The 57,671-nt window shown below is 69.0% G+C and carries 44 protein-coding genes and 1 pseudogene (2 of these 45 running past the window's edge); 24 read left to right on the top strand and 21 right to left on the bottom strand.

The window, feature by feature from the left end; translation table 11 throughout:
- From OG729_RS09490 to OG729_RS09480, 3 genes are all read left to right on the top strand, one after another.
- Window positions 1-1,273, top strand: the 3' portion of a protein-coding gene (locus OG729_RS09490; RefSeq protein WP_405805504.1) for an AMP-binding protein. Its footprint begins 326 nt before the window's first position; 1,273 of the gene's 1,599 nt are visible here — the last part of the coding sequence; the start codon falls outside the window, past its left edge; the stop codon is at window positions 1,271-1,273.
- A 3-nt stretch (window positions 1,274-1,276) separates the two neighbouring features.
- Entirely contained in the window at window positions 1,277-1,657 is a 381-nt protein-coding gene (locus tag OG729_RS09485) for a nuclear transport factor 2 family protein (protein WP_405805503.1), read from the top strand.
- Between the two features lie 242 nt (window positions 1,658-1,899).
- Window positions 1,900-4,710: an AfsR/SARP family transcriptional regulator gene (locus tag OG729_RS09480; protein WP_405805502.1), complete on the top strand. Its 2,811-nt coding sequence runs from the start codon at window positions 1,900-1,902 to the stop codon at window positions 4,708-4,710.
- Between the two features lie 50 nt (window positions 4,711-4,760).
- On the opposite strand, the gene OG729_RS09475 is transcribed toward OG729_RS09480, so the two are convergent.
- Window positions 4,761-4,997 (bottom strand): hypothetical protein, encoded by a 237-nt coding sequence (locus OG729_RS09475; RefSeq protein WP_405805501.1) that lies wholly within the window; start codon window positions 4,995-4,997, stop codon window positions 4,761-4,763.
- A 170-nt stretch (window positions 4,998-5,167) separates the two neighbouring features.
- Here OG729_RS09475 and OG729_RS09470 point away from each other — a divergent pair, with 170 nt between their 5' ends.
- The 7 genes from OG729_RS09470 (at window position 5,168) to OG729_RS09440 (ending at window position 13,533) form a co-directional block, all read left to right on the top strand.
- Complete coding sequence (locus tag OG729_RS09470; RefSeq protein ID WP_360870341.1) at window positions 5,168-6,085, top strand: LysR family transcriptional regulator; 918 nt, start codon at window positions 5,168-5,170, stop codon at window positions 6,083-6,085.
- Window positions 6,086-6,334: 249 nt separating this feature from the next.
- Complete coding sequence (locus OG729_RS09465; RefSeq protein WP_405805499.1) at window positions 6,335-6,604, top strand: phosphopantetheine-binding protein; 270 nt, start codon at window positions 6,335-6,337, stop codon at window positions 6,602-6,604.
- An 11-nt stretch (window positions 6,605-6,615) separates the two neighbouring features.
- Window positions 6,616-9,819 carry a non-ribosomal peptide synthetase gene (locus tag OG729_RS09460; RefSeq protein WP_405805498.1) on the top strand — a complete coding sequence of 1,068 codons (3,204 nt, stop codon included), beginning with the start codon at window positions 6,616-6,618 and terminating at the stop codon, window positions 9,817-9,819.
- A gap of 30 nt (window positions 9,820-9,849) precedes the next feature.
- The gene (locus OG729_RS09455) at window positions 9,850-11,370 is read left to right on the top strand and encodes an amino acid adenylation domain-containing protein (RefSeq protein ID WP_405805497.1); all 1,521 of its coding nucleotides are present in this window, start codon (window positions 9,850-9,852) and stop codon (window positions 11,368-11,370) included.
- Between the two features lies 1 nt (window position 11,371).
- Complete coding sequence (locus OG729_RS09450; RefSeq protein WP_405805495.1) at window positions 11,372-12,019, top strand: 4'-phosphopantetheinyl transferase family protein; 648 nt, start codon at window positions 11,372-11,374, stop codon at window positions 12,017-12,019.
- Window positions 12,016-12,780 (top strand): thioesterase II family protein, encoded by a 765-nt coding sequence (locus OG729_RS09445; protein WP_405805493.1) that lies wholly within the window; start codon window positions 12,016-12,018, stop codon window positions 12,778-12,780. Before OG729_RS09450 ends, OG729_RS09445 begins: the two co-directional genes overlap by 4 nt.
- A 6-nt stretch (window positions 12,781-12,786) precedes the next feature.
- On the top strand, window positions 12,787-13,533 hold the full coding sequence (locus OG729_RS09440; RefSeq protein WP_405805491.1) for a thioesterase II family protein: 747 nt from the start codon (window positions 12,787-12,789) through the stop codon (window positions 13,531-13,533).
- A 94-nt stretch (window positions 13,534-13,627) separates the two neighbouring features.
- Here OG729_RS09440 and OG729_RS09435 read toward each other — a convergent pair whose 3' ends face one another.
- The gene (locus OG729_RS09435) at window positions 13,628-14,194 is read right to left on the bottom strand and encodes a nucleoside deaminase (protein WP_360870360.1); all 567 of its coding nucleotides are present in this window, start codon (window positions 14,192-14,194) and stop codon (window positions 13,628-13,630) included.
- A gap of 76 nt (window positions 14,195-14,270) precedes the next feature.
- Between OG729_RS09435 and OG729_RS09430 the strand changes: the two genes are divergently transcribed.
- A complete protein-coding gene (locus OG729_RS09430; RefSeq protein ID WP_405805490.1) occupies window positions 14,271-15,236 on the top strand; it encodes an antibiotic biosynthesis monooxygenase in 966 nt (321 codons plus the stop codon).
- A gap of 20 nt (window positions 15,237-15,256) precedes the next feature.
- Here OG729_RS09430 and OG729_RS09425 read toward each other — a convergent pair whose 3' ends face one another.
- On the bottom strand, window positions 15,257-15,460 hold the full coding sequence (locus OG729_RS09425) for a zinc-binding dehydrogenase (RefSeq protein ID WP_405805489.1): 204 nt from the start codon (window positions 15,458-15,460) through the stop codon (window positions 15,257-15,259).
- A 191-nt stretch (window positions 15,461-15,651) separates the two neighbouring features.
- On the opposite strand from OG729_RS09425, the gene OG729_RS09420 reads away from it, so the two are divergent.
- Window positions 15,652-17,031, top strand: coding sequence for an FAD-binding oxidoreductase (locus tag OG729_RS09420; RefSeq protein WP_405805487.1), 1,380 nt, complete (start codon window positions 15,652-15,654; stop codon window positions 17,029-17,031).
- A gap of 130 nt (window positions 17,032-17,161) precedes the next feature.
- On the opposite strand, the gene OG729_RS09415 is transcribed toward OG729_RS09420, so the two are convergent.
- From OG729_RS09415 to xylB, 3 genes are all read right to left on the bottom strand, one after another.
- Window positions 17,162-20,017 carry a glycoside hydrolase family 2 TIM barrel-domain containing protein gene (locus OG729_RS09415; protein WP_405805486.1) on the bottom strand — a complete coding sequence of 952 codons (2,856 nt, stop codon included), beginning with the start codon at window positions 20,015-20,017 and terminating at the stop codon, window positions 17,162-17,164.
- A gap of 75 nt (window positions 20,018-20,092) precedes the next feature.
- Window positions 20,093-21,307: an ROK family transcriptional regulator gene (locus tag OG729_RS09410; protein WP_405805485.1), complete on the bottom strand. Its 1,215-nt coding sequence runs from the start codon at window positions 21,305-21,307 to the stop codon at window positions 20,093-20,095.
- 128 nt (window positions 21,308-21,435) lie between these two features.
- Entirely contained in the window at window positions 21,436-22,920 is a 1,485-nt protein-coding gene (gene xylB, locus OG729_RS09405; protein WP_405805484.1) for a xylulokinase, read from the bottom strand.
- A 176-nt stretch (window positions 22,921-23,096) separates the two neighbouring features.
- Here xylB and xylA point away from each other — a divergent pair, with 176 nt between their 5' ends.
- Complete coding sequence (gene xylA / locus OG729_RS09400; protein WP_360870378.1) at window positions 23,097-24,266, top strand: xylose isomerase; 1,170 nt, start codon at window positions 23,097-23,099, stop codon at window positions 24,264-24,266.
- A gap of 60 nt (window positions 24,267-24,326) precedes the next feature.
- Here the strand turns inward: xylA and OG729_RS09395 are convergent, their stop codons facing one another.
- Window positions 24,327-25,568, bottom strand: coding sequence for an ROK family protein (locus tag OG729_RS09395; protein ID WP_405805482.1), 1,242 nt, complete (start codon window positions 25,566-25,568; stop codon window positions 24,327-24,329).
- A gap of 40 nt (window positions 25,569-25,608) precedes the next feature.
- Window positions 25,609-27,069: an APC family permease gene (locus OG729_RS09390; RefSeq protein ID WP_405805480.1), complete on the bottom strand. Its 1,461-nt coding sequence runs from the start codon at window positions 27,067-27,069 to the stop codon at window positions 25,609-25,611.
- A 181-nt stretch (window positions 27,070-27,250) separates the two neighbouring features.
- On the opposite strand from OG729_RS09390, the gene OG729_RS09385 reads away from it, so the two are divergent.
- Window positions 27,251-28,426 (top strand): ROK family protein, encoded by a 1,176-nt coding sequence (locus OG729_RS09385; protein ID WP_405805478.1) that lies wholly within the window; start codon window positions 27,251-27,253, stop codon window positions 28,424-28,426.
- Between the two features lie 37 nt (window positions 28,427-28,463).
- On the opposite strand, the gene OG729_RS09380 is transcribed toward OG729_RS09385, so the two are convergent.
- On the bottom strand, window positions 28,464-29,036 hold the full coding sequence (locus OG729_RS09380; protein ID WP_405805476.1) for a PadR family transcriptional regulator: 573 nt from the start codon (window positions 29,034-29,036) through the stop codon (window positions 28,464-28,466).
- Between the two features lie 118 nt (window positions 29,037-29,154).
- Between OG729_RS09380 and OG729_RS09375 the strand changes: the two genes are divergently transcribed.
- The 8 genes and pseudogenes from OG729_RS09375 (at window position 29,155) to OG729_RS09340 (ending at window position 36,688) form a co-directional block, all read left to right on the top strand.
- Window positions 29,155-29,586 (top strand): nuclear transport factor 2 family protein, encoded by a 432-nt coding sequence (locus tag OG729_RS09375; RefSeq protein WP_405805475.1) that lies wholly within the window; start codon window positions 29,155-29,157, stop codon window positions 29,584-29,586.
- A 105-nt stretch (window positions 29,587-29,691) separates the two neighbouring features.
- Window positions 29,692-30,090: a cell division protein SepF gene (locus OG729_RS09370; RefSeq protein ID WP_405805474.1), complete on the top strand. Its 399-nt coding sequence runs from the start codon at window positions 29,692-29,694 to the stop codon at window positions 30,088-30,090.
- Window positions 30,091-30,146: 56 nt separating this feature from the next.
- On the top strand, window positions 30,147-31,358 hold the full coding sequence (locus OG729_RS09365) for an AAA family ATPase (protein WP_405805472.1): 1,212 nt from the start codon (window positions 30,147-30,149) through the stop codon (window positions 31,356-31,358).
- On the top strand, window positions 31,355-31,687 hold the full coding sequence (locus tag OG729_RS09360) for a nucleotide pyrophosphohydrolase (protein WP_405805470.1): 333 nt from the start codon (window positions 31,355-31,357) through the stop codon (window positions 31,685-31,687). The genes OG729_RS09365 and OG729_RS09360 overlap by 4 nt, the downstream gene beginning before the upstream one ends.
- A gap of 178 nt (window positions 31,688-31,865) precedes the next feature.
- Window positions 31,866-32,369, top strand: a pseudogene (locus OG729_RS09355) (DUF6099 family protein); the annotation flags it as partial.
- A gap of 357 nt (window positions 32,370-32,726) precedes the next feature.
- Window positions 32,727-33,650 carry an LLM class F420-dependent oxidoreductase gene (locus OG729_RS09350; protein ID WP_405805468.1) on the top strand — a complete coding sequence of 308 codons (924 nt, stop codon included), beginning with the start codon at window positions 32,727-32,729 and terminating at the stop codon, window positions 33,648-33,650.
- Window positions 33,651-33,655: 5 nt separating this feature from the next.
- On the top strand, window positions 33,656-34,594 hold the full coding sequence (mmuM, locus tag OG729_RS09345) for a homocysteine S-methyltransferase (protein WP_405805466.1): 939 nt from the start codon (window positions 33,656-33,658) through the stop codon (window positions 34,592-34,594).
- Between the two features lie 321 nt (window positions 34,595-34,915).
- Window positions 34,916-36,688 carry a GDSL-type esterase/lipase family protein gene (locus OG729_RS09340; protein ID WP_405805464.1) on the top strand — a complete coding sequence of 591 codons (1,773 nt, stop codon included), beginning with the start codon at window positions 34,916-34,918 and terminating at the stop codon, window positions 36,686-36,688.
- Window positions 36,689-36,832: 144 nt separating this feature from the next.
- On the opposite strand, the gene OG729_RS09335 is transcribed toward OG729_RS09340, so the two are convergent.
- Together OG729_RS09335 and OG729_RS09330 are read right to left on the bottom strand one after the other, a co-directional pair.
- Entirely contained in the window at window positions 36,833-39,715 is a 2,883-nt protein-coding gene (locus OG729_RS09335) for a helix-turn-helix transcriptional regulator (RefSeq protein WP_405805462.1), read from the bottom strand.
- 214 nt (window positions 39,716-39,929) lie between these two features.
- Window positions 39,930-40,178 (bottom strand): hypothetical protein, encoded by a 249-nt coding sequence (locus OG729_RS09330; RefSeq protein WP_360870413.1) that lies wholly within the window; start codon window positions 40,176-40,178, stop codon window positions 39,930-39,932.
- A gap of 264 nt (window positions 40,179-40,442) precedes the next feature.
- Here OG729_RS09330 and OG729_RS09325 point away from each other — a divergent pair, with 264 nt between their 5' ends.
- Together OG729_RS09325 and OG729_RS09320 are read left to right on the top strand one after the other, a co-directional pair.
- Complete coding sequence (locus OG729_RS09325) at window positions 40,443-40,949, top strand: riboflavin kinase (RefSeq protein ID WP_360870416.1); 507 nt, start codon at window positions 40,443-40,445, stop codon at window positions 40,947-40,949.
- Window positions 40,950-41,128: 179 nt separating this feature from the next.
- On the top strand, window positions 41,129-41,902 hold the full coding sequence (locus tag OG729_RS09320) for a GntR family transcriptional regulator (RefSeq protein ID WP_360870419.1): 774 nt from the start codon (window positions 41,129-41,131) through the stop codon (window positions 41,900-41,902).
- Window positions 41,903-42,000: 98 nt separating this feature from the next.
- On the opposite strand, the gene OG729_RS09315 is transcribed toward OG729_RS09320, so the two are convergent.
- The 10 genes from OG729_RS09315 to OG729_RS09270 all read right to left on the bottom strand — a co-directional run.
- Entirely contained in the window at window positions 42,001-45,810 is a 3,810-nt protein-coding gene (locus OG729_RS09315) for an ABC transporter ATP-binding protein (RefSeq protein ID WP_405805458.1), read from the bottom strand.
- A gap of 63 nt (window positions 45,811-45,873) precedes the next feature.
- Window positions 45,874-46,869 (bottom strand): ABC transporter permease, encoded by a 996-nt coding sequence (locus OG729_RS09310; protein ID WP_360870425.1) that lies wholly within the window; start codon window positions 46,867-46,869, stop codon window positions 45,874-45,876.
- Between the two features lie 27 nt (window positions 46,870-46,896).
- Window positions 46,897-47,775: an ABC transporter permease gene (locus OG729_RS09305; protein ID WP_360870428.1), complete on the bottom strand. Its 879-nt coding sequence runs from the start codon at window positions 47,773-47,775 to the stop codon at window positions 46,897-46,899.
- 115 nt (window positions 47,776-47,890) lie between these two features.
- Window positions 47,891-49,087 (bottom strand): MFS transporter, encoded by a 1,197-nt coding sequence (locus tag OG729_RS09300; RefSeq protein WP_405805456.1) that lies wholly within the window; start codon window positions 49,085-49,087, stop codon window positions 47,891-47,893.
- Window positions 49,088-49,137: 50 nt separating this feature from the next.
- Window positions 49,138-50,454: an NtaA/DmoA family FMN-dependent monooxygenase gene (locus OG729_RS09295; RefSeq protein ID WP_405805454.1), complete on the bottom strand. Its 1,317-nt coding sequence runs from the start codon at window positions 50,452-50,454 to the stop codon at window positions 49,138-49,140.
- A gap of 63 nt (window positions 50,455-50,517) precedes the next feature.
- Window positions 50,518-51,828: an NtaA/DmoA family FMN-dependent monooxygenase gene (locus OG729_RS09290; protein WP_405805453.1), complete on the bottom strand. Its 1,311-nt coding sequence runs from the start codon at window positions 51,826-51,828 to the stop codon at window positions 50,518-50,520.
- Window positions 51,829-52,031: 203 nt separating this feature from the next.
- On the bottom strand, window positions 52,032-54,014 hold the full coding sequence (locus tag OG729_RS09285; RefSeq protein WP_405805452.1) for a dipeptide ABC transporter ATP-binding protein: 1,983 nt from the start codon (window positions 54,012-54,014) through the stop codon (window positions 52,032-52,034).
- Window positions 54,015-54,117: 103 nt separating this feature from the next.
- Window positions 54,118-55,743, bottom strand: coding sequence for an ABC transporter substrate-binding protein (locus OG729_RS09280; protein WP_360870441.1), 1,626 nt, complete (start codon window positions 55,741-55,743; stop codon window positions 54,118-54,120).
- 290 nt (window positions 55,744-56,033) lie between these two features.
- Window positions 56,034-57,326: an MFS transporter gene (locus OG729_RS09275; protein ID WP_405805450.1), complete on the bottom strand. Its 1,293-nt coding sequence runs from the start codon at window positions 57,324-57,326 to the stop codon at window positions 56,034-56,036.
- Between the two features lie 75 nt (window positions 57,327-57,401).
- Window positions 57,402-57,671 carry the 3' portion of an NtaA/DmoA family FMN-dependent monooxygenase gene (locus OG729_RS09270; RefSeq protein WP_405805448.1) on the bottom strand. Its footprint extends 1,056 nt past the window's final position, so the window shows 270 of its 1,326 coding nt (coding positions 1,057-1,326); its start codon lies beyond the right edge, outside the window — the gene reads right to left on this strand; it ends in the stop codon at window positions 57,402-57,404.

The following is a 57,671-nucleotide window of genomic DNA, read 5'->3' as shown; positions in this document are numbered from 1 at the left end:
GCGACTGCATAAGATCATTGAGACCACCGGTGCTTCGCTGCACGTACAGGCGGAGGGCGGAAAGCGGGAGTCAATCCCCGAGGCCACCGGGACCGGGAGGTTCGGCGCCGGCGAGCTGACTCTGGACCGGTTGCCGCATCCGCGGACCCGGCGCCGCCGAGAACTGTGCGCGACCGACACCGCGTACATGATCTTCACCTCGGGTACGACGGGCCGGCCCAAGGGCGTGGTGATGAGCCACCGCGCGGTCACGTCCTTCTACCGCGGGATGCTCTCCCAGGGCATCGTGGGACCGCAGGACAAGGTGGCGACCACCTCGCCGCTGCAGTTCGACTTCTCGCTGCTGGACATCGGTCTCGCGCTGGGCAGTGGCGCGGCCGTGGTGCCGGTGCCACGCAAGCTGATGCGCTGGCCCACCCGTTTTCTGCGGGTACTCGCCGACACCGGTGCCACACAGGTCAACGGGGTGCCGTCGATCTGGCGCCAGTCACTGAAGCACCTGCCGGACGCGGTGGCCGCACTCAAGGACGTGCGCGGAGTGCTCTTCTGCGGGGAGGACTTCCCGCTGCCCGAGCTGCGGCGGCTGCAGCAGCTGCTGCCGCACGCGAGGCTCATCAACTGCTACGGGGCGACGGAATCCATGGCTTGTTCCTTCACGGATGTGCCGCGGCCGCTTCCGAACGGCCTTGAGAAACTGTCCATCGGGTACGCCCACCCGGGCGCCGAGATGCTGCTGGTCGACGAGTCGGGCCATCTCATCGAGGAGGAAGAGGTGCCGGGGGAGATTCACCTGCGCACCCCGGCCCTCTTCACCGGGTACTGGGACGATCCGAAGGCGTCCGCGGCCGCACGAGTGCCCGATCCGGCCGAACCACGCTCGGGCCAGCTGGTGCTGAAGACCGGTGACCTCGCCTTTCGAGGGCCGCACGGCGAGCTGTACTTCTGTGGCCGAGTCGACTCCCAGGTGCAGATCCGGGGCAACCGGGTGGAGCTGGGGGAGGTGGAGCGCAGGCTGCTCGAACACCCCGAGGTGGCCGAGGCCACGGTGCTGCTGCTCGAACGGGCGGGGGCCGAACCGGTACTCGCCGCGGCTGTGGTGGCGCGGGCCGGGGCGGACTCACTGGGAGACGGCCGGCTGACGGCCTTCTGCGGCCAGGCGCTGCAGTCCTACATGGTTCCTGACGAGATTCACTTCCTTGCCGAGCTGCCCGTCACTGAAAACGGCAAGGTCGACCGTCGGAGCCTGGCATTCCGATTTGCCGAAGGCGGCTGAGCCGTGCATGAGAAGTCGGAAGCGACGACGGTTGACTGGCCACAGTCGGCGCCCGTCGAGCACGTGTATTTGAGCTATGCCTATCTCAATGCCCGCGACTACGATGCGTTTGCATCCCTACTCGAAGACGACGTCACAGTGAGCGTGCCGGGCGAGGTGCTCGCAAAAGGGCGCGCCGCTGTGATTTCGACGGAAAGATGCCGACGGGTCAGTTACTCGCTCGAGGATCTGTGGGCTGGTCAGGGGCGGATTGTCGCGACAGGCGTCTTCTATCAGCAGGCAGACTCCGTGCAAGGGGTGGATTTCGCCGACATCTTCACCGTGTCGAGCCGAGGTCTCATAGCTTCGCGGAAGACCTACGCTTCCGTGTGCCCTACACGCTAGGTCTTTACATCCGGCAAACCGGAACCAGCACTCTGCCCGTCCGAAAAGTGCCCGCTCACGGCCGCTGTCGCCCGACCCCCGTGTTAGCTTAACGATCAAGCGAACGCTTACTCGGGGGTCAAGGGGGAGACACGTCAATGCCGGAAAGGCCGGGCCATCCAACATTCCGCATTCTTGGTCCACTTGAGATAACCGGCGAGGGCGGTGAGGTGTGCCGTATCCCTCGTGGCAGACAGCAGGTTGTGCTGAGTGCGCTGCTTCTCGAAGCAAACCGGATCGTCAGCACCGAGAGCCTGGTCGACGCGATCTGGGGTGATGACCCTCCACCCACGGCGCGCGCTCAGATTCAGACGTGCGTATCAGCGCTGCGGACCAACCTCGCGGCGATCGGCGAGGAATCCCAACTCGTCACGCAGGAGCCCGGGTACCTCATCAAGGTGTCCGGCGACCAGCTGGACGCCACGCTCTTCACCAGCCTGCGCAAGAAGGCGTACTCCCTGGCCGATGAGGGTGGGATCGAAGAGGCAGCAGCCCTCACCCGGCGTGCGGACGAGCTGTGGCGCGGCCCCGCGCTGAGCGGGACCAAGAGCCACAAGCTCCAGTCGATGGCAGCTCAGCTCGACGAGCACCGGCTCATCAACCTCGAGACCCACATCGACCTGGAACTTCAGCTGGGCCGGCACGCCAAGATCATTCCTGAACTCTCCGCGCTCGTATCGAAGTACCCGTTACGTGAGGGACTGCGCGGCCAGCTGATGCTTGCCCTGTACCGCTCGGGGAGGCAGGCCGAGGCTCTGGAGGTTTTCCGCTCCGGCCGGGTGATCCTCGTCGAACAGCTCGGCATCGAGCCGGGCGACGACCTGAGACGGCTCGAATCCGCGATCCTCGCCGGGGACCGAGGCCTGCACCTTCCCGGCGGCACGGCCCGGGCCCCGGCCCCGGCCCCGGCGGCCGTGTCCGGGGCTCCCGAGCCGTTCGAGACGGCAGTCCCCTTTCAGCTGCCACCCGACATCGCCGATTTCACCGGGCGGGCCCAGCTCGTCGACACCGCGGAGAGCCTGCTGCTGGCGGGAGGCGAGGGGCGGCCCACGCCCGTGGCCGTGCTCGCCGGGCCGTCCGGCGTCGGCAAGAGCACACTCGCCGTGCATGTCGGACACCGGCTGATGCGGCAGTTCCCGGACGGCCAGCTCTACTGCGACCTGGGTGGCATCCAGCCCTCGCCGACCGCGGCTCTCGATGTGCTGGGCCGGTTCCTTCGCGCTTTGGGCATTCCGGGCTCCCAGATACCCGAAACCGTCGACGAACGGGCCGAGATGTACCGCAATCTCCTGGCCAGCAAACGGATGCTCATCGTCCTCGACAATGCATCCGAGGTCCAGCAGGTACGCCGGCTGCTGCCCGGCACCGGCAACTCATCGGTGCTGGTCACCGGCCGTTCGCGGATGACCGGGCTGCCCGGTGCGCGGTTCCTGTACGTGGACGTGCTGGATCTCGACGAGTCGATCGAGATGCTCGCCGCGGTCGTCGGCAAGGAGCGGGTGGCGGACGAACCCGATGCGGCGGCCGAACTGGTGCGGATGGTCGGACAGTTACCCCTGGCGCTGCGCATCATCGCCGCGCGACTGGCGGCGCGCCCCAACTGGTCGCTGGTGTGGATGCTCGACCGGCTCTCCGACGAACGGCGCCGACTGGACGAACTCGCCCATGGCGAGCTGGTCATCCGCTCCAGCCTTGCGCTGACCTACGACGGACTGACCGAGGACGGCCGGCGGCTGCTTCGTCTGCTGAGCGTGCTGGAAGGCGGGCGCATACCCACCTGGGCGGCAGCCGCGCTGCTGGACACCGATCTGTTCCGTGCGGACGATCTGCTCGAATCCCTGGTGGACGCCCAGATGCTGGAGATCGTGGGCACGGGGACGTCCGGCGGTCCGCGTTACAAACTCCACTCTCTCGTGCAGCTGTTCGCGCGCGAAGAGCTGGAGCGGCCTCGAGAGGCCGACGAGACGGAACCCGCGCTCACTCGCCTCGTCGGCGGCTGGCTGGCCCTCGCGGAGGAAGCACACCGCCGACTGTACGGAGGCGACTTCACCGTCCTGCACGGCGATGCGCCGCGCTGGCACCTCTCCGATGTCCATGTGGACCGTCTGCTGCGGGACCCGCTGGCCTGGCTGGAGGCGGAGCGGGTGAACCTGTGCCAGGCCGTGGACCTGGCCGCGGAGACCGGACAGGCCGAGGCGTGCTGGGACCTCGCCGTCACACTGGTGACGATCTTCGAGTCGCGCTGCTACTTCGACGAATGGCAGCAGACCCACCAGCGGGCCCTTCACGCGGCCGGGAAGGCCGGCCTGGTCCGCGGCAGCGCGGCAGTCATGTGCTCGGTGGGCTCGCTGTACTTGAGCAGGTCCCAGCTCAGCGCCGCTCGGCAGGCGCTCCAGCCGGCTCTGGAGTCGTTCACCCTCCTGCAGGACACCCACGGTCTGGCGCTGGCCCGGCGGAATCTGGCGCTGCTCGCCCAGCGGCAGGGTGACTCGCACACTGCTCTTGGGCTGTACCGGCAGGCGGTTGCTGACTTCCGCGCCGTCGCCGACCATGTAGGTCAGACGAACGCTCTGGCGCATCTGGCTCGCCTCGCCCTGGACGAGGGCCGCCTCGATGACGCGGAAGGGCTGCTCGACGAGGCACTGGAGATCTGCCGGTCGACCGGCAGCCGCCGCACCGAAGGCCAGGTGCGGCTGGTCCTGAGCGACCTCATGCAGCGCCGCGGCCGCTACCAGGAGGCCGAGGACCTGCTGCGGGATGTGCTCGACCTGGTGCGCTCGCGCGGAGACATCGCGGGCGAGTCGCGGATACTGCACCGGTTGGGCATGGTCAATGCCCGGTTGGGGCGGATCAGTGTCGCGCAGAGCCTGCTGCACGACGTGGTGGGCATCAGGGAACGGATCATGGATCGGGTGGGGGCCGCGGAAGCCCGCCTGGAGCTGGCGCAGTTGGAGGCCGAGCACACCGCCCAGCTGGCCCGATTCGAGCTCAATCTGGGGTGCTCGAGCGGCTGATCCGGCCACCTGCCACGATGCGGGGCCGGTGCGAGGACCCGAGCCGCATGTCAGTGCTGCGCACTGCGCGGCCACGGGGTGTCGCTCATGACACCGGCCGGAGCAACAGGGGTGGGCCACGGGGTGTCGGCTGCCGTAACCGAGCCCCGGCTCGCCTCGGAGTGCACGGTGCCGGCCCCGAACGAGGTGACGGCCACGGCGGCGGTGATCAGAACGGCAACGCTGCTGAACGGGATCTTTCGCACTTTGAGGGGCTCCTTGCCGATGTGTAGGGGGTTCGTGTCCATCTGCCGAGGACGGTAAGGACCCCCACTACTCATCGGCTCTCACCAAGCACCTCATGGCTTCTCACAGCAGTGCTTTGGCCAAGGCTCGGCCAGTAGAGAAGCAGTAGGACCCGGGCACAGGATGACGAACTGTCAAAGCAGTCCCGTCCTGTACCAGAGGAGGTTGGACCGTGGACACTCCTCAACTCGATGCATTCGTGGCCGTTGTCGAAATCGGCAGCTTCACCAGAGCCGCCGCCCGACTGAGCCTGTCCCAGCCGACGATCACCACACGCGTGAAGTCGCTTGAGCAGGGGCTTGGCGTCACGCTGCTCGAACGCCTGCCCAGCGGAGTGCGACCCACTCCCGCCGGCCGGCAACTCCTGCCGTATGCACGGGAGATCATCTCGCTCACCGGTCGCGCCCGCCAGGCGATCAGCTCCGACGGCCAGCCACATGGCTGCCTGGACGTCGGAACCGTCGAGAGCCTGACGAGCTACCGGCTCCTGCCCATGGTCGAGTACCTCTACCGCCGCTACCCGAAGGTGCAGGTCTCCCTGCACGCGGGGGCCGGCACCGACGCCGTCGCAGCCGTCCGCGACGGTCGCCTCGACTGCGCATTCATCGTCGGCTCACCCGAGGAGCACGAGGGCCTCGACACCCAGGTGCTGTGTCCCGAACCGCTGGTCCTGGTGGGGAACCCAGGACATCTTCTGGTGGGCCGCGGCGCCGTCGCCGACGAGGACCTCCGCAGTACGCCGATCATCCGTGCCGACAGCCGGGCCGGCTACCAGCACCAGTTCGAGCAGGCCATCGGGCTGCTGGACGGATCGGATCGCCCTCGCGTCTTCGAGCTGGACTCGATCGACGCGGCCAAGCGCAGTGTCGCCCTGGGCATCGGCATGGCGTTCATGCCCCTGGTCTCGGTCGAGCGGGAGCTCGCCGACGGGACTCTGGCGACGATCGACTGGGCACCGCCCTTCGAGACCTTCACCCAGGTCGTCCGCCGCAGGACGAGCAGCTCCAACGCCGCACTGGACGCCCTCGTGGCCGCCGCCCTGGACGTGGCCGCCGAGCACCTCGACGACCCACTGCTCGCGGCCGGCTAGGGCGTGTTTTAGAAGTCCCGCCTGCCCCGCGACGCCTGGCACGCACACTCGCGATGTTGTCGGAGTCGCCCAAGTACGTCCAGTACGAGGGCGATCCTCCGCCTTGCGATTGCACGCACCAGACGCCGCAGGGCCCGCCCTGCGGGCGGACGGCGCTACTTCTAAAACACGCCCTAGCCCCCACCTCCGTCGACGTTCCCGGGGCTTCTCGCCCCTCTCCCACTCAGTACCGAAGGAAGGCCCTGGCTCATGACCCTCACCCCTGCCGCAACGCAGTCCCAGCCCACGGACCCCGTGCCGCACATCACCGAGCGGGTGCACGCCGCGATCACCAAGCGTGTGGGCGAGCAACCTCTCACTCCCCAGACGGAACTGGCGGCCCTGGGCATCGATTCCCTCCTGCTGCTGCGCATCCTGGGCGACCTCGCCATCGACCCCGCGCAGGAAATCGACCCCTACCAGCTCGCCGACGTCCTCACGGCCGCGGACTTGGCCGCCTTCGTCGAGGACTGGAACTGAGGGAGCGGGAAGTGCGCACCAGGGACATCGACATCGTGAAAGAGACCGTGGACCTTCCGGTCACGGCAGCGCAGCGCAGCCTCCTCTTCATCCAGGAGGCCATGGAGCGCAAGGACCTCTACAACATCAGCTTCCGCATCACCTTCGACGGCGAGGTGAACCAGGACGCTCTGCGCCAGGCGCTGAAGCGGCTGCTCGACATCCAGCCCACCCTGCGCACGGAGTTCGCCTTCGCCGGCGGTGAGCCCCGTGCACGAATCACCGAACCCGCCGACGTGCCGCTCGAAGTGAGCGCGACCAGTGCCGCGGCATCCGACTGGAAGGGGCTGGTGGACGAGGAGAGCAAGCGCTTCGCGTCTCTTGCCGTGGACCTGCGGACCGCACCCCTGTGCCGCTTCAAGCTGCTCCAGGGGCCGGGCCGCAGCGCACTGCTGTGCAACATCCACCACTCGGTCAGCGACGGCGTCTCCATGAGCGCCTTCCTCGACGAGCTCCGCGACGGATACCGGCTCGCCTGTGGTGGTTCCGCTTCCGCGACCGGCACACCGGAACCCGCCGAGCGCGAACGGCACCTCGCCCGTGAACTCGCCGCGCAGGTCAGGGCGACGGACGCCGCGATCGAAGCGGGCGAGGTCAAAAAGCTCGCTGCGGACCTGGCCGGCGTGCCGGCGACGACGCTCTACCAGACGCCCACCCGGCCGGTGAACACGTCATTCGCCGGCGCAGACCTCAATGTGCTGCTCGACGCCGAGGAGCGACGCCTCGTCGAACGCACCGCGCGCGAGCTCGCGACGACCCCCTTCTGCGTCCTGCTCGCCTGCTACTCGGCGCTGCTGGGCGAGTACTCCGGCCAGGAGCGGGTCATCGTCGGCAGCCCCTTCTCCACCCGTCGCACGATCGCTTCCCATGACCTGTGCGGCTTCTTCGTCAACACGCTGCCACTTGTCCTGCCCGCCCGTGACGTGCCGTTCGACACGCACTGCGCCGCCGTCTCGGACGTCGTACGCGAGGCCAAGCGCTACCAGGCCATCCCCTTCGATGCGCTGGTCTCAGAAGTCGCACCCGAGCGCACCACCAACCGCAACCCGCTCTTCCAGTGCATGTTCGCGATGCAGGACGAGCTTGCCACCCGGCTCGACCTCGCCCCCGGCCTCCCGGGGAAGGTCGAGTTCGTTTCCCAGCAGGCCGCCCGCTTCGACCTCTGGCTCGGCGCGACACCTGTGGAGGACGGTCTGCTCATCGAGCTCGAGTACGACAAGGACCTGCTCCCCGCCTCGTACGCCGAGCGTTTCCTCGCGGAGTACCGGCAGCTCCTGCTGCGGGCCACCGACAGCCCCCACACTCCCCTCACAGAGCTGCTGGCGGGCCTCGACACCCGTACGGTCCCCGATTTGAGGCGGAGTCATGAGACACGCACCCACGGCGAAGGAGGACTGCTCGGCCTGATACTCGACGCCGCTCGCCGGCACCCGGAGCAGCTCGCGGTCACGGACGCCTCCGGATTCAGCCTGACGTACCGGGAACTCGCCGCTCGCACCGCGCGGGCGGCAGCCGGACTGCACAGCCGCGGTGTGCGACGCGGCGACGTGGTTGCCGTGGTGCCGGACGCCCTCGCGGACACGGTGGTGTCCATGCTCGCCATCCTGTGGTGCGGCGCCACCTACCTGCCGGTCGACACCACCCTCCCGGCAGACCGGCTGAGCTACATGATCAGCCACTCGGGCTGCACCTTCGTCATCGGCACCCGCTCCGTGGTGCCCGACGAGCCCGAGCGGACGACGGTCACCGCACTCGAGGAGGCCGGCGGCACGCCCCCGTTGCTGCCCGAAGGAACCGACCCCGTCTACATCATGTTCACGTCCGGCTCGACCGGGCGCCCCAAGGGCGTCCTCATGGGGCAGCCGGCCCTGATCAATCTGCTGCACTGGCAGATCGACGAGCTTCGCATGGGCTCGGACACGCGGTTCCTGCAGTTCGCGCCGCTCGGCTTCGACGTGTCCTACCAGGAGATCTTTCCGACGCTCGCCGCCGGCGGCACCGTGCACGGGCTCGGCTCCGTCGACCGTCGCGACCTCAGCCGGGTCGCAGCCCTGGTCGAAGACCAGCGCCTGAGCCACGTATATCTGCCCGTCGCCGTCCTCGGCGCCTTTGCCGAAGCGGTCAACGACGCCGGCCACACGCTGGAATCCGTCGGCTTCATCTGCGTATCGGGCGAGCAACTGCACCTGGACAGCCGCTCTCGACGGCTGCTCGACGCACATGACCGGCTCACGCTGATCAATCTGTACGGCCCGACCGAGACCCATGCGGTGACCTACCACGTTCTGCGCGGCGGCCCCGCCGAGCGCCCCTCTCACGTCCCGATCGGTCGCCCGCTGCCGGGAGTCGACACCTACCTGCTCGACAGAGCGGGCCGTGAGGTGCCGCCCGGCGCCGTCGGGGAGCTGTACTTCGGCGGTATCTGCCCCGCAGACGGCTATGTCAACGACCCCGAGCGCACCGCGACCGCCTTCCTTACCGCACCTGACCGGACTGGACGCATGTACCGGACCGGTGACCTCGCGCTGCTCACGGAGGACGGCACCCTGGTCTTCCTCGGTCGCCGGGACTCGCAGGTCAAGCTGCGCGGCCACCGCATCGAACTCGGTGAGCTCGAGACCGCATCCGAGAAGCTGCCGATGGTCAAGGCCGCGGCCGCCGCCGTTCACGGCACCGGTGAACAGGCAGCGCTCTGCCTCTTCGTCCTGACCACACCGGGCCGAGAAGTGGACGTGAGGGAGCTGCGCGGCGCGCTCCAGCAGGAGCTGCCCACGTACATGATCCCCCGGCATGTGCTGACGATCGACGCCATGCCACTGACCGACAACGGCAAGATCGACCGCACGACGCTCCTTCGACGCTTCACCGACGGCGAGTTCGCATCGGCCGAGGCAGCCGGGCCCGCCACCGCCTGGGAGCCGACAGAGAACGAAGCACTGGTCCGGGAGCTGTGGACGCAGCTGCTCGGACACGAGCCGACCGGCCCCGACGAGTCGTTCTTCCTGCTCGGCGGCAACTCCTTCGACGTGCTGCGACTGCTCACGGAACTGGGAAAACGCGCCGGCAGGCGCGTCCCGGTCGTCGAGTTCTTCCGGGCCCCGACCATCCGCGCGTTGGCCGACCACATGGATGCGCCGGCCGCCCGGCCGGGCGACGCAGCCAACGGTGGCCACTGACCTCAATCCCCACAGACAGCGGAGCAACACATGACCACCGTCATCGACCTGATCGAGACTCATGTCCAGCGCCACCCCGACAAGACCGCTCTCCTGTGCGGTAACGACCGTGTCAGCTACCAGCAGTTGTGGGACGGGGCGCATGACGTCGCCGACCGGCTGCTGACCCGCGGCTGCACCCGCGGCGAGACGGTCGCCCTGGTGGGGCCGGGCAACGCGGAGTTCATGACCGCCGCGCTCGGCGCCTGGCTGGCCGGTGCCGCCTGGGTTCCCATCGACCCCCGGCTGCCTGCCGAGCGCATCCGGTACGTCCTCGACGACACCGGCGCCAGGGTGGTCCTCGAGACCGGCAGCAACGGCGTTGAGACCGCCCTGCCCCGTGAGCGAATCACCCTGCAGCCTCCGACTGCGGACGCCGGCCGGGAGGAACGCCTGCGCTCCCACCGTGCCTTGGCCACCGATCGTGCCTATCTCATCTACACATCCGGCTCCACCGGCCTGCCCAAGGGCGTAGCCGTCGGCCATCAAGGCCTGGCCGTCCATCTGCTGGGCACGCTGGAGGCATACCGGCTCACTTCGGACGACGTGCTGCTCTCGTTCGCATCACCGAGCTTCGACGCGGCCGTCGAAGAGATGTGGGCGCCGATGGCCGGTGGCGGCACCGTGCTGCTGCGCGGTCCGTCCCTGTGGACCGGCCAGCAGCTCTTCGAGCGGGTACGGGCGCACCAGGTCACCTACATCTCCTGCACCACCGCCTACTTCGAGGCATTCTTCGGTGAGGAGCTGACCGCGAACGACATCGCTTCACTCGGCTCCCTCCGCGGCATCATCTTCGGCGGCGAGGCGGTGAACCCCGGTGTCGTACGCCGCTGGGCCAACGGGCCACTCGGCTCACTTCCCGTGTGCAACACCTACGGGCCGACCGAGACGATCGTCACCGCCACCCTGTACTGGATCGAGCAGGGCTGGGACGGCGACCGGGTCCCGATCGGGCACTGTCTTCCGGGCCACCTCTCCCTCGTACTGAGCACCGAGGGCGACGAGGTCGCCGACGGCGAGAGCGGCGAGCTCTACCTCGGTGGTCCCTGCGTGGCGGAGGGCTACCTCGGACGACCCGACCTCACTGAGCAGCGCTTCGTCGAAATCCCCGGCCGCGACGGCGTCTACTACCGTACGGGCGACCTTGTCGCCGTCGAAGACGGTGAGTTGCTCTTCCTCGGCCGCGCCGACCGGCAGGTGAAGATCCGCGGCTTCCGTATCGAGCTCGAGGAAATCGAGGTCGCTCTCCGCAACCTCGACGAGGTGCGCACCGCCGTCGTGGGCGTCGAGCAGCGTCCCGGAGGCGGCGACCAGCTGATCGCCCACGTCGTCCCGCAGGATCCGGCGGACCAGGATGCGCCGGCCGCCTTCCGCTCGGCGCTGCGCGTCGCCCTCGGCAAGACCCTGCCGGTCTACATGGTCCCCGCCGAGATCAAGGTGCACGGCGAACTGCCGCTGGGAGTAACCGGCAAGGTCGACCGGGCCAGGGTGCTGGCCGACGCGAGCAAGTGACATGAGCACCAGACCTGCCGGGTCCCCGCTGCGCATCGAAGCGGGGCCCGGCGTCTGGGCCGCCCTGGCATACGCACCGTCCGATACCGGCCTCCTCACCACTCGCGACCGCGCCGATGCGATGCGCCTGCCCCCGCGGAGGCGCATCGACCGGCTGGGCGCACGTGGCCTGCTGCGCGCTCTGCTGTCCGAGCGGTTCCCCGAAGCTGCCGACGCCGACGTCGTGTACGAACCGTCCGGCCGCCCCGTGCTCCTCGGTCATCCCCGTATCGGCATCAGCGTCAGCCACAGCAACGGTGCCTACGCCGCGTGCGCCGCCCTCGACCGGGCCGTGGGCATCGACGTACAGCCTGTGCCGTCGGAGCTGGCTGATCCGCTGCTGCGCTGGTGCACGCCCAACCGGCAGCAGGAGCTCACCGCTCTGCCGCCACGCCGCAGAGCCGCCGAGTTCGCCTGGATCTGGACCGTGAAGGAGGCATGCGGCAAGGCCCTCGGCACCGGCCTGGCGGACGACACCTTCACGCTCGACGTTCCGCGCGGCACGGCGCGTGGGACGTGGGGCCCGTATCAGTGGGTGAGCCTGCGCCAACGCTCGCCGCTGCCCCTGAGCTGTGCCTTCAGCAGCATCATGAATGGAGAATTCAAGTGAACGAGCAGCGATGGCTGCAGACCTTCGCGGCGGCCCGACCGAACGGCGGATCGACGCAGGCCCGGCTGGTGTGCCTGCCTCATGCCGGCGGATCCCCTTCCTTCTTCCGGGACTGGCCCCAGCACCTGGACCCGCGGATCGAAACCTTGGCCGTCTGCTATCCCGGCCGCCAGGAACGCTTCGGGGACCCTGTCATCACTGACATGCACGAGATGTCCCAGCGCCTGGCCGCCGTCCTCGCGCCCCTTGGCGACCGGCCGTTGTGGCTGTTCGGGCACAGCATGGGCGCCGCCATCGGATACGAGGCCGCGCGCGTGCTGTTGAACACCTATGGGGTGCAGCCGGCCGGCCTGTTCGTGAGCGGCATCGCGCCACCTCACCGGATCGAAAAGGGCGACGTCCACCTTCAGGGCGACGACGCCGTCGTCGCGGACGTACTGGGCATGGGCGCCGCCGAGAGCGCACTACTCGCCGAACCGGAGTTCAGGGAGCTGCTGCTGCCTGCCTTCCGCGCCGACTACCAGCTCATCGAGAGCTACCGGCCGACGGACACTCCTCCGCTCGACATCCCGCTCACCGCCTACTACGGCACCGCTGATGAGGACGCCGCCACCTGGGCCGGCGAATGGGCACGCTATTCGGTCCGATCCACGGCCACCATGGCCTTCCCCGGCGGCCATTTCTATCTGCAGGAGGCCGCGCCCCAACTCCTCGCCGACCTCTCGCACCGCGTCCTGGCCGGCACCCAAGGAGAGGGCTGACCTCGCATGCCGACCACCACCCCCGTACGCTCCTGGCTGCTCAGCGCCTCGTCGCGGGCCGGCGCACTGCAGCTGTACTGCTTCCCGCACGCAGGCGGAAACCCCGCCGAGTACCTCCGCTGGGCGGCGCAGTTGCCCGAGGCCGAGCTCCACGTCGTCCAACTGCCCGGTCGCGGAAGCCGCCATCAGGAACCCCACGCCACCAGCATCGAACGGCTCGCCGCCGACTTTCTCGCCGACGTTCCGCTGGAGCGGCCCTACGCCTTCTTCGGGCACAGTCTGGGTGCCCTCATCGGATACGAGATCACCAGGGCACTGCGGGATGCCGGTCGGCGTCTGCCGCAAGACCTCATCGTGTCCGCCTTTCCCGCCCCTCATCTGCCCCGGCCGGCGAAGCCTCTGCACACCTTGCCGGACGACGAGCTCCTCCAAGCCGTCGCACTCCGGCACGGTGGCATCCCTCCCGAGATTCTCGGCTCCCCACAGATGCGCGCCCTGGTGGTCAACCCTCTTCGTTCGGACCTGCGGCTTGCCGAGACCCATCACCATCGGCCCAGCACACCGCTGCCGGTGCCGCTGACCGTCTTCGCCGGGAATCGCGACCGGGTGAGTGCGGGACAGCTGGCCGCCTGGCAGCAGCACACCATCGAGCCGATCACCGTCCGGTCATTCCCCGGTGACCACTTCTACTTCCGCGACCACGAAACCCAGGTACTCCAGAGCCTCAAGGACGTCCTCAGCTCGTGGCGATGACCCGAGACCGGACCCTGGTCGCCGCCGTTGACCTCTGGATGTGCCGAGGGCCGGATGCGTTTCGTGCATCCGGCCCTCGTAGCGAGACAGTGCGTCAGTACGGGTGCTTGTTCGGCTTGTTCGCCCAGGCCTCGTAGGAGGTGACACCCAGCTCGGGGTGCAGCTGCTCCAGGGTGATACTCCGGTCCGCCGGAGGCTTCGCGAAGTCCTCGTACTGGAAGGCGTCGTCGAAGCCGATCTCCTGGGTCGCCTTCCAGTCGCGGCTGTAGTAGACGGTGTCTATCCGGGACCAGTAGATGGCGCTCATGCACATCGGGCAGGGCGCGCCACTGGTGTACAGCGCGCATCCCATCAGCATGCGGGCGCGCTCAGGCACGACGTCGGGGGAGCCCTCGGGCCGCGGTATCAACTCCAGGGTGTTCTGGTTCTGGTGCTCCTCGGCAACGCTGGGCGCCTCGGGGTTCAGGATCGCAACTGCCTTGTGGATGGCTTCCACTTCACCGTGCGCGGTCGGATCGGCCGTGAGAAGCACACGGTTCTGCCCGCGGGCGATGATCTCGCCGTCATGGGTGATCACTGTGCCGAACGGCCCGCCCCAGCCCTTCTCCACGGACTCCGTCGCCAGCCGAACCGCTTCGGCCATGAACTCCTTGTGTCCCATCTCGGAATCCTCCCGCCCATCCGGCGTAATTGCCATAATTTGTCCGATAACTCCCTTTTGATCTAGACTACTCCGTATGAGTACCCGTGCAAGCGGTGACCCCGGCGGCAGCGCCACGGTCGTGACCTCTCAGAAGGTCCGGGCGGGCCTGGACGACGACTACAAGCGCTGGCAGGAGAAGACCAACCAGGTCGTGCGAGGCTTTGACGGTTTCCAGGACACTGAGCTGTACCCGCCGGCTTCGGGCGACGAGAACGAATGGGTCGTCGTATTCCGCTTCTCCGGTGTCGAGCAGCTGTCCACCTGGCTGGATTCGGGTGAGCGTCGACAACTCCTTGATGAGGGGCGCCCGCTGTTCGACGGGACCCCGACGCAAGAGGTGCTCACTGGCGGGACGCCGGCCGAGGATGTCGTCACCGCGGTCATCTCGCACGATGTGCTGCCGGGGCGCGAGCGGGACTTCATGCGCTGGCAGGACAAGGTCCTCAAAGAGCAGGAGAAGCATCCCGGCTTCATGGGGTCGGAGTTGTTCAAGCCGGTGGAAGGCATTCAGGACCGTTGGGTGGTCGCCTTCCGCTTCGACACGCGCGAACACCTCGACGGGTGGCTCAACTCCGAGGCCCGCGAGAAGCTGCTGGACGAAGGGCGCGATTCCTTCCGTTCCTACGACGTGCGCAAGATCGGGTCGGCGTTCGGCGGCTGGTTCCGCTTCGGTGAGGGTGCGGACGAAGGTATTCCGCCCAACTGGAAACAGGCCATGTCGGTGGTACTGGCCCTGTATCCCACGGTGATGATCCTCAACCTGACGGTCGGTGACTGGTTCAACGACATGGGGATGCCCGGATATGTGGCGCTGTTCTTCGGCAACGTACTGAGTGTCAGCATCCTGACCTGGCTGCTGATGCCGCTGGTCAACCGGGCATTTGCCTTCTGGCTGTCGCCGAGCCGGGCACGGTCCGTACGCGTCCACGTGGCAGGTGCTGCCATTGTGGCGGTGTGTTACCTGGTGTTGATCGTCGTCTTCGGCCTGACCACGGGTTAGAAGCGGACCGCGGGCATGAATCATTCGAAACGAATCAGCGGCTTGATGATTCCGTCTTCTTTCGTCTCCATCATGCGAAATGCCCGCTCGATCTCGTCGAAGCCGAACTCGTGTGTGGTCATCGGCGTGGGGTCCACCTTGCCGTGCTCCATCAGCCGGAGAATCCGCCGCAGTCGCTCCCGGCCCCCACGGTTCAGCCCGCCGTAGACCTGCTTGTCGGACATGCCGTATCCGAAGGGTTCCAACGGGATCTTGAGTGGCTCGTTCACGTCACCGTGGCGGGCGGTCGTCTCCAGGCCGCGAGCTTCCACTGGGGCCGGTAGACTGGGGATGTCTCCGCTTGCACACTGCAGAATTCACGCCTGACCTTCAGCTTCGTCCGCAGCCGCGGCTTGCGCAAATCCTGGAGTCCGTGATGAGCAGACAGCGGCAGGCTCGACGAATCGAGGGGGAGCTCGTCCGGCGCGGCGACACCGACTACGAAGCCGTCCGGGCAGGCATGGCGTGGAATGGGCTCAAGCCCGATCGATTTCCTGAGGTGATCGTCCGGGCGGCCTCGGAGCGAGATGTTCCCGAAGCCATCGGGCTGGCCCGTTCCCGCGGACTCCGCATTGCAGTTCGGTCGGGCGGGCACAGCTGGTGCGCCTCGTCCCTCCGCTCCGACGGCATGCTCATTGATCTCTCCCGGCTCCGGCGGTGCGACATCGACATGTCTTCCGCGACGGCGACCGTGCAGCCCGCTGTCACCGGCGGTGAACTTGCCGCGGAACTCGTCGCGCGCGGCCTCAGCTTTCCCACGGGGCATTGTGGGTCGGTCGCCGTCGGCGGATATCTCCTCAGTGGTGGTCTCGGGTGGAATTCCGGTGCCCTGGGGCCGGCTTGTCGGAGCGTTTACGAGATGGAAGCCGTGACGGCGGACGGCGAAGTGGTCCGGTGCAGCGAGGACGAGAATCCCGACCTCTTCTGGGCGGCGCGTGGTGCGGGTCCGGGTTTCTTCGCCGTCGTCACCGGCTTTCGCCTTCGCCTGCATCGGATTCCCGGGGCGATCATGTCGTCCACCTATGCCTTTCCCCTCGCGTACGTCGAAGAGGTGTCGAACTGGGCCACCGAGACCGCGCAGGAGCTCGATCCGACCGTGGAACTGGCCCTCGTACTGGCAACCGCCGCCCCGCACATGACGAAGCAGACGCCGCGCCCGAAGGTGATCATCGTCGCCGCGACGGCTTTCGCGGATTCGGGCGACCAGGCGGTCCAGGCTCTCCGGCCGCTTGAGACCTGCCCCTTCGCCGACCGCTCCCTGTTCCGGCAGGCGTTCGAGCCGACGTCCCCCGCTGCCCTGTACGAGGCCTCCAGCGACCTGTGGCCCGCAGAGAACCGCTACGCGGCCGACACTCTGTGGTCGGATGCGGACTTTGGGACGCTGTTGGCCAAGCTCAGCGACGCGGTCGGCAGCGCCCCGTCCGACAAGTCCCTTGTCCTGGCACCCGTATCGCCCGCTTCGCACGACGACGATCTGCTGCGCGACATGGCGTTCTCGGTGCTCGGCGAGAGCTACGTCGTGCCCTATGCCATCTGGGACGACCCTGCGGAGGATGACATCAACACCCGCTGGCTGCGCGAGGCGATGAGCGCCGTGGAGCCGCGCGGGACGGGGCACTACATCGCCGAGGCAGACCTCACTGCCGGTGCGACCCGCGCCGAGCGTTCGTTCACGACGAGCGACTGGCAGCGGCTGCAGGCCCTGAGGGCGCGGTACGACCCGGAGGGTGTCTTCCACTCGTACCTGACGCCCTGAGGGGCGCAACCGACCGCCGCCCGGTCACCGCTCGCGGTTCCCAGCGAAAAGGACCAGCGCCACCGTCGCCAGGCCGGGGCAGGGTGAGGGCCGTTTCCGCCGATCTTCGTTCACCAGAGCCGTCACGCCCTCACGCACCCTCCAGCGCACGGAACGTGAACGCGAATTCCGTCGGCTCGGCCCGGAGTCGGTACTGCGGCAGCGGGCCCGGCCCGCAGGACTGCGAACCGATGCCCTGCTGGCCGTGGTCGAGGTTGACCCAGACCGTGTCCTTCGACGGTACGAGGTCGGTGAGATGCTCCGCGGCGTCCAGCTGCTCGCTCGTCCAGCGGCGAGCCGTGAACCAGAACGCCGCGTCGCCCTCGACGCGCAGGCCGCCGACCTCCGCCCACCGCACGTCCGCGCGTGCGCCGTTCTCCTGCGGCCGTACGTACGGGGTCTGCAGATCGTCCACGGACGACTCCCAGCGGCCGAGCATCGACGCGGCCCGGGTGTCCGGGTATGCCTCGCCCGGGCCGCCGCCGAACCACTTCACGTACCCCGCCGACGACGGCAGGCCGAGGCGGACGCCGAGGCGAGGCAGCGGCAGCGGCCACTCGCCGTCGAGGCCCACCGAGACCGTGAGACGCAGCCGGGTTCCGTCGGACGTCCAGCGGTAGACCGTACGCAGTCCCGCCTCGCGGGCCGCGGGCGCGACCCGGGTCCGTACGGTCAGTGCGTCGTCCGTCAGCTCCAAGCCGTCCAGCCGGTGTTGCATACGGTGCAGGCCCAGCTCGCGCCAGCGGAGCCCGTAGCAGAGATCGGGCTGCCAGGCCGCGCCGTTGTCGTTGTCCGTCGGCGCACGCCAGACATCCAGCCGCAGTCCGGTGACGTCCACCGCCCCGATGGTGCGCAGCGCCCCGGTGCGGGCGTCGAAGGACGCCGGGCCGAGCGTGATCAGCTTCTCGCCGCGCACCGGCCGGTCGCCGAGGGCGATCCGCGCGGGAGGCCGCTCGCCCACCGGGAGGCGGCCCCAGGCCACCTGGTGGTCGCGCCGCCCCCACGCGGTGTCCTCGGCGAGCAGGGCCCGTACCGTCCACTGGGTCTCGGCGCTCCCGGCGCCCGCGGGTGGCGCGGGCAGTTCGACGTGCGCAGACTCACCCGCCGTCAGCTTCGGCACGTCCAGCGGACCGGACCGAATCGTCTCGCCGTCCACCTGGTACGACCACTCGAAGGCAATCCCTGAAAGGTCCGCGAAGTCGTACGCGTTGGTGATCCGCACGGTCCCCGCCGCGCCGTCGCCCTCGATCCGGACCGGCTCGATCACCTTCTTGTACTCGAGGAGGCCGGGGGAGGGCGTACGGTCCGGAAACAGCAGCCCGTCACAGACGAAGTTCCCGTCGTGCAACTCCTCGCCGAAGTCGCCGCCGTACGCATATCCGTACCGCTCGTCCTTCAGGCCGTGGTCGATCCACTCCCAGATGAAGCCGCCCTGATTGCGCTCGTACGCCTCGAAGAGCCGTTGGTAGTCGGCGATCCCGCCCGGACCGTTGCCCATGGCGTGCCCGTACTCGCAGAGGACGAAGGGGAGTCCACGTCGCTTCTCGGGGCCGCCGTCCAGCCCCTGGCCGATCTGCTCGACCTCGGCGTGGTCCGCGTACATCCGCGAATACACGTCCGTGTCCTGGCAGTTGTGGTCGCCCTCGTAGTGGACGAGCCGGTCGGGGTCGCGGCCGTGGATCCACTCGGCCGTGGCCGTCAGACCACGGCCGGTCCCGCACTCGTTGCCGAGCGACCACATGATCACGGAGGGGTGGTTCTTGTCGCGCTCGACCATGCGGGCGGCCCGGTCGAGCAGTGCGGGTGTCCAGCGGTCGTCGTCGACCGGGTTGTCGCGCCAGTTCTGCTCGGCGAAGCCATGGGTCTCCAGGTCGCACTCGTCGATCACCCACAGGCCCAGCTCGTCGCAGAGACCGAGGAAGGCGGGGTGCGGCGGGTAGTGCGAAGTGCGCACGGCGTTGATGTTGTGCCGTTTCATCAGCTCCAGGTCGAGACGCATCGTGCGCGCGTCCAGCGCCCGGCCCCTCTCCGGGTGGAACTCGTGCCGGTTGACGCCCCTGAGCAGGATCCGTTTCCCGTTGACCTTGATGACGCCGTCCTCGACTGCGACCGTGCGGAATCCGATGCGCAGTGGGATCCGCTCACCCTCGGTGGCCAGTTCGCCGTCGTACAGCCGCGGCGTCTCGGCCGTCCACGGCTCGACCGGCACGGTCACCGCCTCTCCCGTCGCCATGTCGATGCCGAGCTCGGGCACGGTGATGCGGCCGTCCGTGTCCGAGTCGACCCGCAGCGTGCCCAGGCCCGCGCCATGGTCGTACGGGGCGTGCACAAAGAAGTCGAGTGCGCAGCCCGCCGGACGGTGCAGCAGTGTCACGTCCCGGAAGATGCCGGGCAGCCACCACTGGTCCTGGTCCTCCAGATACGAACCCGACGACCACTGGTGGACGCGGACGGCCAGCACATTGCCCTCGGGGCGCAGCAGCTGCCCCACGGCGAACTCATGGGGCAGGCGGCTGCCCTTGAAGTCGCCGATGTCCTGGCCGTTCAGCCACACGCGGGCGCACGATTCCACTCCGTCGAAGCGCAGCACGGCGCCGCCGTCCGCCGGCCAGTTGCCGGGCAGGTCGAAGGTGCGCAGATGGTCTCCGGTCGGGTTCCCGGTCGGGACGCGTGGCGGGTCGACGGGGAAGGGGTAGCGGTGATTGGTGTAGATCGGCGCGCCGTGGCCCTGGAGCACCCAGTGCCCGGGCACGGCGATCTCGTTCCAGCCCGAGGCGTCATGGCCGGGCTCGGCGAACGAGTCGTCATGGGCGTCCGCCGTGGCCGACAGCCGGAAGCGCCAGCTCCCGTTGAGACAGAGAGAGGCGGCATCCGATCCGGCGTACCAGGCGCGCGGTGGCAGTGCCCCGTTGCCGGGCGAGACATCGTCGACGTACGAGAAGGACATCGGTCTCCTTGGACAGTTCATGAACTGACCTTGCAAGGCGCGACGCTAATATTCGCCCAACACTTCGGCAAGGAGTCAGACGAAGTGGCGGCCGCCCGCCGCCACGGCCGAGGCAAGCGCCCCCTCCAGCGCGAAGGTGGCCGCACCCAGACACACCGGGTCGGTGGGAATGGTCGACAGCACGATCTCGACGGCGGAGGCGGGACGCCGCAGCGCATGCCGCGCCACCGCCTTACGCACCCCGGCGAGCAGCGGCTCGCCCAGCCGCCGCGCGACCCAGCTGCTCAGCACGATGACCTCGGGGTTGAGGAGGTTCACCAGGGCGGCGATCGCGATGCCGAGACGGCGCGCGGTCTCCCGTACGACGTCGACCGCGACCGGATCGCCCTCGGCGACGCCCCGCGCGAGAGCGTCGATGGTCGCCGTCTCGTCGTCCGGGTGCAGCAGCGGGCCGTGCGCGTCCCGCTCGCGCAGATCGCGCATGATGCCGGGCGCTCCGACATACGTCTCGACGCAGCCGCGGCTGCCGCAGTGGCACGGCCGCCCGTCCAGGACGAGCGTGGTGTGGCCCCACTCGCCCGCGCTGTTGCTCACTCCCCGGTGCAGCGCCCCGCCCAGGGCGAGCCCGGCGCCGACTCCGGTGCCGAGATTGACCACCACGGTGTCACAGCGGCCGCGGGCGGCGCCGAACCAGAGCTCCGCCGTCGTGCACGCGTGCAGCGGATTGTCGAGGTGGAGTGGGTAGGCGATGCAGCCGGCGAGCAGATCGAGCAGGGGTACGTCGTGCCAGCCCCAGTTCGTCGCGTGCACCAGGACACCGTTTTCGCGGTCCACCTGGCCCGGCATGCTGACGCCGACGCCCAGCACTCGGGCGCCGTTCGCGCCGGCCTGTGCGACCACCGAACCGACGGCCGCCGCGACCTGTGCGACCACCTGCTTCGGTGTCCGCTCACCGGGGCGCACCGGCTCCTGCGCGCGCGCCAGCACCGTCAGCCCCAGGTCGAAGAGTTCGGCGTGGACGTACGTCTCGGCGATGTCGACGCCGATGAGCGTGCCCCCCGACGCATTGGCGGCGACGAGGCCACGCGGCCGCCCGCCGGCGGACTCCTCGAAACCGGCCTCGGTGAGCATGCCGAGCTCCAGCAGCTCCCCGACGAGCGTGGCGACGGTCGCCAGACTCAGGCCGGTGGCCGCCGCCAACTCCGGCCGGGAGGTGGGGGAGCGGGCGATGATCCGCCGCAGCACCTCATAGCGATTGGCGGTGCGGATGTCACGGGACGTGCGCTTCACCGAACTCCCCCTCTGTCCCCGTGGCCCGGCGGGGCGCAAGGCTATGACGGCGGGGTGGATTTCGACAAGGGGTTGGCATATGGAGTGGAGGAAGGGAGAGGCGGCGGGCGGGCTTGATGCCGCGGCTTTCAGGAGAGCAGCGCGGGAGTGGCCCGGCCCAGGACCGAGGTGACGCGGTTCCAGGTGTCCATGTCCCGCTCCACGGGCGGGAGTTCACGGCCGGAGCCGGTGTGCCACGCGGTGGAGATCGCCACGGCGTCGTCCCCCGTGGCGGCACCGGCGGCGAGCGCGGCCGCGCCGAGTGCCACGAGTTCGCCAGCCTCGGGGACGATCACCGGCCGCCCGGAGAGCCGTCGTACGGTCTCCACCCAGATACGCCCCTGGGCGCCGCCGCCGATGAGCCGCAGAGGGCGCTCCCGTACGCCCGGCGAACGGGGGTCGAGGCCGCAGGCGCTCAGCACCTCGTCGAGGGCGCGCAGCACGGTGACGGCCGCGCCCTCGTACGCAGCGCCGAGGAGCTGCTGCCGGGTGGTGGTGTGGCGCAGACCGGTGAGCAGCCCGGCGGCGGCGGGCAGGTCGGGGGTGCGCTCGCCGTCGAGATACGGCAGCAGGACCGCCTCGCCGCCGGGCGCGGCGTCGTCGCGGTCCAGGCCGAGCAGGGCGGCCACCTTGTCCACGGCGAGCGTGCAGTTGAGGGTGCAGGCGAGCGGGAGGTACGTGCCGTCGGCGGCGGCGAAGCCGGACAGCGCAGGTGTCGCGGGCCGGGTGCGGGTGGCGGCGAAGACGGTGCCGGAGGTGCCGAGGCTCAGGACGGGGTGGTCGACGAGTCCGGCGCCGCCGAGGCCGAGTCCGACGGCGGCGGCCATGTTGTCGCCGGTGCCCGCGGCGACAGCGGCGGTGGGCGGCAGCCCGAGCGTGGCCGCGGCCGACGCGGTCAGGGTGCCGATACGGGTGCCGCCGGTCGGGGCGACCTCGGGCAGCAGTGCCGCGTCCAGGCCGATCAGCCGGAGCAGATCCGGGTCGTAGGCACCGGTCGCGGTCGAGTACCAGCCGGTGCCGGAGGCGTCGCCCGGGTCGGTCACGGCCGTGCCCGCCAGCCGTTCGGTGAGGAAGTCGTGGGGGAGGCGGACGGCGGCCGCCGCCTCGGCGACGGCGGGCTCGTGCTCGTACAGCCAGCGCCATTTGGCCGCCGTGATCGCGGCGACCGGCACGGATCCGGTCCGCGCGGTCCAGGCCTGTGGACCGCCGAGTTCCGCGGTGAGGGCAGCGGCCTGCGGGGCCGAACGGGTGTCGTTCCACAGCAGGGCGGGGCGGAGCGGCCGGCCGGAGCCGTCGAGGACGACCAGGCCGTGCTGCTGGCCCGCGACGGCGATGCCGGTGACGGCCTCGGCACCCACACCGGCGGACGCGAGCTCTTTGAGGCCGTCGCCGACCGCGTCGCACAGGGCCCGCCACCACAGCTCGGGGTCGGACTCACGGGCGCCCGCCTCGCCGTGGACCTGGTGCGGGGCGCGGCCGACGGCCAGCGGCCGGCCGGTGGTGGCGTCGGTGAAGACGGCCTTCGTGGACTGGGTGGAGCTGTCCACGCCGATGACGACTGCGTTCGGCGGCATGGGCACGCACCTCACTTCGCAGGTTTTGATCTTGCACAGAACAAATTACGGGATGGCTGTGTGTGGCGACAGACCTCGGCGTCGACGGACCCCTGTTTGAGGTCTTCCCTGCCCTCGGGGCTGCATGCAAGATTAGTATTGTCAGGAAACAAATTAGCAGCGAAGGCGGCCAGAGCATGTCGGAACGCTTCATCCCCACCCCGGAGGACAGGTTCAGCTTCGGCCTGTGGACCGTCGGCTGGCAGGGCCGCGACCCCTTCGGCGACGCCACCCGGCCGGCTCTGGACCCGGTCGAATCCGTGCAGCGCCTGGCGGGACTCGGCGCCTACGGCGTCACCTTCCACGACGACGACCTGATCCCGTTCGGCTCCTGTGACACCGAGCGTGAGTCGCACATCAAGCGTTTCCGGCAGGCGCTGGACGCGACCGGACTGGTGGTGCCGATGGCCACCACCAACCTCTTCACCCACCCCGTCTTCAAGGACGGCGCGTTCACCGCCAACGACCGCGACGTACGCCGTTACGCCCTGCGCAAGACCATCCGCAACATCGACCTCGCCGCCGAGCTCGGCGCGCGCACCTATGTCGCCTGGGGCGGCCGCGAGGGCGCCGAGTCCGGCGCCGCCAAGGACGTACGCACCGCCCTGGACCGGATGAAGGAAGCCTTCGACCTGCTCGGCGACCACGTCGTCCAGCAGGGCTACGACCTGCGCTTCGCCATCGAGCCCAAGCCCAACGAGCCGCGCGGCGACATCCTGCTGCCCACCATCGGCCACGCCCTGGCCTTCATCGAGCGCCTGGAGCGCCCCGAACTCGTCGGCGTCAACCCCGAGGTCGGCCACGAACAGATGGCGGGCCTCAACTTCCCGCACGGCATTGCCCAGGCGCTGTGGGCGGGCAAGCTCTTCCACATCGACCTCAACGGCCAGTCCGGCATCAAGTACGACCAGGACCTCCGCTTCGGTGCCGGCGATCTGCGCGCCGCGTTCTGGCTCGTCGACCTGCTGGAGACCGCGGGCTATGCGGGCCCGCGCCACTTCGACTTCAAGCCTCCGCGCACCGAGGACTCCGACGGTGTGTGGGCGAGCGCCGCGGGCTGTATGCGCAATTACCTGATCCTCAAGGAGCGCGCGGCCGCCTTCCGCGCGGATCCGGAGGTCCAGGAGGCGCTGAGGGCGTCCCGCCTCGACGAACTCGCCCGCCCCACCGCGGAGGACGGGCTTGCCGCGCTGCTCGCCGACCGGGGTGCCTTCGAGGAATTCGATGTCGCGGCCGCCGCCGAGCGCGGCATGGCCTTCGAGCGTCTTGACCAGCTCGCCATGGACCACCTGCTGGGCGTGCGCTGACGCAGGGCGGGCCGGCCCGGGCCCTGCGCCCTGTTCTTCATCGCCCGACGGGCCTGAACATCAGGCCCGTCGGGCGATTTCCGCGTACGCAGCCGGGTCGGCCAGCACGTTCCGTATCACCAGAGCCGCCGCACCGCGCGCCGCGTCGCCCGCCAGCGACGAGGCACGCAGCCGGCCGCTGTCCTTGGCCCAGAGCCCGGAGACCACCCGGCCGGTCAGCTCGCGGCCCGCCGCGGGGGAGAGCCACGGCATCAGCCCCCGGTAGATCCCGCCGAGCACCACCGCGTCCGGGTCCAGCAGATTCACCGCCCCGGACAGCACCTGGCCCAGCCTGGCCCCGGCCGCCTCCAGTGCCTCCAGCACACGCTGGTCACCGTCCCGCGCCCGCCGTTCCAGCTCGGCGACGCCCGCGGCGCCTGCGTTCTCGTCGAGCCCCGCCGCGCGCAGCAGCGCCGACTGCCCCGCGTACTGCTCGAGGCAGCCCCGCGAGCCGCAGCGGCACTCGGGCCCGTCCGGCTCCACCACCACATGGCCGATCTCACCGGCGAAGCCGTGCGCTCCGCGCAGCAGTTCACCGTCGAGCACCACCGCGCCGCCGACACCGATCTCACCGGTCAGATACAGAAAGGTGCGTACGCTGCCGAGCCCGCCGAACCAGAGCTCGGCGAGCGCCGCCAGATTGGCCTCGTTCTCCGCGCTCACCGGCAGCGCCGGGCCGTCCGGCCGCTGTCCGGCCAGGGCTTGCGCGAACAGATCCTCGGCCGCGACCCGGCTCCAGCCGAGGTTCGGGGCCTGGCGCACCGTGCCCGCCGACACCAGACCCGGCAGCGCCAACTCCACGCCGACCGGCCGGAGTTCCTGCTCGCCCGCCGACTCCAGCGCCCGCGCGGCTATCCGGGCGGCACGCCCGAGCACCTCGTGCGGCGGCACGCCACGGTTGTCCAGGTGCTCGGTCAGCCGGACCCGGTCGGTGCCGGCCAGATCCACCACGCACACCGACACATAGTCGATGTTGACCTCCACGCCGAGGCCGGCCGGACCGGTCCGCGCGACCTTCAGCACGGTGCCGGGCCGGCCTGCCTGCCCGCTGAACGTCTTGCCCGACTCGGTGAGGAACCCGCTCACCAGCAGCTGCTCGACCAGCGACGACACGGCCGCCCTGGTCAGCCCCACGCGGGCGGCGACTCCGGCGCGGGTCGCCTCGCCCTCGTCGTGCACCGCGCGCAGCACCAGGCTCAGATTGTGCCGCCGCACGGACTCCCGCCCGGCTTTGGGCTCCAGCGGAGTGGGGTTGCTGTTCATGAGGCGACGAGCCTATGCGAGGACCTCGCCGGATCACCTCCTAGGGAGTCGACGTGACGGGTTCGGTCCCGGTGCGCTGCGGCGTGAGGTAGTCCTCCGAGACCTCCCTGGGCCCGAAGGGCCACACCTTCTCGTACCGCGCCCACACCACGAAGGCCACGCAGCCGAGCGCCAGCCAGGCGAGCGACCATTCGATGGGGTGGCGGCCAGGGGAGTTCTTGTCGGCGTATCCGTAGATGACCAGCCAGCCGACGAGCGCGATGACGCTCGGCAGCGGATAGAGCCACATCCGGTACGGACGGCGCAGCCCCGGCTGCCTCTTGCGCAGCACGGTCACGGCGACGACCTGCGCCAGCGCCTGGACGATCACCATGACGGTGGTCAGCAGCTGGATGAGCGTGGCCAGATCGGTGTGGCGGCCGATGAGGAAGCCGACGGCCGCGACGACGCCCATGGTGGCCAGGCCCAGCATCGGGAAGCGGTGCTTGGGGTGGAGCTTGCCGTAAGGACGGAAGAAGACGCGGTCGCGTGCGGCGTCGTACGGCACCCGCGAGCCGCCGAGGAGCCCGGTGAAGACGGACGCGAAGGCGGTGATGAGGATCAGTACGGTGACGATCTGGGCGGCGCCTTTGCCCCAGGTCTCCTCCAGCACGGCGGAGGCGACCGAGGTGGCTGCGATGTCGCCGGGATCGGTCATCCGGTGCCAGTCGATGACGCCGAGGGTGCCGATCTGCAGCAGCAGATAGATCGCCATGATGCCGAGGACGGAGAAGATGATCGAGCGCGGCAGGGTGCGGCCGGGGTCCTTGATCTCGGCGCCCATGTAGGCGGTGGTGTTGTAGCCGAGATAGTCGTAGATGCCGATCGTCAGGCCCGCGGCGAAGCCGATCCAGAAGTGGTTGCTGGTGAACTCCAGGGCGTGCGCCGGGTAGGTGAAGGCCAGGTCGGCGTCGAAGTGGGTGGCCGAGGCCACGATGACCAGGGCCACCGAGGCGATCATGACGGTCCACATCACGGCGGTGATCCGGGCGATGTGCTCGATGCCCCGCCACAGCAGCAGGATCACGAGCGCGATGACGCCGAGGCCGATCAGATCGCCGGAGCTCTGCCCCAGGCCGGGCGCGAGATAGCCGAGGTACTGCACGAAGCCCACCACGCCCGTCGACATGATCAACGGTATGAAGAGCATGGCCGTCCATACGAACAGGAACGGCATGAGTTTGCCGCTGCGGTACTGGAAGGCCTGGCGCAGATACACGTAACTGCCGCCGGATCCGGGCATGGACGCACCGAGTTCGGCCCAGATGAGGCCGTCGGCGAGCGCGAGCACCGCGCCGGCGACAAAGCCGATGACGGCCTGCGGACCGCCGAAGGCGGCGACCATCAGCGGAATGGTGACGAACGGTCCGATGCCGCACATCTGACTCATGTTGATGGCGGTGGCCTGGAAGGGGCCGATGCGGCGTACAAAGCCGTCGGCGGGCGGTGGGGTTCCGGACATGGGGAGCCTCCCTGATCTCAGGTGGCGGGGCGGGGAGTTGTGACCGTTTCGCCGGTACTTCGCGCGTACTTCGCCGGTACTTGACCAGTACAGGGAGGCATGACAGCTCCGGGTGTGATTAAGTTAAGGAGCTTTACTTGGACCGTCAAGAGGCCGTCAGGAGATGCGTGAGAATGACGGCATGACCAGCAGCGAGGAGAGCGCGGAGCAGCGCTGGAACCGGCAGCGGCTGCGCAGCGCCAACGAGCGGCTGCTGCTCGGCCGGCTGCGGGCGGGCGGGGCCGCCTCCCGCGCCCAGCTCGCGCGCGAGACCGGACTGTCGAAACCGACCGTCTCCAGCGCTCTGGCCGCACTGGAACAGGCCGGTCTGGTACGGGAGGCGGGCACCCAAGCCCCCGAACGCGGCCGGGTCGCTGTGCTCTACGCCCCCGATCCGGCCGCGGGATACGCGCTGGGTATCGACATCGGGCGCGACTGGCTGCGGGTTGCGCTCGCCGACCTGGACGGCTCGGTCGTCACCCGCGCCGACGTACGCAACCGGGCCCGCACCTCGGCCACCATGGCCGACCTCGTGGTCGCCACCGCCCACCAGGTCGTCGCCGAGAGCGGCGTCGAACGAGAGCGCGTGATCCAGGCGGTGGTCGCGACCCCGGGTGTGTACGACGAGGAGAACCACCGCGTGCGCTACGCGGTCAACCTGCCCGGCTGGGGCCGTGCCGGTCTCTTCGACCGCATGCGGGACCAACTCGGCATGCCGCTGGCCGTCCACAACGACGCCAACCTCGCCGCCCTGGGCGAGTACGCCTTCGGCGCCGGTGCGGGCAGCCGGCTGTTCGTCTACGTGATGATCGGCACCGGCCTGGGCATGGGCGTCGTCCACGAGGGCCGGCTGTTCACCGGCGCGCACGGAGCGGCCGGCGAGATCGGCTTTCTGCCCTGGCCGGGACGGCAGAAGCACGACGTCCTGGAGGACGCCGTCTCCGGCGAGGCCGTCGTCGAGGCCGCCCGGGCACTCGGTATGACCGGGCCGCTCACCGCCAAGGACGTCTTCGACGCCGCACGTCACGACGACCCCGCCGCCGCCAAGGCGGTCCGGCAGGAGGGCGAACGGCTTGCCCATACGGTGGCCGCCGTGGCCGCCGTGCTCGACCCGGACCTGGTCGTGCTCGGCGGCGGCGTCGGCCACAGCGCCGACCTGCTACTGCGCACCGTGCGGGACACCCTCAAGTCCCTCACCCCGTTGCGTCCGAAGGTCGCACCCAGCGCGCTCGGCGAGGACGCGGTGCTGCTGGGGGCGGTGGCCACGGCGTTGGACACGGCACGGGATGTGGTGTTCGAACGGCGAGCGCCGGGATAGCACCCCGACGCCGGCGACGCCGTCGGCCTCGTACGCGTCAGATCCGGGCGGCGCGGTCCGACTGCCGTTCCCTCAGCACCGCGGCGATCCGCCGGCACCAGTCGAGGTTGTCCTCCTCGAACGCCAGACCGCGCAGACAGGTCAGATACGGCCCGATCCGCCTGCCGCGGCGCAGGAATTCGTCCTCGTCCGCCTCGCCCCGCATCTGCCGCAGCAGCGTGCCGAAGAGCTCGATCTTGCCCTCGGCGACGACTGCGCGCTCCTCAAGCTGTTCGATCACGGGACCGGTGTCGATGCGGTCGGCGGCCTGCACCTTCACGAGGAGGTCGTCCCGGATGAAGGAGGGCTTCGACGCGGCGGCGGCGAACTGCTCCAGCTCGGCGAGCCCTGCATCGGTGACCGTGAACAGGCGCTTGTTGGGCCGGGTTTCCTGCACCACCTGCCGGCCTGCGACAAGACCTTCCTTCTCCAGCCTGGTCAGCTCGGCGTACAGCTGCTGGGGCAGCGCGTGCCAGAAGTTCGCGACGCCGACGTCGAACGCCTTGGCCAGTTGGTATCCGCTGTACTCGCCGTCCAGCAGTGCCGCCAGTACGGCATGTCGCAAGGCCATCGCAGCAACCCCTTCCCTTGGTCCCGGCCCTCATGATACTCAAGAAAGTGACTAGTCAGATTCATGAGTATGAGTGTCTGCGTCAGAGTGCATCAAGGCGTCTGCATCAGGAGGAGTCATGGACACTGCCGAACGCTTCCGCGCGGCCGTGGAAAAACGGAATCTCGGCGAGCTGGACGACCTGTTCACCAAGGATGTGCGTTTCTACAGCCCGGTGAAGTTCAGCCCGTTCGAGGGCAGGCCGATGGTGCTCGGCCTCTTCGGTGTACTGCTGCGCACCTTCGAGGACTTCCGCTACGTGGGGCAGTTCCAGGGCACGGCCGAGACGAGCGCGGACGGCGAGGAAGTCCCCTCCGAGATCCTGCTCTTCCGGGCCGTCGTCAACGGCAAACAGATCCACGGCATTGACCTGCTCCAGTTCGACGAGACGGGCCGGATCAAGGAGTTCACCGTGATGGTGCGCCCCCTGTCCGCGGTCCAGGCGATGAGCGAGGCGGTCTTCGCGGGCCTGGTCGCCGACGGCCTGGTGCCCGGCCCCGCCGTGGGCTGATCGCCCCACCCTGCGCGCGGTCCGACGGCCCGCGCGCAGGATCCGTGGCCGACTCGCCCGTGTCGCTGTTGGGCCGAACGGGTGAGGAGCGCGAGGATGGTGCGCATGAGTAGGTACGAGAGGTACGACGTCACCGACGAGCAGTGGGAGGGCCTGGCCCAAGTCGTCCCGCTGCGCAGTCGAAACGAGTGGCCGTCGCGGGTCGATCACCGCACCGTCCCGGAGGACTACGCGGCGGTCGAGCAGCGTCGGTTCGTCGTGCTGCGAGTGCAGGTCTTCGCCGACGCGCGCGAGGTCGCCGAATACCTCGTCGCTCAGATCCCGGTGCTCCTCGACCTCACCGGCGCCGACACCGAAGTGGCCAAGCGCATCCTGGACTTCAGCAGCGGTGTCGTCTTCGGCCTGGGCAGCGGGATGCACCGGGTCGACCGGAATGTCTTCCTGCTCGCGCCGGTCGGCACGGAGGTCGAAGGGATCGCGGCGGCCGCCGTCCCTCATTCGTAGGAAGGTCGCGGAGGCGGAACGGTTCGGCGCATTTCGTGCTGCGTACCGTCCGGCTCATGGACCAAAACACCCCCCACCACGGCCCGAACACCGCCCTCCACGACCCGAACACCGCCCTCCGCGGCGCGACCACCCCCCACCGCGGGGCGAACAGCGCCCGCCCCGCAGTGACCGAACTGCGGCTCTCCGCCTTCAGGGCGCACCGGGGCGCGGTCTTCCCGCTCGGTCCGCTGACGCTGTTCGCGGGGGCGAGCGGTAGCGGCAAATCGAGTGCACTCCAGGCGTACGAGGCGCTGGCGCGCCTGGGCGCGGGCGATGAACTGGAGTCGGTCTTCCCGGATCCCGCGGCATGCGTGCCGGAGTGGGCGGAGCCCGACCGGCAGGGGCGGCGGGGATTCCGGATCGGCTGCACCGTCGACGGACCCGCCGGGCCCGTACAGCTCGATCTCGCCGTACAGGCGGAACCCGAACTGCGCGTCGTGGGTGAGCGGTTGACCAGCAGCGGGCAGACCTTGCTGGCCACGGCGCTGCGCGATCCCGGACGGTCGTCGGTGCAGGCGGCCTGGCACACGGCCGGGGCCGTGGCCGTGACGCGGGCGCCCCTGCCCGACAACCGGCTCGGCACGGCCCTGCTGCCGCTGCGCGTGGCCGGCAAGACGCAGGGGCAGTTGCAGGTGCTGGCCGCCGCCGAGCAGGTGGTCGTGGCGCTGCGATCGGTCTTCGCCTGCGACCCGCAGCCGCAGCGCATGCGCGAGCCGGTCGCGGCGGGGGAGGGGCGGCTGCGGCGCGGCTGCGACAACCTCGCCGAGGTGCTGCACCGGACGCGGAGCCAGTGCGCCAAGCGGCATGCGCGGCTGGCCGCGGCGGCGCGGGTGGGATGCGCGGGCTCGGTGGAGGGCCTGGACGTCGAGGAGCTGGCCGACGGAAGGGTCAGGGCGCTGCTCGGCAGGGGCGGCGAGCGGGGGGCGACACCCGTGGGGCGGCTCGGCGAGGGCGAGTTGAGATATCTGGCACTCGCGCTCGTGCTGCTCACCGGGCCGGGGGTGCTGGCCATGGACCGCGCGGCCGAGGTGCCGGAGGCTTACCAGGCGCTCACCGTGCTCGCTGACGGGTTCGACCGCTGCCTGGACCTGCGGCAGGCGCGCCAACTTCTCTCGCTGGGCGCGGAGATCTGTGCCCGGGGCCATACCCGGCTGGTGGGGGCGGTGGCCGATGCGTCGTACGCGCGCGGGGTGGACGGTGTGACGGTGGTAGACCTGGTGGCGTGACGAGAGAAGACGGACTGGATGTGGCGGCGTTGCAGGCCCGGCTGGCCGAGTTCGCGGCGGCGCGCGGCTGGGAGCCGTACCACACGCCGAAGAATCTGGCAGTGGCGCTGAGCGTCGAGGCCTCCGAACTGGTGGAGATTTTCCAGTGGTTGACCCCGGAGGAGTCGGCGCGGGTGATGGACAAGGAGGAGTCGGCGCACCGGGTGCGGGACGAGGTCGCGGACGTGCTGGCGTATCTGCTGCAGTTCTGCGAGGTGCTTGGGATCGACGTCCTGGCGGCGCTCTCCGACAAGATCGACCGGAACGAAATCCGGTTCCCGTTGCAGTGATCCTCGGCGGGTCACATGATCGCTGAACATACCTTCGTCACTCTACGGAGTTACCGAGATATTCACACTGAGCTTCGTGTCCACAGATTTCCGAATTCCCCTGGAGTTTAGGCTCAAGCGCCTTCACTCTGGGTAATGAACTGGGTGGGCAGTAAGTCGTACGAACGGGGGCGCGTACATGGATGCGGAGCGGCTGATCGGAGTCAGCCGGCATGCCTTGGCGCAGAGCCGGGCGGTGCCGGACATCGTGGCGGAGGCCTGGCAGGCCCAAGCCCTGGCGAAGGCGATCGGAGACAGGCTGGCGGCGTACGGGCCGCCGGAGCTCAGAGGCGAGGCGCGAGGGCTCAGCGAGATCGGAGGACGCGGGTGCGGGGTGCTCGATCACCCGATGGTGCGCAGCGGCGGGGTCAGAGCCGCGCAGCTGTCCCAAGTGACGGATGAACGAGGGACGTTGCTCGGGCTGAGCGTGCTGCTGGGGGAAGTGGGGATCGCCCTGGTCGGGGTCGCGTGTGCGACGGATGAGGAGGGGTTGTACTGGCAGTGCATCGAGGCGATAGACGCCGCCGACGAGTCGAGTGACCGGGTGCGGGGGATGCTGCGGCGGCTCGCGGCGCGGGACGCGGAGAGGCCGCTCGGTCCGAGCCGGCGCCTGGTCGATCCGGTGGTGGTGGCGAGGCCGCCGGATGCGCCGGAGGCGCTGGAGGCGCCGGAGCCGGCCCGGAGGGAGGAGCCGGCCCGGAGGGAGGAGCCGTGCCGTAGGGACGAGCCGTCCGCCCCGGCCGATTCGGCTCCCTCGAGGGACGCTGTGGACTTGGCGGCAGGGCCGTCATGACCGTGAAGGCGTTCAAAACGCCGGCGCCCGTCGGCGTGCGGGCCGGGCGCTCCGGCTCCGCCCTGGCCGGCGACCGGTGCCGCGAGCCAGTCACTGGCGAGGTCGGGCGCGCCCCACCGGGTTGACCGGGCTTTCACCCGACCGGGCCGGTGCCGGCCGGGCGGCGACGGCCGGATTGACGGCCGTTCGAAGGTGCAGGATGGATGCATGGATCTTCGAATCTTCACCGAGCCCCAGCAAGGGGCGAGCTACGACACCCTGCTGACCGTTGCCAAGGCCGCCGAGGACCTCGGTTTCGATGCCTTCTTCCGCTCCGACCACTATGTCGCCATGGGGTCGGCCGACGGGCTGCCCGGGCCGACCGATGCCTGGATCACCCTGGCCGGGCTGGCCCGCGAGACCAAACGGATCCGTCTCGGCACGCTCATGACCGCCGGCACGTTCCGGCTGCCGGGCGTGCTGGCCATCCAGGTGGCACAGGTCGACCAGATGTCGGGTGGCCGGGTCGAGCTGGGGCTGGGCGCGGGATGGTTCGAGGAGGAGCACAAGGCGTACGGCATCCCGTTCCCGCAGGAGAAGTTCGCGCGGCTGGAGGAGCAGCTGGCGATCGTCACCGGGCTGTGGGCCACCGAGATCGGCAGGACCTTCTCGTACGAGGGCGCGCACTACCGGCTGACCGACTCGCCCGCCCTGCCGAAGCCCGTCAACGGCAAGGTGCCGGTGCTGATCGGCGGGCACGGAGCGACCCGCACCCCGCGGCTGGCCGCGCAGTACGCAGACGAGTTCAACATTCCGTTCGCCTCGATCGGGGACAGCGAGCGGCAGTTCGGCCGGGTCCGCGCCGCCGCGGAGGCGGCCGGGCGTCGCGCGGACGACCTGGTGTACTCCAACGCCCTGGTCGTCTGCGTGGGCAAGGACGACGCAGAGGTGGCGCGCCGCGCGGCCGCGATCGGACGGAAGGTGGACGAACTCAAGGCGAACGGACTGGCCGGCTCGCCCGATGAAGTTGTCGACAAGATCGGCCGGTACGGCGCCATCGGAGCGTCCCGGATCTACCTCCAGGTCCTGGACCTCGACGACCTCGACCACCTGGATCTGATCTCCTCTCAGGTCCAGTCCCAGCTGAGCTGATCGCCGTGCGCCCCGCCCGTGCCCTCACCGCCGCCCTCGCCGAAGGGACCGTCGTCCTCGACGGCGGTCTCTCCAACCAGCTGGAGGCGCAGGGCTGCGAGCTGTCCGACGCGCTCTGGTCGGCGCGGCTGCTCGCCGATGATCCACGTCAGATCGAGGCGGCCCACGCGGCGTATGTGCGGGCGGGTGCGCAGGTGCTCATCACCTCCAGCTACCAGGCCACCTTCGAGGGTTTCGCGCGGCGTGGAGTCGCGCCCCCGGAGGCTGCGCGACTGCTGGCCCGCAGCGTCGAACTCGCCCGTAGCGCAGGGGAGTTGAGTCAGGACGAGGTGTGGGTCGCGGCCTCGGTCGGGCCGTACGGCGCGATGCTCGCAGACGGCAGCGAGTACCGCGGGCGGTACGGGCTGACCGTACGGGAACTGGAGCGCTTCCACCGGCCGAGGATCGAGGCCCTTGTCGCGGCCGGTCCCGATGTGCTCGCGCTGGAGACAGTGCCCGATATGGACGAGGCGGAGGCGCTGCTGCGGGCGGTCGACAGGTCCGGGGCGCCGGTATGGCTCTCGTACAGCATCACCGGCGAGCGCACCCGGGCCGGCCAGGAGCTGACGAATGCCTTCGCCCTGGCCGCCGGCCAGGACCAGGTGATCGCAGTCGGGGTGAACTGCTTCGAGCCGAGTGACGCCGACCGCGCGGTCGAGCTCGCGGCGGCGGTGACCGGCAAGCCGGTGGTCGTCTATCCCAACAGTGGGGAGAGATGGGACGCGCAGGAGCGGGCGTGGCGGGGCGGGGCCACGTACGACCCGGCGAGGGCGCGGCACTGGCGGGCGTCCGGAGCACGACTGGTCGGCGGTTGCTGCCGGGTGGGACCGGGGCAGATCGCGCAGCTCGCCGCTGCCCTCGCAAGTGGTGGCGGCCCGGAGGAATTCCATGGTCGCGACGGGTGAATGCGGCCGTCGGGCGTGCGAGGTCGGCATAGCAGTTCGTGACGCTGTCACGCTTCCCGCCTGACGCTGGTCGATCTCTCCCTTGCTCCGGAGCATCCCCGGGGTCACGGACCACGACGTGCCGGATGACGTGGGCGGCAGCCGAAGTTATGGGGTCTTCCCCAATGCTACGGGCGCGGCCGGCAGACGAAACTCTGCCTGAGCCCGGGCGGGACCCGTGTCCCGCGAGGCTTCCCACTCATGCCAACCCCCCCACGAGAGGTCTGTTCTGTGACCAAACGTCATGGGCGCCACGCCCGACCGAAACGCCACAACCCGGTCGTGCGTCGCGCAGCGATCGTCAGCGGCCAGGCGATCGGAGTCTCCGCCCTGCTCGGGTCACTCGCCGGTACAGCCAATGCGGCGGCCGGCGATCCAGGGCACGTGCGCATAACCGTGATCGGTGACTCCTACACCAGTGGCGAGGGTGCTTCGGCGGGTACCTACAAGACCGTTCAGGTGACAGGAGCCGAGGGCTCCGTCCTGAACCAGATCGACCCTGCCCACCAGTCCGCGACCGCCCCGACTCTCCGAGCAATCGACAAGATCGCGCAGGAGAACCCCAATGTGACGTTCGACGTGACGTTCGTCCCGGTCTCGGGAGCGACCCGCGGCTCGTTGTACGAGACGGTACGGCCGGGAACGGAGTTCGAGCATTCGCCGCAGATCGACGCGGTCGACAACGCCAACATCGTGATCGTCGGCGTGGGCGGCAACGACGCGGGATTCGGCAACCTGGCGCACACCGTCGTCACCTCCAGGGAGTCGACCACGGAGCAGGCTTTCCCAGGCATGATGGCGCCGCTGCAGGACGGGACCTACCTCAGCCAGCAGGCGGCGGTTTACCAGGACATCGCCTCCCGGGCCGCTCCGGGTGCCACCATCGTCACCCTCGGCTACCCGAAGGTCATGCCCGACGCCATCCAGGGCGGTTCTCCCTCCCCTGTGAGCGAGTTGCTGATCAGCAATCGCGAGGCCCAGCTGGTCAACGAGTTCGGGTCGACCATCAACTCGCTGAACCAGCAAGCGACCCAGCTTGCGGCGCAGCAGACCGGTGCCAACGTCACGTACGCGGACGTGTCTCAGGCGCTGGCCGGGCATGAGCTCTTCTCACCGCAGGAGGGGCTGAACGGCCTCGACTTCCTGAATGTGCAGGGTTCGTACCACCCCAACGACCTCGGCCAGGCACTCATCGCCAACACGCTGACTCCGACGGTGAACCAGGCGGTCATCCACGAGCTGGGCAACCAGGGACTCGTCGGCCCGCCGGCCCCGGAGCCGGACCCGCTGCCTCCCGTCGCCACGGCACCGGAGAACCCTCCGGCACCGCCGGAGCCGGTAGTTCCCGAGCCTGGTACGCCGGACCCGGTAGTGCCTGATCCGGTAGTTCCTGATCCGGTAGTTCCTGATCCGGTAGTTCCCGAGCCTGGTACGCCGGACCCGGTCGTGCCGGACCCGGTTGTGCCGGACCCGGTAGTTCCTGATCCGGTCGTGCCGGACCCCGTTGTGCCGGACCCCGTTGTGCCGGACCCGGTTGTGCCGGACCCGGTAGTTCCTGATCCGGTCGTGCCGGATCCGGTCGTGCCTGATCCGGTTGTGCCTGATCCGGTCGTGCCTGATCCGGTTGTGCCTGATCCGGGTACGCCTGATCCGGTTGTGCCGGACCCGGTTGTGCCTGATCCGGTCGTGCCTGATCCGGTCGTGCCGGACCCCGTTGTGCCGGACCCGGTTGTGCCGGACCCGGTTGTGCCCGAGCCCATTACGGACCCGGGCTTCTCTGACCCAGGGTTCCCTGAGCCGGTTGTCCCGGACCCGGTAGTGCCTGATCCGGTTGTGCCCGAGCCCATTACGGACCCGGGCTTCTCTGACCCAGGGTTCTCTGACCCGGTTGTGCCGGACCCGGTTGTGCCTGAGCCCATCACCGACCCGGGCTTCTCCGATCCGGTTGTGCCTGAGCCCATTACGGACCCGGGTTTCACTGACCCGGGTTTCACTGACCCAGGGTTCTCCGACCCGGGTTTCTCCGACCCGGGCTCCTTCGATTCGGGGTTTTGACCCAGGAACGGACGTCTCGGCCTCCTGACGCGATCAGGGCCTGTGTGCCATCAGGCCGCGTGGGCGTGAGCTGAATACCTGCCCTCCAAGCCGGCGCGGATCGCATGCGAAAAGTGCGTGCGATCCGCGCCCGGGTGTGGCCCATCAGGGCCCGGCGGGGGCCTCGCCCTCGCTGTCCTGACGTTCGCCGAAGGCCTGGGCCAGGGCCCATCGGGAATCAACACCGAGTTTGCGGAAGATCCGGGTCATGTGGGCCTCGACGGTCTTCACAGACAGGAACGTCTTTTCTGCGATGTCCCGGTTGGACAGACCCTGAGTCGCCAGCTCAGCAACGGAGCTCTCACGCGGTGAGAGCCGGGACGGGGCCGCAGATCGCACGCGAGGCCCCATCGCTCCGATCCGGCGCTGCGCATTGACTGCCTGCACATGCAGATGGCCGGCACCGTACGCGACCGCGGTCTGCTTGACCTGGCCGACGTTCTCCGACGCTGCACCGAACTGCCCGGCCGCGGCCTGCGCCTGGGCGAGCGCCAGCCGGGTCCTTCCTTCGACGAGCACCTGCCGGGTGGACGCGAAGTCCGCCACCGCCGAACCGAGTAATTCGACGCCTGCTTTCGCATCGCGGCCCACGAGGCAGGCCTGTGCCACGGCTGCGTGCCCATGCTGGCCTCGAAGTCCCACCGCCGCGGCTGCTTCCGCGGCTCGTTGCGCCCACATGCGCGCTGCCTCCAATCGACCGCGCGCCGCCTCTGCCTGTGCCGCCGTGCTGAAAAAGGTGGCCTTGATGGAGTGCGTCGGCGCCGAGTGCCGCGGCTGATCGATGATGTCCTGCACCAGCGAGACGCAGTCGTCCAGGCGCCCCTGCTCGAAGCGTACGAGGGACAGCACCCCGGCGGTGAGGCCCCACAGCCGTCCACGGGCGCGGACAGTCCGCAGGGCGCGTTCGGCGAGCGGCGCCGCCGTCACCGGATGATCACGGATCATGATGGCTCGCGCGCGCAGCGCCAGCGAGTATCCGAGCAGATCGGACTGGCCGAGCAGGTACGCCATCTCTTCGGCGGCCTCCGCCGAGCCGACCGCCTCCGCGAGTTGGCCGACCGCGCGATGTGCCCATGAATGGCTCAGCAGCAGGTAGGGCATGACGTGGCTCTGTCCGGTGTCCCGGGCGATCCGGATGCCGCGGGTCACGTGCCGGACGGCGTTGTCGTAGCGCTCGGCGAGCAACTCGGCCCAGCCGAGCTGGCTCAGCGGATCGAGGAAGGCGACCAGCTCCGCGTCCTCCATGTCGTCCACGGCCGCCGCCGCGTCCGAGGCGTGGGCCAGTAACGCTTCGGTCTTCCCGCTGTAGGCAGCGCCCAGGGCACGGCACGCGTCGGCGGCGATCCGGGTGCCCCGGTCGCCGGTCTCGTTCGCGTGCTGTACAGCGGTGTCCAGGTAGGCCGCCGACTCGTCGTACGCCCGCTGAATCATGCGCACGGTCGCAAGCTCCAGCCGCAGCGGGTTGGCCACGCCGCTGCTCCGGGGCCACGTGGCCAGTTCCGTCTCCAGGACCGCTCGTGCCTCACTGATGCTGCCCAGAATCCGCTCGACCTTCGCCTGCAGAGCCACCACGCCCACCCACCGGCTGCGCTGGTCGGGCGGCAGCAGGCCCAACGCCTCCTTGAGAGCCGCTCGAAAGCCCACAAGGTCGCCGGTCAGCCCCAGGGCGCGGGCAAGCGCCAGCAGCACGCCGAGCCGTGGTTCCCCCGATCCGGCATCCGCGGGCTTCAGCAGCCGTAACGCGGCTGTCAGCCACGACGCGGCGGTCGCCGGCACCGAGTACATGGTGTGCTCTGCAGCCTCGCGAAGCAGGTGAACCGCGTCCAGATCGCCGGCCTCGGCCGACCGTGCGACATAGGGGGCCCGTTCCACCGGGCCGGCCCCGGCCTCGCGCAGTGCCCGGTCGGCCCTGGCGTGCGCGGCCAGCCACCAGCCGGGCGGCGATTCACCCGAGATCAACTCCCGCAGAAGCGGATGCCGGAACTCCAGCATCCGGCCGGACGGTTCGCCCCGGCGGACCAGATCCATTTCGGCCAGGACGTCAAGCGCCTCCAGGGTCGGCCCGAGTGCCAGGTCCGCAACCGGCGAGAGCAGGTTCGGATCGAACGGGTCGCCGAGCACTGCGGCCGCCCTCAGCACCGACAGCTGCTCCGGATTGAGCAGCGCCACTTCCCTGACCAGCGCCGCCCGCAGGGAACCCGGAAGGTCGACGAACTGGCCCGGGCAGTGAGACGAGGATGGCGCCGGCGAGTCGGCCGTCAGCCGCGCAAGCACTTCGAGATAGAGGGGATTTCCGCCGCTGGTGGTGTACAGCCTGTCACGCTGCTCGGCCGCCAGTTCCGTGCCGAGAATGAGGTCTCCGGCACCCCGGTCGAGGGGCGCGAGCCTCAGTCGCTCCATCCGGTAGCCGTCGACCGTCTCCGGAAAGCATGCCAGCAGCCGCGGCCGGGCCTGCCTCGGCCGATACGAACAAGCAAGGACAGTGGGCACCGCAGGAGGATTGCGGAGCAGGTAGTGCAGCAGCTCGAGCGTGCCGTCATCCGCCCAGTGCAGGTCGTCGAGACACAGCAGGACGCCGCCGTCCCCGCCTGCGCTCTCCAGCAGTCGGCTCACCGCGCCGAACAGCCGGAACCGTTCGACGTCGAGCAGCTGCGGGGTGCGGTGGACGGACATCGAGGACCTTGCCATCACCAGATCCAGCAGCGCCCGGGTCTCCTCGTCCACTGCGGGCTCTGCCCGGCTTGGCGCCTGTTCCAGGCGGGTACGCAGCGACTCGACGACGGCCCCGAACGGGCGCTCCTGCTCGTATTCCGAGGCCCGGCCCGACAGTACGGTCACCTCGGTGGCGCGGGCATGCGAGGCGATCTCCGCAAGCAGCCTGGACTTGCCCAGCCCCGGGTCCCCGGTGATCTCGACGACCGTCGAACTGCCGTGGGCGCAGGCGTCGAGGGCTGCGCACAGCCGCGTCACCTCCCAGTCCCGGTCCACAAGCGGCGTCGCCTGCCTTCGCGGTGGGCGTGAGCCGTCGCGAGGACTGGGCGGCCCACTCATGGCGTCAGGGTTGTTCCGCATCGCAACAGGAGACACGCAGTTCGCGCTCTGGGGAATAGCTTCAGGCGCCACAGCAAGGTTGTTGGAAGGTTGGTCGTCACACATGTCCCCGTCCGCCCGGGTCGCACGGGCTCCCGGACCGGAGCGCGGCTCACGTGGACAGCGACCTGAGGGCGCGCAGGTCGGCGGCGGTCGGATAACGCCAGACGAGGTAGCCGAGGGGGACTCCCGTTCGGTCGGCCAGCCACTCGTGGTTGAGCTCGGTGGGGCCGGCCTGCTGGGCGGCATCGACCAGCAGCCGGGTGCGGCGAGTGTCTCGGTCCGATGCGATGACGCGATGGTCGCGCGGCGTCTTACGCCGAGCGTTCCAGCGCCGATACCTAGTGCCTCGGAACTTCATGCCGGGGAGTCAAGCGCGCCGCTGTTGCTCTGGGGTCACTCACTGGTTGCGGGTCCTTTGCGCTGGCCCTGGCGCTTCGGGGGAGGATTGGAGGAGGCATGCCGTGGCCCTTCGTCGACGTCCTCAGGCGCGCCGGCGGGGATGCACATCGCAGCACCGCAACGGCGTAATCAAGACGTCACCGCCGGCTCGTTCGCCCGCAATCGGGATCCGTCGCACTAGTCCTTGACCCACCCGTTCCCGCCGTGCCGCAGGAGCAGACAGATGGACTCGACCTTGACCAGCACCCTCCTCCGCGTGCCGTTTGCTGCGCGACTGAGGCTTCGTCGATATTCGGACAGATCAGCGCCCAAGCAGGTGGGGCTCATCGAGGGACGCGTCGAGCATGGCGACCGGCGGGGCCGCGAGCTCGGCTTCCCCACCGCCAACATCGTGCTGGGCGAGGCGAGTACGAGCGACGGTGTGTGGGCTGGGCTCGTGCAGCTGCCCGACGGCGACACGTACGGCGCAGCCGTGTCGGTCGGCCGGCGAGCCACCTTCTACGGTCGCGACGGGATCCGCCTCCTCGAAGCACACCTGTTGGACTTCTCCGGCGACCTCTACGGTCAGTGGCTGCGGGTCTGTCTCGATCACAGGATTCGACCGCAGCGCCGCTTCTCCGACATCGAAGCGCTGGTGAAGCAGATGCACCAGGACATCGCCGACGCCCGGCACTGGCTGCATTCGAACGCCCGCCTGCGAGTCTCCAACGGCATCGCCGACCAGCCCTGAGGGGCGACCCGGCTGTCCCGATGGCCACTGATGGCGCAATGCGCACGTCGCATCTGAGGACGATTGAGGCAACACTCCCATGCTTCCATGATCAGGCTGGATGGCCGCCGCTTCGAAGGGGGTTTCCTCGTGCAGATGATCTGTTGCCTCGTCACGCCGCAGAACCGTGGCGGTCGGCGTTGACGACCCACCCTGTCGGGCCGGTGCGCCCGGAGACGCTGTACCAACGGCACCGCCAGACTCCGGACCGGCTGAACAACTCGATGCGCAGGGCCTACGACCTCCTACGTTCCTCCCTCCAGAGCAGCTGCGAGAGCCAGTACCTGGTCGAGGGGGAGCTGACCGGCGCCTTGTCGGCGAGCCGCAACACGGTGCGCGCGGTGCTGCAGCTCCTGGCCAAGGACGGTCTGGTCACGCGCAGCCCGAAGCGGGGCACGCGCTCTGCCCGCGTGACGACCTTGCGGATCAACCACATCGCCCCCGTGGAGGCGTTCGGCGGCGAGAGGGCCATCCACACCCAGCTCCGTGCCCTGGAGTACCAGACGCTGGGCTGCCCGGGCCTGGTGCGTGAGCGACTGCAGCTCGTGGGGGACTGGACCGTGCTCATGATGGAGTCGCTCCTCCTCCAGCACGAGATGGTGCTGGGCATCTCGGTGAGCTACGTCGCGCTGAGCCCCGAGGAGTCCCGAGGCGTCGTTGTCGACGAACCGGACGCGATCTTGTTCCTGGAGAAGCACTCTGACGTCAGGATCCGCGGAAGCAAGTCGACGACGATCGGTGCGATCGCAGCCGACGAGCAGTCCGCGTGGTTGGTGGGTGTGGAGGTCGGAGCGCCCATGCTCTTCTTGGAGGACGTCCTGGAGGACGAGCAGGGCCAGCCCAGGGCGCTGTCGCAGTTCCGACTGCGCAGCGACCTGATCGCCTTCCAGACCCACGCCGTCCGATCGACCTGACACACGCCGATCAGCCTGCCGGCGGACAGCCCACGACCTCACCCGGCAGCCCGCCCGGCCGTTGCGACCCGGCCCGACCGGGCGTCGTGTCCAGCCCTTCACTCCTGGCTGTGGGCGGCACTCGTCACCATCGCCGCCCACAGCGCCGCATAGTGGCCCCCCAGCTTGAGGAGCTCGTCGTGGGAGCCGTCCTCGACGATCAGCCCGTTGTCCACGACCAAGATGCGCTGGGAGGCTCGTGCCGTCTGGAGCCGATGCGCGATCAGCAGCGTCGTACGTCCCCTCGCGGCAAGTCCCATCGCTCGCTGGACGCGTGCCTCGGTGGCGAGGTCCAGGTTGGCCGTAGCCTCGTCGAGCAGCAGGATCGCGGGGTCGACGAGGAGTGCCCGCGCCAGGCTCAACAGCTGGCGTTGGCCGGCCGACAGTGACCGGCCCTGCTCGCTCACCGGGGTGTGGTAGCCGAGCGGCAGCTCGGCGATGAACGCGTGTGCCCCCACTGCGCGCGCGGCCCGCTCCACGAGGAGGTCGGGCGCCTCGGGTTTCCCGTAGGCGATGTTGGAACGGATCGTCCCCGAGAAGAGGAAGGGTTCCTGGGGGACGAACCCGAGCTGGTGGCGGTAGGCCGCCAGGTCGAGCTGTCTGATCGGGATGCCGTCGAGGCTCACCGTGCCCGCGGAGGCGTCGTAGAACCGGGCCACCAGCTTGACCAGGGTCGACTTGCCTGCACCGGTGGTGCCGACCAGAGCGACGACCTGCCCGGGCGGGATCTCGAGGCTCACGTCGTCCATCGCGACCAGGCCCGTGCTCTCGTAGGCGAACGTCACGTGGTCCAGGGAGATCCTGCCGGACAGGCGCCCCGGGACGACGGGGTCCTCGGCGAGCGGGGTGCCCGTCGGCGTCTGCAGGAGCTCTCGCAGCTGGACGACCGCGACCTTCGCCTGTAGCCATTGGTCGAAGACGAGGGACAGCTGCTGGATCGGCGTGAAGAACTGGTCGAGGTAGAGCAGAAACGCAATCAGCAGCCCGTAGGACAGGTCACCTTCGATGACACGCGGGGCGCCGACCGCGAGCGCGATGGCCTTGGCGACGGTGCTCAGCAGCTGGAGGAGCGGGAAGAACCGGGCGATCAGCTCGGCCGAGCGGATCCGGGCTTCGCAGTAGGAGTCGGCCAGCGTCGTGAACCGCGCTTCGTTCGCCCGCTGCCGGCAGTAGGCCTGGCTCACCGCGACGCCGGCGAGGCTCTCCTGCATGTTGGCGTAGAGCACCGACACGCGGTGGCGCGCGGTCAGGTATGTCTTGCCCGAAGCGGAGCGGAACCACAGTGTCGTGACCACCAGGATCGGCAGCACCGCCGAGACGGCGAGGGCGAGTTGGACGTCGAAGATGACGAGGGCAACGGCGATACCGGCGCACGACAGCAGACTCACCATCGCGGTCAGCAGCCCCTGCTGCAACAGCTGGGCGAAGGCCTCGACGTCGGAGGTCATCCGGGTCATGATCGTGCCGGCCATGTGCTGCTCGTAGTAGTTGAGCGAGAGTCGTTGCAGGTGCGCGAGCGTACGCACCCGCAGCCCGAACAGCATGCGCTCGGCAGTGCGCTGGGCGGAGTAGATCATCACCCTGCTGTTGACCCAGATGACGCCTTGGATGGCCAGGAGGACAACACAGACCCAGGCCAGCATCTGGCGGGAGTGCTGGAGGACGCCGTGGTCGATGCCGAACTTGATCAGTACGGGCGTCGCGATCCACGACACGGCGTCGACGACCACCATGACCGAGACCAGCAACAGCGGCCTGGTGAAGGACCGGAAGACGCTCCCGATGGAGAACCGGTCGTGTGGCGCGACTGCCTCTGCGAGGTCGATGTCGGGCTCGCCGCGCAGCTCGGGGAGGCGCTCCACGGCCTGGAGCAGCGTGGGCGACACCGTGGCCAAACCGGCGAGGGTCGAGGTGTCGCCACTCATACCGGGGCCGTGCGAGCCGGACGCCGCCCGCGTGGCGGCCTCGCTGGTGTGGCTGCTGATCTTGGGCGCGCCCAGCCGTGACACGTCCTCCGGCCAGGCGGCGGGGTCCAGCTCGGTGACCGGTTCCTCGGGCCCTGCCTCGAAGTCCGCGTCGGGTCCGGTCAGGAGCTCACGGAAGAGCTGGGATCTCTCGAGCAGTTCTTCGGTGGTCCCGGCGTCGACGATCCGGCCGTGGTCGAGCACGATGACCCGATCCGCCAGAAGAAGGGTCGAGTGCCGGTGGGCGATCAGCACGGTCGTCCGATGGGCGAGGACCTCCCCCAGCAAGCGGTGGATGGCGTGCTCCGTCCGCGCGTCGATGGCCGACGTGGCGTCGTCAAGGATCAGCACCTGGGGGTTGGTCAGCGCCGCTCGGGCGAGCGCGAGTCGTTGCCGTTGCCCGCCTGACAGGGTGAAGCCGCGTTCGCCCACGACGGTGTCGTAGCCGTCGGGGAGCCCGGCGATGAAGCCGTGCGCATGGGCTGCGACCGCCGCGTGCTCCACCTCGTCGGTGGTGGCCGTCGGCCTGCCGAACGCAATGTTGTCGCGGATCGTCGTCGAGAAGAGGAAGCCTTCCTCGAACACGATCCCGACCGCGGCACGCAGCGAGGCCAGGCTGTAGTCGCGGATGTCGCGGCCGTCGATGCGCACCACTCCCGACGTGGGGTCGTGGAACCGGGCGATGAGGTGGGCCAGGGTGGACTTCCCCGAACCCGAGGCCCCCACGACGGCGATCCGCTCTCCCGGGTTCACCCGCAGCGAGATGTCGTGCAATACCAAGTCGCCACCGGGGTAACGGAAGTCGACATGGTCGAGTTCGAGCAGGCCTGCGGGGTTCTCCAGCGGGACGGCGTGGGGACGCTCCTGCACGCGTGATTGCGTCGACAGCAGCTCGACGACCCGCTGGGCGCCGGCTCGCGCCTGCTGGCTGGTGGCCATCAGGCCGGACAGGAAGCGCACCGGGGCAACCAGCTGCAGGACGTAGCTGGAGAAGGCGAGGAACACGCCGAGTGAGACCTGGTCCTCCATGACGAGCCAGCCCCCGAAGCCGAGGATGGCCAGCTGGGTGAGACCGGGGATGGCATCCAGGCCGGCGCCGAACACCGCGTTGATCCTCGCGGTGCGCAGCCGGGACTGGAAAAGCTTGCGCGCCTCGTCGTTGAGCGATGCCTGCTCCTGCTCCTCCTGCCCGAAAGCCTTGACGACCCGGACTCCGGTGACCGCCTCCTCCACGACCCCGGCCACGCTGCCCTGGAACCGCTGGTCCATCCAGCTCGCGGGGAACGACCGGCTACGGAACCTCATGGCCACACCGAGGAACACGGGTACGGCCACCAGCATCACTGCTGCCAGGAGGGGGGAGAGGTAGACCATCACGGCCAGCGACACGATGAGCAAGGTGATGTTGCCGTACGCCAGGCCCATCTGCTGGAGGAACATCTGGATCAGGGTGAGGTCCGATGTCGCCCGGGACATCACGTCCCCGACACGCAACTCGTCGCGCCGCGAGGCGTCCAGGTACTGCATGTGCCGGTGCAGCTTGATCTGCAGGTCCCGCTGGACGCGCACGGCGGCTCTCCCGCCGATCGTGCGGCGCAGGTAGTTCGCCACGAAGCCGGCGAGTCCGGCGACGAGCAGGATCACGATCCAGACGGCTCTCGAACGCCTCTCGGAGAGGATCGTGTCGTCGAGAACGACCTGCTGGATCAGCGGGATGAGGCCCATCAGGCCCATCGCGACGACGGCGAACCCGACGCCGAGCCAGATACGCAAGCGCTCCTGCCGGTCGAGCACGGGTGCCAGCAGTCGGAGGGTCCCGCGCGCGTACACCGGACGGTACTGGGTGGCCACCTCCACGTCGGGCTCGAGGGAGTCTGCATCGCGGATGTCGAGTGGAGTGGTCATGGGCACATGAGAAGGGGCGCGGATTTCCGCGCCCCTTCTCATGCATTGCCGGCCGATTGCGCCTCAGACGGCGATCCGCGGATCTGTTGCGGCTTGGAGGACGTCGACGACGATGTTGGCCACCACGTAGAGGAGGCCGACGACCAGCGTGATTCCGGCGATGGTGTTGAAGTCTCCCTTGCCGATCGACTGTGAGATGTACAGGCCGATCCCGGGTCTGGCAAAGATCGCCTCGACCAGGATGCAGTTCCCGATCATCCCGGCGAGCTGCAGTCCCATCAATGCGAGCACCGGGCCGAGGGCGTTGCGGAGTGCGTGCTTGATGAGGATCTGATTCCCGCTCAGGCCCTTGGCCCTGGCAGTACGGGTGTACTCCGCTCGGAGGGTGCCCTCCAGGCTGCTCCTCAGGACACGACCAACGGCCACCGCAGGTGCGATCGCGATGCACAACGCCGGCAGGATGAGATGTTTCAGGCCGTCGAGGAACAGGCCCGGCCGACCAGCCACCAGGCTGTCCACCAGGAGGAAGCCGGTCGGGCCGGACGGCGCGTCGTACGCCGATGTCCGGCCGGTGACCGGCAGAAGGTCGAGCCAGCGGTAGAAGACCAGCATCGCGATCAGGCAGGCCAGGAACACGGGCACCGACGCGCCAGAGATCATCACCACCCGCAGCACCCCCGATCCGCGCCACCGCTGTGCCGTGGCCAACCCCAGGAAGAACCCGATCACGGCGATCAGTACGAGTGCCATGAACACGAGCTCCAGCGTGACCGGCAGGAACTTCACGATGTCCGACGCGACGAGCGAGCGCGTCACCGTCGAGGTCCCGAGGTCACCCTGCACTGCATTGCCCAGGTAGTTGAAGAACTGCACCGGCACCGGCTTGTCGAGTCCCAGTTGCCGGCGGGCGGCTTCGTACACCTCCGGCGGTGCCTTCTCCCCGACCAGGGCCACGACGGGGTCGACCGGCGCCACCTTCTGCAGGACGAAGACCAGCAGGACTAGTGCGATCAGGACGGGAAGCGCTCCAAGGAGCCGACGCCCCAAGGTCATCAGCATGATGTCACCTCACGTTGGCCTGCCCGGTCAGCGGTCACGGATGCGGTCCCTGAGTGCGTCGCCGGCGAAGTTGCTCACGATGGCGATCAGGGCGACGGCCGCAGCAGGGAACACGGGGATCCACCACGCACTGAAGATGTTGGTCATGCCTTGGGCACTCATAGCCCCCAGCTCCGGCGCAGGTTGTGGCGCACCCAGACCGAGGAACGAGAGGCTCGAGAGCATCAGCACCAGCGCTGACACGTCCAGGCTCGCAGTGACGATGGTGACCGGGATGGCTCCGGGGAGCAGGTGTCTGGTGAGCCGGCGCACCGGTCCGGCCCCCGAGATCTTGGCCGCCTCCATGTGGGGAGAGGCTCGCAGCTTGCGTACCTCGGCGCGGATGATGCGCGTGTACAACGGCCACCACACGATCGAGATGCCGACGAGGGTGTGGAAGTAGGACGGGCCGAGGGCCGCGACCACCGCGACCGCCAGGATCGGCCCGGGCAGCGCCAGGAACACGTCGGTGATCCGCATCAGGATGTTGTCGACGATGCCGCCGACAGCCCCGGCGACGAGACCGACCAGCCCACCGAAGACGACACCGGAGGCGACGACCGCCAGGGCGCCCCACCAGCTCGTGGACATCCCGACGAGAACGCGACTGAGCACGTCACGTCCCACTGTGTCGGTCCCGAGGAGAAAGCCGGATCCGGGCGCGGACATCGGTGCCCCGGCCGGCACCAGGGGGTCATAGGGCGCGATGGCTTCGGCGAAGATCGCGATGAAGAACATCGCCGCCAGCGCGGCGAAGGCGACCCAGCCGGCCACCGGCGTGCCGTGGAAATACTGTCTGAGGCCTTGACCGAACCTGGTCCCGACCGGGACCAGATCTTTGGCGACGTAGGGCTCAGCAATGGCCATGACTCCTCCTTTTCCTGCTCGTCCTCGACCCTGCGGTCACGGGCTCCTGTTGGGATCCATCGGGAACAAGTCCACCTCTCGGTGGTGGCATTGACAGTGCAATCACGTTGCTGGTTCATTGCGCGCGAATCGCGCGCGTTTCACGCAGGGGACTCGACCCGGCCAGCACTGCCGCGCACAGCAGGACGAGCCCTCCGCCGACCACGCACCCCGTCGCCCCCAGCACCCCGAAGAGCATGCTGACGCTGCCCGAGCCGCTGAACGAGCCCACCCCGCAGGCGATCCGGTACGTGGCCACGGCGATCGACGGGTCCGGGCTGGTGGCGACGACCAGCACCGGCGGTGCTGCCAGAGCGACTCCGTCGACGAGCCCGAACAGCACAGCCGCGGCGAGGAAACCACTGAGCGAATGTGCGGCGAGCAGCGCGCCCAGGGCGATCACACCGAGCCCGAACGACCACACGAGCGCTCGAGCAGGGGGGACCTTCTCGAACAGCGTGCCCGAGGTGCCGAGGATCACGATCTCCACCATGGAGAGCACGCCCAGGGAGATTCCGATGCCGGCGGCGGTGAGACCCGCTGCGTCCCCGATCAGCGGGAAAGCGGTGTTTTCGATCCCACTGCGCAGGTAGTTGCCGAAGAGCCCCAGCGCGAGCGCGACGCGGACCGCTCGGCGGACCCCGAGTCGGGGCAGACCGATACGGGGTCTGCCGAGCTCGTCCGAGGCCGGCAGGCGCGGTAGCAGCAGGACCACCAGCGCGCCCGCCGCCAGGCCCGCTCCGCAGCAGACCGCGAAGGCGAGCCGGTAGCCATCGACCCCCGCGAGCTGTGTGGCCAAGATGCCGCCGACCGGGGCGCCGACGGAGCCGCCGAGCATCTGCAGGCTCGCGTTCGAGCCGAGAGCGCGGTGCGGGCGAGCGCGCATCCGCACTGTCACCTGCAGCGCTGCGCCGGCGACCACCGCGCTGGCGATGCCCTGGACGACCCGGGCGGCGATCAGCTCCGGCGCGCGGTCAGCCAGCCCGTAACAGGCCTCGCTGACCGCGAAGAGCACCATCCCGACCACGGCGGTTGAGCGAGCGTCGATCCGGGTGACGACCCGAGTTCCCAGGACGTCGACCAGGATCAGCCCGGCCGCAGAGCTCACGATGAAGACTGTGACGAGGACCGGGCTGAGTCCCAGCTTGATCGCGTAGAGCAGCTCGATCGGCGCGGTCATGGCCATGACGAACCCGACCAGGACCATCGTCAGCGAATGCCCGGCCGACTCCCGGAACCGGGCGAGCGCGCTGTCGGCCGCGTACGCCGGCACGATCAACGCCGGCCGTGGGACGTGTGTGGTGTGGTCAACGCCCGCCTCGATCAGAACTCACGGAGGGTCTCGCGCAGGGTGGACTTGGTGTACTCGGTGCGAGTGAGGCCCAGGCGCTGCAGCGCGGGCATCAGGCCGTCACAGATGGCGTTGATGTAGTTGCGGGACAGGTCCCAGCCGGGCTTGCTGATCAGGAAGCCGTCGCCGCCGACCTCCTCCATCGCCTCGCCCATCTTCTTGGCGACCTGCTCCGGAGTGCCCACCAGCTCCAGACCCCGCTTGGCGCGGTGCAGCACCAACTCGCGCAGGGTCTTGGGGCCGGGGGTGCCGTCGCCCCGCATGAAGTACTCCAGGGATCCGCGCTCGCCGTTGGTGGTCAGGCCCTCGGGGAGCGGCTCGTCCAGGTCGAACTGCTTGAAGTCGATCTCGGTGTTGGACGAGATGCTCACCAGTGACTTCTCGATGTACGACGGGTGGTTGAGAACCCGCTCGACCTCGGCGCGGGCTTCGGCTTCGGTGGCGGCGATGGTGGGGGAGACGACGAAGAGGAGCTTGATCTCGTCGGGGTTGCGGCCGGCGGCTTCGGCGCGGGCGCGGATGTCGTCGCGGTACTCCTTCATGCCTTCGACGCCGGTGCCGACCGCGATGATCGCGTCGGCGGCACCCGCGGCGAAGGCACGCCCGCGGGGGGAGGCTCCTGCCTGGAGGAACGTGGGGCGGTGCTGGGGTGAGGGCACGGTGTTGAGGGGGCCGCGGGACTTGAAGTACTTGCCGTCGAAGTCGATGGTGCGGACTTTGCGGTAGTCGGCGTAGGTGTTGGTCTGGCGGTCCGTGACGACCGCGTCGGCCTCCCAGGAGTCCCACAGCTGGGTGACGACGTCGAAGTACTCCTCGGCGACGTTGTAGCGCTCGTCGTGCTCGGGGAGTCCTTCGAGTCCGAAGTTCTGGGCGGCGCGGTCCTCGGCGGAGGAGACGATGTTCCAGCCGAACCGGCCCTGGGCGATCGAGTCGACGGTGGAGCAGGCGCGGGCCAGCAGGTACGGCGGGTAGAACGAGGTCGACATGGTCGCCACCACGCCCATTTTGGATGTGTTGGCGGCGACCAGAACGGCCAGCGGGACCGGGTCCTGCTTGGGCGCGAACGCCGAGTGTTTCAACGCGCCTTCCATGGTGCCGCCGTACGCGTCGGCCACCATGACGGTGTCCTCGATCATGATCAGGTCGAAGCAGGCCCGCTCCATCGACCGGGCCATGTCGACGTAGAACTTGCCGTTGGCCCAGTCCTTCACGTCCGGCGAGGCCCACTCGCTGTCCCAGTCCGGCGGGATGAAATTCATGAACCAACCCATGTGGAACTTCTTCGGCATGATGTCTCCTACTCGGTCGTCGCGCGGTGTTCTCTCGGAAGTCCTGGGAGGTCTGCAGTGGGTTCAGAACTCGCGGAGCGTGTCGCGCAGGGTGGCCTCGGTGTACTCGGTGCGGGTCAGCCCACGTCGTTGGAGCTCGGGGACCAGGCCGTCGCAGATCTCGGTGATGTACTGGCGCGTCAGGCCCCTGCGGTGGATGAGGAAGCCGTCGCCGCCGACCTGCTCCATCACGTCTTGCATCTGGTCGGCGACCTGTCCGGGAGTCCCAATGAACTCCAGGCCGAACGAGCTCGCTGCGATCGCGAGCTGACGCAGGGTCTTGGGGCCGGGGGTGCCGTCGCCTCGCATGAAGTGCTCGAGGGATCCGCGTTCGCCGTTGGTGGTCAGGCCCTCGGGGAGCGGCTCGTCCAGGTCGAACTGCTTGAAGTCGATCTCGGTGTTGGACGAGATGCCCACGAGCGCCTTCTCCACGAACCGGTCCGACTCGCCGAAGCGTTGATGAGCGGCGATCGCTTCGGCTTCGGTGGCGGCGATGGTGGGGGAGACGACGAAGAGGAGCTTGATCTCGTCGGGGTTGCGGCCGGCTGCTTCGGCGCGGGCGCGGATGTCGTCGCGGTACTCCTTCATGCCTTCGACGCCGGTGCCGACCGCGATGATCGCGTCGGCGGCACCCGCGGCGAAGGCACGCCCCCGGGGGGAGGCTCCTGCCTGGAGGAACGTGGGGCGGTGCTGGGGTGAGGGCACGGTGTTGAGGGGGCCGCGGGACTTGAAGTACTTGCCGTCGAAGTCGATGGTGCGGACCTTGCGGTAGTCCGCGTAGGTGTTGGTCTGGCGGTCCGTGACGACCGCGTCGGCCTCCCAGGAGTCCCACAGCTGGGTGACGACGTCGAAGTACTCCTCGGCGACGTTGTAGCGCTCGTCGTGCTCGGGGAGTCCTTCGAGTCCGAAGTTCTGGGCGGCGCGGTCCTCGGCGGAGGAGACGATGTTCCAGCCGAACCGGCCCTGGGCGATCGAGTCGACGGTGGAGCAGGCGCGGGCCAGCAGGTACGGCGGGTAGAACGAGGTCGACATCGTCGCCACCACGCCCATCCTGGACGTGTTGGCGGCGACCAGAACGGCCAGCGGGACCGGGTCCTGCTTGGGCGCGAAGACGGCGTTCTTGAGCGACCCCTCCATCGTGCCGCCGTACGCATCGGCCACCATGACGGTGTCCTCGATCATCATGAAGTCGAAGCAGGCCCGCTCCATCGACCGGGCCATGTCGACGTGGAACTTGCCGTTGGCCCAGTCCGTCACGTCCGGCGAGGCCCACTCGGACTGCCAGTCCGGCGGCGTGAAGTTCATGAACCAACCCAGGTGGAACATCTGCGTCATGTGCGTCTGCCTGCCTCTCCTGTTGTCTCCGCCGCGGACGGCATCGCCAAGGCTGTTCGGCACCGCGCCATTGCGTGCCTCGGTCCGTGGTGACCTCATGACATCCGGCGTCGATGTCACGTCGAAGGCGCCGTGATAGCGCATGCATTGCGCCGCTGCGACCGTGGTTCGCCTCTCGGGTCGACGGGGTGATGCACGCCCAGTCATCCCTCGTTCGCGGGGAGCATGGTGAGATGACACGAGGCGGCCCGACCCCCGCGGCCGTCGATGGAGTAGAGGAATGGCGCCTCGGTGGAGCATCGGTCGATCCGCTCGCGGCAGCGCGGGTGGAACGAGCAACCCGACGGCACGGAAAGCGGGCTTGCCGGCTCCCCCGGCAGTCGCACGGGCGCGGCCCCGGGGGTGGGGATCGCGGCGAGCAAGGCTTTGGTGTACGGGTGCTTGGGGGAGGTGATGACATCCTCGGTCGGCCCCAGCTCGACGATCTGTCCGAGGTACATCACCGCCGTGCGGTCGGAGATGAAGCGCGCAGCGGCCAAATCATGGGTGACGAACATGACGGCCATCCCGAGCTCGCGCCGCAGGTCTTGAAGCAGGTTGAGCACGGACGCGGCCAAGGAGGCGTCCAGAGCCGAGGTGGGCTCGTCGCACAGCAGCAGCTTCGGAGGGACGATGACGGCCCTGGCGAACGCGACCCGCTGGCGCTGACCTCCCGAGAGCAGGCCCGCCTTGATGCCGGCCACGTCCGGGGGAAGCCCTACCTGGCGCAGTGCCCGTTCGACCAGCTCCCGGCGGTCTGCCCTGCTGGTCTGCTTGATCAGTCGCTCGCCCACGACCTCGCCCACCGTCAGCCAGGGCGTGAGCGAGGCACCGGCGTCCTGGAACACCATTTGGGGCTGGCCGCCGAGTCTCTCGACGGTCCCGCTGTCCGGCGCCATCAGCCCTGCGACGACACGGAGCAACGTCGACTTGCCCGACCCGGATTCGCCCACAACGGCCATCGACTCGCCGGGAGCGATCTCGAGGATCACATTGCGCAGCGCATGGAGCTGGTCCTTCTTGAGCAGCCCGTGCCTGACCGTGAACCGCTTGTCGATGCCGTTGATCCGCAGCGCGGGAGCGTCGTCGTCGACCTCGGCCATGGGTCGGAACGACGGCGCGGCGGCGAGTATCGCCTCTTGGCTCGTCGCTCCGGGCACGATGCAGGCTGCGACACCCGAGTGCGTGGATGCACGGGTCAGCACCGGCAGCGTTTCGGCGCACTCATTGGTCGCCGCCGAGCACCGGGGGGCGAAGGCGCAACCACGCGGATGTGCCCGAGGGTCGGGAGGTTCACCCGGGAGCGCCGGGATCTGCCGGCCGGTCGGCAGGTCGAGATCCAGCCGGGCGTTCAGCAGGCCCACGGTGTAGGGGTGTGAGGGGGCTCGCAGGACCTCGTCCTTCTTCCCGACCTCGGCCACCCGACCGCTGTACATGACCGCGATCCGGTCCGCCACCTGGGAGGCCACGCCAATGTCGTGAGTGACCAGGACGAAGGATGTGCCGAGCTCGTCGCAGAGGTCGCGGATGAGCGCGAGGACCTGAGCCTGCACCGTCACGTCGAGTGCCGTGGTGGGCTCGTCTGCGATCACCAGGTCGGGCTTGCCGGCGACCGCCATGGCGATCATCACGCGCTGCCTGAGCCCACCCGACAGCTCGTGGGGGAACGCCTTCATTCGCCGCCCGGGGTCCGGGATCCCGACGAGGTCGAGAAGCCGCAGCGCCTCCTCCTCGGACCCGGCCGCCTCCACCACCTGGCGACCGACGCGCATCGTGGGATTGAGCGAGGTCATGGGGTCCTGGAACACCGCGCCGAGGTGCAGCTTGCGCATGCGGCGCCGCTCCTCGTCCGACGCGGACACCATGTCGACGCCGCACACCTCGGCCTTTCCGGTGACCACGGGCATCGGGTCGCCCGCGAGCAGCCCGAGGAGGGCCAGACTCATCACGCTCTTGCCGGAGCCGGACTCACCGACGACGGCGAGGATCTCGCCGGGGTGGATGTCGAGGGTGACGCCGCGCAGCGAGTGGACGGCCACCCCGCGGCGCTTGAAGGTGACCGTGAGGTCCTCCACCCGAGCGCGTGTTGCGGTGAGTGGTTCGGCGAGCGCTGCGGCGCTGCCCGAATAAGTGCTGGTGCTGGTCATCGTTCATGCCTTCCTCAACCTGTTGGCGGTGACGATGGAGGTGAGGCAGGAGTCCTGCTCCAGCCCCTCCAGGTACGTGTGCACGTGAGGCGCCGCTGCCGGCTCAGACCCGTTTGATCTTGGCCGAGTTGAAGATGTAGGGGAGATACGAATCGAGCTCGACCCCGCTGACGCCGGAGTGGGTGACGAAGTTCTGCGGGATACGGCACAACGGGACCCACAAGGCTTCGTCTGCGATGATCTTGGTGATCCGCAGGTAGACGTCGTTGGTCTTGTCCTCGGTGCCCTTGGTGATCGCCTCGTCCATGAGCGCGTCCACCTTGGGGTTGCTGTACTGGTACGCGTTCAAGGGTTTCGCGCCGGTGCGCAGGAAGATCCGCAGCGCGGTGTCCAGGTGCAGCGCGTCACCCCCCATCGTTCCCAGGATCATGTCCGGCCGCTTGGCAGCGGGCTGATTGCACAGGTCGAACCACTCCGCCGAGGGCATCGCCCGGATGGTGATCTTCAGCCCGGTCGGGGCGAGCTGGGACTGGATGAGCTCGGCCATCTGCTGGGCCGGTGCGCCGTTGGACGACACCCAGGCGAAGTCGACCTTCTTGTCCGACAGCGAGGCGACCTTCTTGGTCAGCGGACCGAGGTCGACCTCCGGGGCGAAGGGCGCAAGCCCGTCGGGGAACATGTTCTCCGGCCAGAAGTTCTGCTGGACCGTGGTGAGCCCCTGGAAGGACGTCTTGACGGCCGTGGCGCGGTCGATGGCGGTCATCATCGCCTGCCGCAGGGACTTGTCGCTGAACAGTCCCGCGTCAGGGTTCATGTAGAGCGACATCATCGATGCGCCGGTGGTCGTCGTGACCGAGAACTCCTTGCTCTTCCTGTACTTGAGCACGTCGGCGATGGCGAACCCATGGCTGACCAGGTCGAACGCACCCTGGTCCAATTGGAGCTTCTGGGTCGCGATCTCGGGGGTGACCTCGATCCGGATCGTCTTGAAGTAAGGCTGCTTGCCCCAGTAGCCGTCGAATCTTTCCAGGACGTAGTGGCTTGCCGGCACGAACTGCTTCATGACGTAGGGGCCGGTGCCAGCGTCGTGGGTCTTGAGCCACTTCTGGGCCAGGTCGCCGCTCGCCGCGTGCTTGGCGACCGCCGTGGGGCTGGTCGCCAGCATCTTCCACGGGCAGGCCGCGTAGTGGAGGAAGGCGTTGTTGGGCTCCTTGAGCTTGACGACGAGGGTGGTCGCATCCTTCGCCTCGGCCTTCTCCATCCCTTTCACCATGTAGGCCGGCCCCTGGTTGACCGCGGCCCGACGCTTGAAGCTCTTCACCCACGCCTCGGCGTCGGCGGGTGTCCCGTCGTGAAATTTCACGCCCGGCTTCAGCAGGAAGGTGTAGGTCAGCTGGTCCTCGGACACCGTCCAGGATTCCGCCAGCTGCGGGATTATCTCGGCAGTACCGGACTTGTAGGTGACGAGGCCGTCGTAGCACGCGAGCATGACCTGGACGCCCTCGCCCTCGTACATGATGTCCGGGTCGGGGACCTGCATGTCCTGCAGGAACGGCATGCGCAGGGTGAGGTTGCCCGCGCTGTCCTCGGTGGCCCCATCGCCACACGCCTGGAGCAGGCTCATCAGGCTGACGCTGCCGAGCGTGATGCCGCCTGCCTTGAGCAAGTTGCGACGGCTCAGCTGGATGCGCGGCTCCGGGCTGCGCTGGTCTTCGGTCTTGGTGGACATGGGTCCCTCCTGCGACGGGGGCTCAGAGAGCGCTTGGATAGTGCGGTGAGGAAGGAGTGGAGGCGTTGGGCCGGTCTCCACGCTGTTTGAGCAGGATCAAAGCGGCGGTGTGTGACACCGCAGCGTCGTCATCGTGGCTTTCCTATTGCGCCTGGTTCGTGACACATGAGGTCTGTGTAACGAAAGCCGCCGATGCCATGAGGGCGCCCGGATGAGCCAAAGGTATGGGCGTCACAACGGGGGCTCGGGCACGCCGTCTGTCTCGGCGGGCAGCCCCTGACCAGCGGTACTCAGGCCCCGGAAGAGGGGCGGAGGGCAGTCTCCGGGGCGGCTGACAGCAGGTCACGCAGGCGCAGCACGACCGTCAGCACCGCGGCCATCCCGACCAGGGAGGACAGCATCAGGGCGTTCCTCGTGCCGAGCAGCTCGGCACCCGCTCCGATCGCCACCATCCCGAGCGGCAGCGCGCCGATCGCGGTGCTGAGCACCCCGAGGGCGGCGCCGCGTTCGGTGTCGTGTGCGGACTCGATCGCGAGGAGACTCTGCATGGACCCGAACCCGCCCTGGCCCATCCCGGCCACGAACAAGGCGAGGAACGCGAGTCCGAACAGAGGCGCGGTGGAGAAGCAGAACAGGCCGACCAGAGCAACCATCGAGCCGACCGCGAAGACCAGCCCGTGCCGGTGGATGGGCCGGGTGCTCAGGACGATTCCGCAGAGGATCTGCCCGCAGCCCGCAGCGGCGCCCAGGGCGCCGGCCAGCACGGCGTCGGTGGAGAACTCATCGGCCACGAGAGGTACCAGCGGGATGTAGCCGAACATGAACAGGTTCATCGCCACGGTCACACCCAGAGTGGCCAACAGGCGCCTGCTGCGTCGGGCGAGCCCGATGCTGGCGGCGGCCTGCGCGGCGATCGACACGCGCGCATCGGGGTCGCGCGGGGTGGCGTAACGAGGACTGGGGACCAGCCACAGCAAGGCCGCTGAGATGCAGAGCAGCACGCCCATCCCTGCGAATCCCGCCCCCATGCCGACGTGGTCGATGAGCGCACCACCACCGAGCGTGCCGAACATGGCCGACCCCGCCTGTGCGGTGGACTCGATCGTCATCGCCTGCCCGCCGAATCGCGGACCGACGGTCTCGAAGATGAGGGGGCGCTGCGCGGTCATGTTCACCAAGCCGCCGATGCCCAGCGCGAACATGAAGGGGAAGGTCATCCAGATCTCGACCCGTCCGGACTGGACGAGTCCGAACATCGCGAACTCGATGGGGATCAGCACCAGTTGGACGCGACGGACGAGCTTGCGGCGATCCAGCCGGTCGCTGATCACCCCGGCCACGAAGCCACCGGCGAGCATCGGAGCGAAGATGAGCGCGCCGACAACCTGGTTGAGGATGGGCGAACCGGACAGCTGGACCAGCAGGTAACTCGTGGTGAACAGGCCTCCCCACCGCGTGGTGTGCCAGATGAAGGAGCTCACGCAGAGGTAGCGGTAGCCGGGGACCTGGAACAGCGCCCGCAACGAGTTCGACGGCGGGGGATCGGCCGGGTGCGGGGTGGATCGTGCTTCGTCCGTGGTCATCGGGCGTCCACCGCCCGTTGGATTTCCGCGCGTTCGACCGGGGATCGGGGCACCGCCCAGGACGCCGAGGTCACGTCAGAACTCGAGCAGGTTGTCGCGGAACATCTCGTGGGAGTACACGGCGCGCGTCAGCCCGCGCTTCTGCAGCTCGGGCACAAGCCCGTCGCAGATCTCGCTGATGGAGCGCCGCGTGAGGACGTCCTGGGTGAGCAGGAACCCGTCGCCGCCCACCGTAGCCATGACGTCACCCATCTGGTCGGCGACCTCGGACGGCGTTCCCAACAGCTCTACGCGCTGGCCGGCGCTGGTGGACGACTGCACGGCGACCTCGCGAAGAGTGCGTTC

The organism is Streptomyces sp. NBC_00210, from assembly GCF_045160975.1.
Taxonomy (GTDB): Bacteria; Actinomycetota; Actinomycetes; order Streptomycetales; family Streptomycetaceae; genus Streptomyces.
This window is presented reverse-complemented; position numbering and strand designations above follow the sequence as displayed.

What these genes read in the sequence shown, in the direction of transcription:
- OG729_RS09310 (WP_360870425.1), bottom strand. Translation starts at nt 46,869, where the DNA reads ATGCTGATGACCTTGGGGCGTCGGCTCCTTGGAGCGCTTCCCGTCCTG.
- OG729_RS09475 (WP_405805501.1), bottom strand. Translation starts at nt 4,997, where the DNA reads ATGGACACGAACCCCCTACACATCGGCAAGGAGCCCCTCAAAGTGCGA.
- OG729_RS09275 (WP_405805450.1), bottom strand. Translation starts at nt 57,326, where the DNA reads ATGACCACGGACGAAGCACGATCCACCCCGCACCCGGCCGATCCCCCG.
- OG729_RS09290 (WP_405805453.1), bottom strand. Translation starts at nt 51,828, where the DNA reads ATGACGCAGATGTTCCACCTGGGTTGGTTCATGAACTTCACGCCGCCG.
- OG729_RS09430 (WP_405805490.1), top strand. Translation starts at nt 14,271, where the DNA reads ATGAGTACCCGTGCAAGCGGTGACCCCGGCGGCAGCGCCACGGTCGTG.
- OG729_RS09435 (WP_360870360.1), bottom strand. Translation starts at nt 14,194, where the DNA reads ATGGGACACAAGGAGTTCATGGCCGAAGCGGTTCGGCTGGCGACGGAG.
- OG729_RS09285 (WP_405805452.1), bottom strand. Translation starts at nt 54,014, where the DNA reads ATGACCAGCACCAGCACTTATTCGGGCAGCGCCGCAGCGCTCGCCGAA.
- OG729_RS09330 (WP_360870413.1), bottom strand. Translation starts at nt 40,178, where the DNA reads ATGAAGTTCCGAGGCACTAGGTATCGGCGCTGGAACGCTCGGCGTAAG.
- OG729_RS09375 (WP_405805475.1), top strand. Translation starts at nt 29,155, where the DNA reads ATGGACACTGCCGAACGCTTCCGCGCGGCCGTGGAAAAACGGAATCTC.
- OG729_RS09425 (WP_405805489.1), bottom strand. Translation starts at nt 15,460, where the DNA reads ATGTCCGACAAGCAGGTCTACGGCGGGCTGAACCGTGGGGGCCGGGAG.
- OG729_RS09450 (WP_405805495.1), top strand. Translation starts at nt 11,372, where the DNA reads ATGAGCACCAGACCTGCCGGGTCCCCGCTGCGCATCGAAGCGGGGCCC.
- OG729_RS09350 (WP_405805468.1), top strand. Translation starts at nt 32,727, where the DNA reads ATGGATCTTCGAATCTTCACCGAGCCCCAGCAAGGGGCGAGCTACGAC.
- OG729_RS09325 (WP_360870416.1), top strand. Translation starts at nt 40,443, where the DNA reads ATGGACTCGACCTTGACCAGCACCCTCCTCCGCGTGCCGTTTGCTGCG.
- OG729_RS09420 (WP_405805487.1), top strand. Translation starts at nt 15,652, where the DNA reads ATGAGCAGACAGCGGCAGGCTCGACGAATCGAGGGGGAGCTCGTCCGG.
- OG729_RS09315 (WP_405805458.1), bottom strand. Translation starts at nt 45,810, where the DNA reads ATGACCACTCCACTCGACATCCGCGATGCAGACTCCCTCGAGCCCGAC.
- OG729_RS09415 (WP_405805486.1), bottom strand. Translation starts at nt 20,017, where the DNA reads ATGTCCTTCTCGTACGTCGACGATGTCTCGCCCGGCAACGGGGCACTG.
- OG729_RS09465 (WP_405805499.1), top strand. Translation starts at nt 6,335, where the DNA reads ATGACCCTCACCCCTGCCGCAACGCAGTCCCAGCCCACGGACCCCGTG.
- xylA (WP_360870378.1), top strand. Translation starts at nt 23,097, where the DNA reads ATGTCGGAACGCTTCATCCCCACCCCGGAGGACAGGTTCAGCTTCGGC.
- OG729_RS09395 (WP_405805482.1), bottom strand. Translation starts at nt 25,568, where the DNA reads ATGAACAGCAACCCCACTCCGCTGGAGCCCAAAGCCGGGCGGGAGTCC.
- OG729_RS09455 (WP_405805497.1), top strand. Translation starts at nt 9,850, where the DNA reads ATGACCACCGTCATCGACCTGATCGAGACTCATGTCCAGCGCCACCCC.
- xylB (WP_405805484.1), bottom strand. Translation starts at nt 22,920, where the DNA reads ATGCCGCCGAACGCAGTCGTCATCGGCGTGGACAGCTCCACCCAGTCC.
- OG729_RS09305 (WP_360870428.1), bottom strand. Translation starts at nt 47,775, where the DNA reads ATGGCCATTGCTGAGCCCTACGTCGCCAAAGATCTGGTCCCGGTCGGG.
- OG729_RS09370 (WP_405805474.1), top strand. Translation starts at nt 29,692, where the DNA reads ATGAGTAGGTACGAGAGGTACGACGTCACCGACGAGCAGTGGGAGGGC.
- OG729_RS09390 (WP_405805480.1), bottom strand. Translation starts at nt 27,069, where the DNA reads ATGTCCGGAACCCCACCGCCCGCCGACGGCTTTGTACGCCGCATCGGC.
- OG729_RS09385 (WP_405805478.1), top strand. Translation starts at nt 27,251, where the DNA reads ATGACCAGCAGCGAGGAGAGCGCGGAGCAGCGCTGGAACCGGCAGCGG.
- OG729_RS09365 (WP_405805472.1), top strand. Translation starts at nt 30,147, where the DNA reads ATGGACCAAAACACCCCCCACCACGGCCCGAACACCGCCCTCCACGAC.
- OG729_RS09280 (WP_360870441.1), bottom strand. Translation starts at nt 55,743, where the DNA reads ATGTCCACCAAGACCGAAGACCAGCGCAGCCCGGAGCCGCGCATCCAG.
- OG729_RS09380 (WP_405805476.1), bottom strand. Translation starts at nt 29,036, where the DNA reads ATGGCCTTGCGACATGCCGTACTGGCGGCACTGCTGGACGGCGAGTAC.
- OG729_RS09295 (WP_405805454.1), bottom strand. Translation starts at nt 50,454, where the DNA reads ATGCCGAAGAAGTTCCACATGGGTTGGTTCATGAATTTCATCCCGCCG.
- OG729_RS09440 (WP_405805491.1), top strand. Translation starts at nt 12,787, where the DNA reads ATGCCGACCACCACCCCCGTACGCTCCTGGCTGCTCAGCGCCTCGTCG.